42 protein-coding genes and 1 pseudogene (2 of these 43 cut by a window edge) are annotated in these 57671 nt (G+C 40.2%); 16 read left to right on the forward strand and 27 right to left on the reverse strand.

Annotated features, from left to right (window positions below):
- A protein-coding gene (gene sohB / locus WAX86_RS05755) for a protease SohB (RefSeq protein WP_068945903.1) crosses the window boundary here: on the forward strand, positions 1 to 153 show its 3' portion. The gene continues 909 nt to the left of window position 1, outside the view; only the last 153 of its 1062 coding nucleotides appear in the window; its start codon lies off the left edge, out of view; its stop codon occupies positions 151 to 153.
- Positions 154 to 234: 81 nt separating this feature from the next.
- On the opposite strand, the gene WAX86_RS05760 is transcribed toward sohB, so the two are convergent.
- A complete protein-coding gene (locus WAX86_RS05760) occupies positions 235 to 483 on the reverse strand; it encodes a YciN family protein (protein ID WP_036765086.1) in 249 nt (82 codons plus the stop codon).
- Positions 484 to 1066: 583 nt separating this feature from the next.
- Between WAX86_RS05760 and topA the strand changes: the two genes are divergently transcribed.
- Entirely contained in the window at positions 1067 to 3715 is a 2649-nt protein-coding gene (gene topA, locus WAX86_RS05765) for a type I DNA topoisomerase (protein ID WP_036764082.1), read from the forward strand.
- A 108-nt stretch (positions 3716 to 3823) separates the two neighbouring features.
- Here the strand turns inward: topA and miaE are convergent, their stop codons facing one another.
- Positions 3824 to 4609, reverse strand: a complete 786-nt coding sequence (gene miaE, locus WAX86_RS05770; protein ID WP_065170315.1) for a tRNA isopentenyl-2-thiomethyl-A-37 hydroxylase MiaE — start codon at positions 4607 to 4609, stop codon at positions 3824 to 3826.
- 75 nt (positions 4610 to 4684) lie between these two features.
- A complete protein-coding gene (locus WAX86_RS05775) occupies positions 4685 to 5446 on the reverse strand; it encodes a DNA repair protein (protein ID WP_068945901.1) in 762 nt (253 codons plus the stop codon).
- Between the two features lie 300 nt (positions 5447 to 5746).
- Between WAX86_RS05775 and cysB the strand changes: the two genes are divergently transcribed.
- A complete protein-coding gene (cysB, locus tag WAX86_RS05780) occupies positions 5747 to 6721 on the forward strand; it encodes an HTH-type transcriptional regulator CysB (RefSeq protein WP_005299992.1) in 975 nt (324 codons plus the stop codon).
- A gap of 177 nt (positions 6722 to 6898) precedes the next feature.
- Entirely contained in the window at positions 6899 to 8095 is a 1197-nt protein-coding gene (locus WAX86_RS05785; RefSeq protein ID WP_341489255.1) for a methyltransferase, read from the forward strand.
- 141 nt (positions 8096 to 8236) lie between these two features.
- Here WAX86_RS05785 and WAX86_RS05790 read toward each other — a convergent pair whose 3' ends face one another.
- Entirely contained in the window at positions 8237 to 10213 is a 1977-nt protein-coding gene (locus WAX86_RS05790; RefSeq protein WP_237029335.1) for a bifunctional diguanylate cyclase/phosphodiesterase, read from the reverse strand.
- Between the two features lie 236 nt (positions 10214 to 10449).
- A pseudogene (gene tyrP / locus WAX86_RS05795) lies at positions 10450 to 11673 on the reverse strand (tyrosine transporter TyrP); the annotation flags it as partial.
- A gap of 337 nt (positions 11674 to 12010) precedes the next feature.
- On the opposite strand from tyrP, the gene WAX86_RS05800 reads away from it, so the two are divergent.
- From WAX86_RS05800 to adiA, 4 genes are all read left to right on the forward strand, one after another.
- Positions 12011 to 13225 (forward strand): CinA family nicotinamide mononucleotide deamidase-related protein, encoded by a 1215-nt coding sequence (locus tag WAX86_RS05800; protein ID WP_341489256.1) that lies wholly within the window; start codon positions 12011 to 12013, stop codon positions 13223 to 13225.
- A 287-nt stretch (positions 13226 to 13512) separates the two neighbouring features.
- On the forward strand, positions 13513 to 14388 hold the full coding sequence (locus WAX86_RS05805; RefSeq protein ID WP_341489257.1) for an META domain-containing protein: 876 nt from the start codon (positions 13513 to 13515) through the stop codon (positions 14386 to 14388).
- Positions 14389 to 14684: 296 nt separating this feature from the next.
- Entirely contained in the window at positions 14685 to 16025 is a 1341-nt protein-coding gene (gene potE / locus WAX86_RS05810; RefSeq protein WP_068945897.1) for a putrescine-ornithine antiporter, read from the forward strand.
- A gap of 70 nt (positions 16026 to 16095) precedes the next feature.
- Positions 16096 to 18387 carry an arginine decarboxylase gene (adiA, locus tag WAX86_RS05815; protein ID WP_341489258.1) on the forward strand — a complete coding sequence of 764 codons (2292 nt, stop codon included), beginning with the start codon at positions 16096 to 16098 and terminating at the stop codon, positions 18385 to 18387.
- 47 nt (positions 18388 to 18434) lie between these two features.
- Here adiA and yfaE read toward each other — a convergent pair whose 3' ends face one another.
- The 4 genes from yfaE to ubiG all read right to left on the reverse strand — a co-directional run bounded on the left by yfaE (position 18435) and on the right by ubiG (position 23366).
- On the reverse strand, positions 18435 to 18725 hold the full coding sequence (yfaE, locus tag WAX86_RS05820; protein ID WP_036764080.1) for a class I ribonucleotide reductase maintenance protein YfaE: 291 nt from the start codon (positions 18723 to 18725) through the stop codon (positions 18435 to 18437).
- On the reverse strand, positions 18722 to 19855 hold the full coding sequence (gene nrdB / locus WAX86_RS05825; RefSeq protein WP_068968191.1) for a class Ia ribonucleoside-diphosphate reductase subunit beta: 1134 nt from the start codon (positions 19853 to 19855) through the stop codon (positions 18722 to 18724). Before nrdB ends, yfaE begins: the two co-directional genes overlap by 4 nt.
- A gap of 46 nt (positions 19856 to 19901) precedes the next feature.
- Positions 19902 to 22169 (reverse strand): class 1a ribonucleoside-diphosphate reductase subunit alpha, encoded by a 2268-nt coding sequence (gene nrdA, locus WAX86_RS05830; RefSeq protein ID WP_044175340.1) that lies wholly within the window; start codon positions 22167 to 22169, stop codon positions 19902 to 19904.
- Between the two features lie 486 nt (positions 22170 to 22655).
- Positions 22656 to 23366, reverse strand: coding sequence for a bifunctional 2-polyprenyl-6-hydroxyphenol methylase/3-demethylubiquinol 3-O-methyltransferase UbiG (gene ubiG / locus WAX86_RS05835; protein WP_068968026.1), 711 nt, complete (start codon positions 23364 to 23366; stop codon positions 22656 to 22658).
- A gap of 660 nt (positions 23367 to 24026) precedes the next feature.
- On the opposite strand from ubiG, the gene gyrA reads away from it, so the two are divergent.
- The 3 genes from gyrA to WAX86_RS05850 all read left to right on the forward strand — a co-directional run bounded on the left by gyrA (position 24027) and on the right by WAX86_RS05850 (position 29837).
- Positions 24027 to 26648, forward strand: a complete 2622-nt coding sequence (gene gyrA / locus WAX86_RS05840; RefSeq protein ID WP_068968027.1) for a DNA topoisomerase (ATP-hydrolyzing) subunit A — start codon at positions 24027 to 24029, stop codon at positions 26646 to 26648.
- 214 nt (positions 26649 to 26862) lie between these two features.
- Positions 26863 to 27945 carry a 3-phosphoserine/phosphohydroxythreonine transaminase gene (serC, locus tag WAX86_RS05845; RefSeq protein ID WP_341489259.1) on the forward strand — a complete coding sequence of 361 codons (1083 nt, stop codon included), beginning with the start codon at positions 26863 to 26865 and terminating at the stop codon, positions 27943 to 27945.
- Between the two features lie 143 nt (positions 27946 to 28088).
- On the forward strand, positions 28089 to 29837 hold the full coding sequence (locus WAX86_RS05850) for an ABC transporter ATP-binding protein/permease (protein ID WP_341489260.1): 1749 nt from the start codon (positions 28089 to 28091) through the stop codon (positions 29835 to 29837).
- Here the strand turns inward: WAX86_RS05850 and WAX86_RS05855 are convergent.
- Genes WAX86_RS05855 through WAX86_RS05865 form a run of 3 tightly spaced genes read right to left on the reverse strand, consistent with a single transcriptional unit; the run spans position 29834 to position 32330 of the window.
- The gene (locus WAX86_RS05855; protein WP_341489261.1) at positions 29834 to 30424 is read right to left on the reverse strand and encodes a lipocalin family protein; all 591 of its coding nucleotides are present in this window, start codon (positions 30422 to 30424) and stop codon (positions 29834 to 29836) included. The genes WAX86_RS05850 and WAX86_RS05855 overlap by 4 nt on opposite strands.
- An 18-nt stretch (positions 30425 to 30442) precedes the next feature.
- A complete protein-coding gene (locus WAX86_RS05860; RefSeq protein ID WP_341489262.1) occupies positions 30443 to 31690 on the reverse strand; it encodes a HAMP domain-containing sensor histidine kinase in 1248 nt (415 codons plus the stop codon).
- A complete protein-coding gene (locus WAX86_RS05865; protein WP_044175354.1) occupies positions 31662 to 32330 on the reverse strand; it encodes a response regulator transcription factor in 669 nt (222 codons plus the stop codon). Before WAX86_RS05865 ends, WAX86_RS05860 begins: the two co-directional genes overlap by 29 nt.
- Positions 32331 to 32423: 93 nt before the next feature.
- Between WAX86_RS05865 and WAX86_RS05870 the strand changes: the two genes are divergently transcribed.
- Positions 32424 to 33593: a DUF5666 domain-containing protein gene (locus WAX86_RS05870; RefSeq protein ID WP_341489263.1), complete on the forward strand. Its 1170-nt coding sequence runs from the start codon at positions 32424 to 32426 to the stop codon at positions 33591 to 33593.
- Between the two features lie 322 nt (positions 33594 to 33915).
- Here the strand turns inward: WAX86_RS05870 and torA are convergent, their stop codons facing one another.
- The 5 genes from torA to WAX86_RS05895 form a co-directional block, all read right to left on the reverse strand.
- Positions 33916 to 36378: a trimethylamine-N-oxide reductase TorA gene (gene torA, locus WAX86_RS05875; protein ID WP_341489264.1), complete on the reverse strand. Its 2463-nt coding sequence runs from the start codon at positions 36376 to 36378 to the stop codon at positions 33916 to 33918.
- Positions 36379 to 36398: 20 nt separating this feature from the next.
- Positions 36399 to 37577: a pentaheme c-type cytochrome TorC gene (gene torC, locus WAX86_RS05880; RefSeq protein ID WP_065172323.1), complete on the reverse strand. Its 1179-nt coding sequence runs from the start codon at positions 37575 to 37577 to the stop codon at positions 36399 to 36401.
- 37 nt (positions 37578 to 37614) lie between these two features.
- Positions 37615 to 37791, reverse strand: a complete 177-nt coding sequence (torE, locus tag WAX86_RS05885; RefSeq protein ID WP_036764069.1) for a trimethylamine N-oxide reductase system protein TorE — start codon at positions 37789 to 37791, stop codon at positions 37615 to 37617.
- A gap of 482 nt (positions 37792 to 38273) precedes the next feature.
- Positions 38274 to 39377 (reverse strand): phosphoribosylaminoimidazolesuccinocarboxamide synthase, encoded by a 1104-nt coding sequence (locus WAX86_RS05890; RefSeq protein WP_138240406.1) that lies wholly within the window; start codon positions 39375 to 39377, stop codon positions 38274 to 38276.
- A 208-nt stretch (positions 39378 to 39585) separates the two neighbouring features.
- Positions 39586 to 40353 carry a metal-dependent hydrolase gene (locus WAX86_RS05895; protein WP_065172325.1) on the reverse strand — a complete coding sequence of 256 codons (768 nt, stop codon included), beginning with the start codon at positions 40351 to 40353 and terminating at the stop codon, positions 39586 to 39588.
- 292 nt (positions 40354 to 40645) lie between these two features.
- Here WAX86_RS05895 and WAX86_RS05900 point away from each other — a divergent pair, with 292 nt between their 5' ends.
- The gene (locus WAX86_RS05900) at positions 40646 to 42970 is read left to right on the forward strand and encodes an ATP-dependent helicase (RefSeq protein ID WP_341489265.1); all 2325 of its coding nucleotides are present in this window, start codon (positions 40646 to 40648) and stop codon (positions 42968 to 42970) included.
- A gap of 101 nt (positions 42971 to 43071) precedes the next feature.
- Here WAX86_RS05900 and WAX86_RS05905 read toward each other — a convergent pair whose 3' ends face one another.
- The 4 genes from WAX86_RS05905 to WAX86_RS05920 form a co-directional block, all read right to left on the reverse strand.
- Positions 43072 to 44325, reverse strand: a complete 1254-nt coding sequence (locus WAX86_RS05905) for a dicarboxylate/amino acid:cation symporter (protein WP_065172327.1) — start codon at positions 44323 to 44325, stop codon at positions 43072 to 43074.
- A 521-nt stretch (positions 44326 to 44846) separates the two neighbouring features.
- Complete coding sequence (gene gfa / locus WAX86_RS05910) at positions 44847 to 45419, reverse strand: S-(hydroxymethyl)glutathione synthase (RefSeq protein ID WP_044177344.1); 573 nt, start codon at positions 45417 to 45419, stop codon at positions 44847 to 44849.
- Between the two features lie 142 nt (positions 45420 to 45561).
- On the reverse strand, positions 45562 to 46785 hold the full coding sequence (locus WAX86_RS05915; protein ID WP_065172328.1) for an NAD(P)/FAD-dependent oxidoreductase: 1224 nt from the start codon (positions 46783 to 46785) through the stop codon (positions 45562 to 45564).
- A 267-nt stretch (positions 46786 to 47052) separates the two neighbouring features.
- The gene (locus WAX86_RS05920) at positions 47053 to 48264 is read right to left on the reverse strand and encodes an NAD(P)/FAD-dependent oxidoreductase (RefSeq protein WP_005299942.1); all 1212 of its coding nucleotides are present in this window, start codon (positions 48262 to 48264) and stop codon (positions 47053 to 47055) included.
- 758 nt (positions 48265 to 49022) lie between these two features.
- Between WAX86_RS05920 and WAX86_RS05925 the strand changes: the two genes are divergently transcribed.
- Positions 49023 to 50780, forward strand: a complete 1758-nt coding sequence (locus tag WAX86_RS05925) for a SulP family inorganic anion transporter (RefSeq protein ID WP_376788110.1) — start codon at positions 49023 to 49025, stop codon at positions 50778 to 50780.
- A gap of 120 nt (positions 50781 to 50900) precedes the next feature.
- Here WAX86_RS05925 and WAX86_RS05930 read toward each other — a convergent pair whose 3' ends face one another.
- Positions 50901 to 52133 carry an NRAMP family divalent metal transporter gene (locus tag WAX86_RS05930; RefSeq protein ID WP_068969587.1) on the reverse strand — a complete coding sequence of 411 codons (1233 nt, stop codon included), beginning with the start codon at positions 52131 to 52133 and terminating at the stop codon, positions 50901 to 50903.
- A 298-nt stretch (positions 52134 to 52431) separates the two neighbouring features.
- Between WAX86_RS05930 and WAX86_RS05935 the strand changes: the two genes are divergently transcribed.
- A complete protein-coding gene (locus tag WAX86_RS05935; protein WP_341489266.1) occupies positions 52432 to 52905 on the forward strand; it encodes a RidA family protein in 474 nt (157 codons plus the stop codon).
- Positions 52906 to 52967: 62 nt separating this feature from the next.
- Here WAX86_RS05935 and WAX86_RS05940 read toward each other — a convergent pair whose 3' ends face one another.
- Positions 52968 to 54047: a permease gene (locus tag WAX86_RS05940; RefSeq protein WP_065172331.1), complete on the reverse strand. Its 1080-nt coding sequence runs from the start codon at positions 54045 to 54047 to the stop codon at positions 52968 to 52970.
- Between the two features lie 187 nt (positions 54048 to 54234).
- On the opposite strand from WAX86_RS05940, the gene WAX86_RS05945 reads away from it, so the two are divergent.
- Positions 54235 to 54528, forward strand: a complete 294-nt coding sequence (locus WAX86_RS05945; RefSeq protein ID WP_065172332.1) for a helix-turn-helix transcriptional regulator — start codon at positions 54235 to 54237, stop codon at positions 54526 to 54528.
- On the opposite strand, the gene WAX86_RS05950 is transcribed toward WAX86_RS05945, so the two are convergent.
- From WAX86_RS05950 to WAX86_RS05965, 4 genes are all read right to left on the reverse strand, one after another.
- Complete coding sequence (locus WAX86_RS05950) at positions 54485 to 54664, reverse strand: DUF2256 domain-containing protein (RefSeq protein WP_081283050.1); 180 nt, start codon at positions 54662 to 54664, stop codon at positions 54485 to 54487. The two genes, WAX86_RS05945 and WAX86_RS05950, sit on opposite strands and share 44 nt — an antisense overlap.
- A 33-nt stretch (positions 54665 to 54697) precedes the next feature.
- A complete protein-coding gene (locus WAX86_RS05955) occupies positions 54698 to 55408 on the reverse strand; it encodes a GGDEF domain-containing protein (protein WP_341489267.1) in 711 nt (236 codons plus the stop codon).
- Between the two features lie 140 nt (positions 55409 to 55548).
- The gene (locus WAX86_RS05960; RefSeq protein ID WP_341489268.1) at positions 55549 to 56208 is read right to left on the reverse strand and encodes a hypothetical protein; all 660 of its coding nucleotides are present in this window, start codon (positions 56206 to 56208) and stop codon (positions 55549 to 55551) included.
- A gap of 145 nt (positions 56209 to 56353) precedes the next feature.
- Positions 56354 to 57671, reverse strand: the final stretch of a protein-coding gene (locus WAX86_RS05965; RefSeq protein WP_341489269.1) for a glycosyl hydrolase family 18 protein. 2201 nt of this gene lie beyond the right edge of the window; only the last 1318 of its 3519 coding nucleotides appear in the window; its start codon lies beyond the right edge, outside the window; it ends in the stop codon at positions 56354 to 56356.

Here is a 57671-nt window from a genome sequence, read left to right on the forward strand (position 1 = left end):
TTTATTACTGCTGCTTGCAAAGAGCGCAAAGTGCTGGGTGTGAAATACGTACAACGTAAGAAGCTGGCAGAAAAACTTGCGGGTGCGACTGCTGAAGCGACAGACAGTTTATTATTAAAGTGGGTAGGACGAGGCCAGCGCCCATTTATGTAATAAGCAGCGAGTTGTTGCTTAAATAACAATGAGAAACCCGTGTTGATTATATCGCACGGGTTTTTTCTTATAAGACTAGAATTAATCAGCTAAAGTAAATTCTGGTGATAATTGATGTGCTAGAAACTTAAACATATTAAATACATGGGTCGTATTTTCTGTTGGTAGTCCTTCATCATCTAAAAAGTACTCCCCTTTAAATACGAGAACGCCCATTTTTTCTTCAACAGATGTTGCACGCATACCTGGGATATAATCATCATGATCTTGGATTAGCTGATTAGCAATCATTAATAAGTCACTGGTAGAGATACTTTTTTTATCGCTCATGGTTTTGCCTTTAGGGTATTTCTGAGAGGCTAAGTGTATTGCGAGTCGAAGAAGATGACAAATATTCTTTGAATCTTGTTTCTTGGTAAAACTGTTTAAACAAAAGGCAGTCATCTATTAATCAGTAAAAATATTGTGAACCAATACATAAAAATATGCGCTTTGATAGTCAAAACTAATATGAAGTGGTAAATGTGCTCTCAGTTCTTTTTACTGATAGTTACTGGCAAAAATTTTCTATATCTGGTTCATTTTTTAGCAAAAAAAACTGAAGTTACATGTTGTTAACAATTGTAGACTCGGCAACCAAACAGTCTTATTTTGTAAAAAAGCAGTTGACCTTCTGGATTTGTAGCCCAATATGTAAATAGGAATTTACGCTAGATAGTTTGAAAATTGCTGGAAAATTGACAACATTTAGGCACAATACACGCTTTTGTTGACCATCGTATTAAGCCACTGATCCTAAATTAAAGATGAGTGCCTTAATACGATTGAGAAGCGTGACGTGCTATTTGATTGCGCATGCAACTATCTAACCGATTTAAAAATTAAGCGAGCACGAGGACGTAATAGAGTCACTATGGGTAAATCTCTCGTTATTGTGGAGTCCCCGGCCAAGGCAAAAACAATTAATAAGTACTTGGGTAAGGATTTCATTGTAAAATCTAGTGTGGGTCACGTTCGTGATCTACCAACCGGTGCACGTGCTGCTACGGGTAAAAAAGCTCCGGCAACTTCAACGAAAGGGTTGAGTGCCGAAGAGAAAGCACGAGTTAAAAAAGAGAAAGATCGTAATTCTCTCATCAAGAAAATGGGTGTCGACCCGTATCATGATTGGGCGGCAAATTACGAAATCTTACCGGGCAAAGAAAAAGTTGTCAGTGAGCTACAGAAGCTGGCTGAAGAGGCAGAATATGTCTATCTCGCAACCGATCTAGACCGCGAGGGGGAAGCTATTGCGTGGCACCTTCGTGAGATCATCGGTGGTGATGATGCACGCTATAAGCGAGTAGTATTTAACGAAATTACGAAAAATGCTATCCAACAAGCTTTCGAGCAACCAGGCGAATTGAATATGGACGGCGTTAATGCTCAGCAAGCACGTCGTTTCCTTGATCGCGTGGTGGGCTTTATGGTTTCGCCTCTATTATGGAAGAAAATTGCTCGTGGTTTATCCGCTGGTCGTGTTCAGTCTGTTGCAGTAAAACTGATCGTTGAACGCGAACGTGAGATTAAAGCTTTTGTACCTGAAGAGTTTTGGGATATTCATGCCAATACGCTAACTGCAGGTAAAGATGAGCTACGTTTGTTGGTTGCACAGCAGGCTGGTAAAGCGTTCCGACCTGTTAATGAAACTGAAACCATGGCAGCGAAGGCTCTGCTAGATAAAGCCGCTTATGAGGTTATTGATCGCGAAGATCGACCAACAAGCAGCAAGCCTTCTGCACCTTTCATTACATCAACACTGCAACAAGCGGCAAGTACTCGTTTGGGTTACGGTGTTAAGCGTACGATGGGATTGGCTCAGCGTCTGTACGAAGCAGGTTATATTACCTATATGCGTACTGACTCGACAAACCTATCAAAAGAAGCGGTTGAAGCTGCTCGTGAGTTTATTTCTGGTGAGTATGGTGATGAATACTTACCGGGTAAGCCAAATGTTTACGGCAGTAAAGAAAATGCACAGGAAGCGCACGAAGCGATTCGTCCTTCAAGTGTTACCGTTCGAGCTGAAGACCTTGATGGTATGGAGCAAGATGCGGTTAAACTGTACGATCTTATCTGGCGCCAGTTTGTTGCGTGTCAGATGGTACCTGCTCAATATGACTCAAGCACAATCACAGTTCGTGCCGCTGACTTTACGCTAAAAGCAAAAGGTCGCACATTACGTTTTGCTGGTTGGACTAAAGTTCAGCGCCCATCTGGTAAAAATGAAGATATGACACTGCCTATGGTGAGTGTAGGCGATAAGTTAGAGCTTTCTGACGTTGAGCCTAAGCAACACTTCACTAAGCCACCAGCGCGCTTTACAGAAGCTGCATTGGTTAAAGAACTTGAAAAGCGTGGTATTGGTCGACCATCAACTTATGCATCGATCATCTCTACCATTCAAGATCGTGGTTATGTTCGAGTTGATCAACGCCGTTTCTATGCTGAAAAAATGGGTGAAATCGTATCTGACCGTCTGGATGATAGCTTCCCAGATCTTATGGATTTCGATTTTACTGCTCGTATGGAAGGCAATCTTGACCAGATCGCTGAAGGTGAGAAAAACTGGAAAGCGGTACTGGATAATTTCTTCAGTGATTTCACAACAGAGCTTGAAAAAGCCGAGTTGGATGAAACTGAAGGTGGCATGAAGCCAAACAATATTGTATTGACCGATATTGAGTGTCCAACATGTTCACGCCCTATGGGTATTCGTACCGCATCAACAGGTGTGTTCTTAGGTTGTTCTGGCTATGCATTGCCACCAAAAGAGCGTTGTAAAACAACCATCAACCTAGGCAGTGAAGATGGCATTGTTAACGTACTAGAAGAAGACGTTGAAACTGCAGCGTTACGTGCGAAGAAACGTTGTCCTAAGTGCGGTACAGCAATGGATGCGTATCTGATTGATCAGACTCGTAAACTGCATGTTTGTGGTAATAACCCAAGCTGTGATGGTTATATCGTAGAAAAAGGCGAATTTAAGCTAAAAGGCTACGATGGCCCTGTAATTGAATGCGACAAATGTGGTTCTGATATGGAACTGAAAAATGGTCGTTTCGGTAAGTACATGGGTTGTACCAACGAAAACTGTAAGAATACTCGTAAGATTCTAAAGAACGGTGAGATTGCACCACCAAAAGAAGAACCTGTACATCTACCTGAGCTACCTTGTACTCAAGATCCAGATGCTTACTTTGTACTTCGTGATGGTGCATCAGGTCTATTTATGGCGGCAAGTACCTTCCCTAAATCGCGTGAGACTCGTGCTCCGCTAGTGGAAGAGTTGGTTCGCTTTAAAGATCGTTTATCGCCTAAGTTCTTATACCTAACTGATGCTCCTGTTGCAGACCCAGACGGTTTGCCGACAGTGGTTCGTTTTGCTCGTAAGACTAAAGAGAACTATGTACGTTCAGAAATCGATGGTAAGCCATCAGGTTGGACGGCACTCTTTGTTGATGGCAAGTGGGTGATTACCGATAAGCGTAAAAAACCAAAGAAAGAAAAAGCTGAAAAGTAATTCTTAACTGAATAATAAAAACCGCCATGAGCTATGCTGATGGCGGTTTTTTTGTTCTCAACTTTTCTTAGTTAATAGATAAGTTGAAAAAACGAAATAGATAGCGTTTTAAATAGGAATGCCACTATGGAAACGGAATTCGTGGTCTGGACTCATGATCATTTCTGCTTCACGTGCACCGATAACTAAAATTCGATCGCTGATATCTTTACCTGCAATTTTCTCCGCTAAGGTTAGATAATCACGATAGTGACGAGCTTCTGAACGCAATAGCGAGATATAGAATTTCTTTAAATCTTCATCAAGATAAGGAGCTAGTTTGGCAAAGCGTTCACATGAGCGAGCTTCAATGTAGGCACCTATGATCAACTTATCAATCAAGGTTGCAGGCTCATAAGTACGAACTACTTTCATTAAACCTTTGGCATAACGTCCTGCGCCAATGTGGCAATAGGGGATATCACGTTTATGCATGATCTCTAGCACTTGCTCAAAGTGATGAAACTCTTCTTTGATTAAGCGAACCATTTTATCGATCAGCTCTTCACCAAATTCAAAATCAGCTCGTGGTGTCAGTTTGGTTGAAAGGGCATTTTTCTTACTATGGAAACCGGCGATATCATGATTTTGACTGTAGACAAAATTTTCATAGGGTTTTGCCCACTCTAACAGAGCAGTAGCACTTTGTTCATCAACAGCATATTTACGAGTCATGTAAATAGCGGTTTGGCTTGCTTTAAGTTCACAGTTACAGTGATCGACTAGGAGTGTGATCAAGTTCTCTGGTTTTAGCGCCTCGGCAATCCATTCATCTGGTGTTTCACACTGTAGAAACTGTTTAACCGGAGTAAGCAGTTCATCCATCATTGTTTGAGTTGCGGTATCAACGGTCATGGTGTTGAGTCTTATAATTGATTTTTAAATGAAAAAGGCCGCACAATGCGACCTCTTATTGGCTTTCGTTTTATTTTACCATTTGCGTTTAGGCTGGAATAGTACATCAAGCTCATCTTGCTCTTTTGCGATCATCTGTTGACGTTCATCGGCTTGATTTTTTGATTGGCTATTGCTGATATCACTTAGCATCGCTTGCAGTCTTTCTCGCGTTTGGTTGGAGTAATTATCATTTCGAGCATCCAATACATCGATGGCTTTTTTCAGTAGCTGTTGAGCGGTACCGAATTGTTGTTTAAGCCTAGCCTCATTAGCACGCTTAATGACGTTTTCCATATTAATACGCAGTTGCATTGCTTCTAATCGAGCATTTTCGGTTACAAACACTTGGGTTGCGATACGGCCTTTACTGTGTTCATTTTTCACAATCGTTTTTAAGCGCTTAACCAGTTGCAGCATACCAATTGCTTGGCGATCTGTTGTTGGCACTTTAAAAGGTGTGATTTCAGCATCAGAAAAATGATTTTGCAGCGATTCTATTTGTTGGCCAACATCTTCGATACGTTGAGCCAGTTTTTTATCGTTTGGATCAATATCAGCCATACTTTTCAGAGCGTTAAGAATTCGCTTATTTAGGCAAAGTAATAACTCCTTGCTGTATGGGATATGGTGAGCATGGCCGATAAGTTCTTCAGTTGCATCAATAATGGCAATATATTGACCTAGTTCTTGCTGTTTAGCGCTTTGAATACGCAGACGGTATTGAACCGTCACATTATAACCAATGATGAGAGCCAAAAGTAATGCAACTAAGCCTATAATTAGAGGTATGCTCATAGTAACTATCTGTATTTTATCCACTAAATGAGCATATAAGATACACCAACTTCCTTAATTCTGATAGCAATCATAATAAATTAGCGCTGTAATTTTAATAAAAAAATCCGTTCTAATAGAATTACCAGTAATCAGTCGTTCTGACCGTAGATTAGAAAGAAATACTATGAAAAACGAAAAATTCCAGATATAACAATAGAATTATGCGATTAAATATGATGCTATGTAATAGAAAGGGTATGGAAGCCCGTAAATTGCAGTAGATGGTAGTCAGATAACGGATTATAAGTAGGCAAATGCATGAAATTACAACAACTCAGATATATTGTTGAGGTGGTAAATCACAATCTCAATGTATCTTCTACCGCGGAAAGTTTGTATACCTCTCAACCTGGGATCAGTAAACAAGTCCGACTGTTAGAAGATGAACTAGGCATTCAAATTTTTGAACGTAGTGGTAAACATCTCACTAAAGTGACACCTGCAGGAGAGGAGATCGTTCGTATTGCACGTGATATTCTTTCTCGGGTTGAAAGCATTAAATCTGTTGCTGGTGAACATACCCATCCTGAAGTCGGTACATTAAACATTGCGACTACTCATACTCAAGCAAGGTATGCATTGCCTGATGTGATCCAAGGATTTACCGCTCGTTTCCCTAAAGTTTCGCTGCACATGCACCAAGGAACACCGTCACAGATTGCTGATGCGGTAGCGAAAGGGACGACAGATTTTGCGATTGCAACCGAAGCACTGCATCTTTATCAAGATATGATTATGTTGCCTTGTTATCACTGGAATCGCTCTATTGTGGTACGTTCAGATCACCCGCTGGCGAAAAAAGAGAAGATCAGCATTCATGATTTAGCTAATTATTCTCTTGTAACTTATGTCTTTGGTTTCACCGGACGTTCTGAACTAGACAGTGCTTTTAATCGAGCGGGACTCACCCCTAAAATTGTTTTCACAGCAACGGATGCTGATGTGATAAAAACCTATGTAAGATTGGGTATTGGGGTTGGAGTGATTGCAAGTATGGCAATGGATGATGAGCGAGATCAAGACTTAGTTGCGATTGATGCCAGCCATATTTTTGCTGCGAGCACCACGAAAATTGGGTTTAAAAAAGGCTCTTTCCTTCGTACTTATATGTATGATTTTATGGAAAGATTCGCGCCGCATTTAACTCGAAATGTGGTTGATCAAGCTATAGCCTTAAAATCAAATGCAGAAATTGAAGAAATGTTCTCGACCATGGAATTACCGGTTCGTTAACCAACGGCAGAGCGTTGTTAGTTAGGCCTTATCAAAAAGAATCGCCGCTATCTAAATTATTCTTGCTGAACCTCGCATCTTGAGGTTACTTGGATATACAGGTATCGGTGATTTTTATTTAATAGCATCTTGAAGTCAGTTAGGTATAGAATACGCACCTTATTTTTTGGGGGCAGTATGGCTAACTATTTTGATTCTTTTTCACATCTAGATGAACTATTAACCCAAAGCCGTTGTTTTTGGCAGTTTATGCCATTTTCTCAATTGGATTATCAGTGGCGAGAAACTTATCCAGAGTTGTGTGAATGGTTAGAAAATCTATCTGAAGCACAATTAGCTGAATATCAAAATAATGCTGAGTTATTAGCCCATACTCTTAAAAAATGGATCCCGCAAAGCGTTGAGCTATTTAATGCAACCTCATTAGCGTTTTTACCGCAAAAAGAAACCGATTTACCTCGCGGTAGTGATACGGGGATCCCTGGTCGTAAATGGCAGCAAATTACAGCGTTTACCAGTGCGCTACCTAAATTAGGCTTACCGTGGCTAGAGTGGTGTGCCGGTAAAGGTCATTTAGGTCGTGTACTTGCTCTTTCTCACCAGCAGCCAGTCGTCAGTCTTGAGTGGCAAGATCAGCTATGTATTGATGGCGAGGCAATGGCACAGCATTTAAATTTGCCGATAACTTTTGTCCAAGCTGATGCATTTGCTAAAGAGAGCCAACAGCATATTAAAACCGAACAACACGCCGTTGCGCTTCATGCATGTGGTGATTTACACACCTCACTATTGCAACATTGCGCCGCAAAACAAGCCACAGCCGTTTCAATTTCGCCATGTTGTTATCATCTAATTCGTAGTGATTTTTACCAAATGTTGTCTGAATATGGTAAGAAGACCCAACTTCAATTATCTAAGCACGATTTACGTCTGCCATTGCAAGAGACGGTTACTGCAGGCCAACGTGTTCAAGCTCTGCGTGAGACAGAAGTAAGTTTTCGATTAGGCTTTGATGCACTGCAGCGACATGTTCGAGATGTGGATGAATATTTATCGGTTCCCAATACCCAAAAGGCACTTTTTAATCAGGGGTTTTCTGCTTTCTGTCATTGGGCGGCGGAGAAAAAATCAATCAATTTAGCCGGACTTGATATTGATTATGATTATTGGCTGGCAGAAGGGAAGCGTCGTTTTCAGATTTCAGAGCGAATGGAGTTGGTTCGCCAACTGTTTCGTCGTCCACTTGAAATGTGGCTGGTGTTAGATCGTGCGTGTTTTATGGTAGAACAGGGTTATCAGGTTGAGATTGGGCTCTTTTGTGAAAAGCCAATGACGCCACGAAATATTTTGATTAATGCGTATATATCAAAATAATGTCAGTATCTGAACTATCCATATATAACACTGTAATTCTAAATGCTTAGCGACAAATTCGCAGTTATAAAGATTTGAGTTAGATTATGCGGGACAGAGCATCCCGCATCATGAAGCACGGTATATTTCGATAAGAAAAGTTTAATGAATGGTCGGGTTATTGATATCCAAATCGTGACATAGTGAAAATTGGCGATCTTCAATTGTCTGCGGTGGCATTGGATGACCCAGATAATAGCCCTGACAGTAGTCAAAGTTACATTGACGCAAATAATCCAATTGCTGCTCCGTTTCAACACCTTCTGCCACAACTTTTAAATCTAGCTTTTCACAGATTGCTTGAGTAGCTTCAATGATAGCTTGGCTTCCTTTGTGTTCGCCTTGTACAAAACTACGATCCAGTTTTACTGTGCTGATCGGAAGATCTTGCAGTTGCGATAATGATGAATACCCCGTACCAAAATCATCCAGATAAAGCTCAATACCTAATTCAGCCAATTCGGTTAAACATTGTTTCGCATCTGAATAATCTTGTAGCATGGTTGATTCTGTTAATTCTAAAGCCAGCTGTTTAGGGTCGATCTGGTAAGCGTCAAGGCAAGCTTTAACTGATTGCACTAAGCCAGTTTGAAGTTGAGCTCGCGACAGGTTAACACTCATAATAAACGAGTGATCGTATTTTTTCTTCCACTCAGCCAGCTGTCGACACGCTGTTTTTAATATCCATTGACCCAGGGGAACAATTTGTCCAGTCTCTTCTGCTAAAGGGATAAACTCAGCCGGGGATATCTGGCCTAAGTCATCGTCGTTCCAGCGAATTAATGCTTCAAAGCCCTTTAGTTTCGCTTTTTTAAGGTCAACAATTGGCTGGTAATAAAGCTCAAAGGCATTGGCATTTAAAGCCAGAGTTAGGTGGTGACGTAGGATCATTTTTCGATAAAGCGCATCTGCCATATCGGGCGAAAAATGGTGGCAGCAGTTACGGCCGCGTAATTTCGCTCGGTGCATTGCCATATCAGCTTGAGTAACAAGAGTATCGATATCTTGTGCATCTTCTGGATAATTAGTAGTGCCTACTGTGCAACCAATAGAGAGTTCGCCGACTTCTTTAAGATGAAAGGGTTTGTTGAGTGCTGTGATGACTTCTTTAGCAAATGCACAAGGGGTTGTAATGTTACGTCGTTCGACATGAATCAGAAACTCATCACCGCCAAATCGAGCCAGCAAACCGCGATGTTGAATAACTTGACGTAGGCGAATTGAAACCGCTCGAAGTAACCGGTCTCCTACCGCATGACCGTATGTATCATTAATCATTTTGAATCCATCAAGATCCAAAAATAATAGACTGTATGGTTGTTTTGTATGGTGGGAAATTTTTATGGCACTAGAGATCCCGCGTCGATTCATCAACCCAGTTAAAAAATCATGCTCTGAGTTATATTTAGCTTGGCGTAGCTTTTCCCGTTCAGGGCTGATATTGGTTAACTGTAATAGCAGCTGTTGTTGCTCTTCAAGCCATTTACCTTCGATATGAAACCAGAGGTGTCGTTGACCTGTCCAACACAGCAATTTTTGGTCTACGATTCTATTTTGCTGAGCGTTCTCAAGAAGTTGTCTAGCCTGTGTAATATCACCAATAAAAGAGGCTAAATCATTAACACATTCCCCAAATTGGTGACTGAAGGCGGCGTTGGTACTAACTAGTTGACCTGATTGATTAAACAGTAAGGCAAGATTTGAACATTCAGAAAAGGCGAGATCACGGCGAAGTGTCGTTTCGTTAGCTAGAACTTCAACTAACATGCCCATACGGCCATCTGAAAGGGGAATACCAGAAAAGATACAGAGATATTTTTTTAGGACTTCATGAGGGGTAAAACTCCACCATGTTTTGATGGTTTTACCTCGGGCAAAGGTGGCTTTATAATCGACTAAAGTTGCTTCAACGGCTGCTGACATGTCAAAACTTAGGTCGCGGTTTGTCAGTTCACTTAATGACTTGGCTTCCCACAGTGGTAATGATTTTTCATTGGCCCAAATAATCTTTTTATTATCAATATCAAAAATCCATACAGGACACTGAAGATTGTTAAAAAGTGTGTATGCTTGGTTCATTACCGAGATCTTGCTGTTTATATACGGTTTGCAGAGAGTAACGCAAAAAAAATGAGAGATATATCAAAAATTAAGAAAAGCGTGATATTAATTCCTTTTTTTGAAAAAGATAAATTAACATCTTTAATTAAGGCATAAATGGTGGAAAAGATTGAATGTTTTAAGCAATTACACTGTTTAAAATAGTGTAATTGCTTATTTTTGCATTTATTTGGAGGTTATTAGTACAGCGACACTTAACCTAATTTCGGAATTATGCCAATCATTTGAAGAAGTTGCGATAGGATTATTATTACACCAATTACAACAACAATGATTAATGAAAATTTGCCTCCCATTACTTGATAATCCGAAGTGTTTTCTTGAGTTGAGGTTGCTTTTTGTTTTCTTTGTTGCCATACCATTGCAGCAGGTAAAAATATCGCTAATATCACCAGAGCAATAGCAGCATAGCCTAGTGCCATAATAAAGCCTTGCGGGTAAAACAGAGCAAAAGCTAGCGGTGGAATAAAGGTAACGCAAGCTGTTTGGACTCGTCCTGCTAAGGTTGCTTTACGACGTAGAGTATCAGCTAAAAAGTCAAATAATCCTAAGCTAACACCTAAAAACGAAGTGGCTAAAGCAAGATCTGCAAATAGTGATACTGACTGACCAACAAGCGGATTATGTAGGCGTTGGCTTAGCGCATTAATAAATTGAGTAAGATCAGTATTCGCTAAAAGTTCGTTTTGGCTCAAGATACCTTGTGTCGCCAGTTGCCATAATAGGTAAACAATTAGAGGTAGGGCAGAGCCAAAAATCATCACTTTTTTTAAATTTGGGATATTTAAACCTAAGTAGCGAACAATGGAAGGAATGCTGCCATGGAAACCAAATGAAGTGAACACTACTGGCAGAGCAGAAATAATAAGTCCTTGTTGCATTGGCATCTCAAGTAAATTATGACTTTTAACTTGAGGGAGTAAAAGTGCAAGCATGACTGCCATCGCTATGATCTTTGCGGTAAACAGTACTCGGTTAACTATATCAACTGAATGTGTGCCAATTGCGACTACACTTGCGATCACAAAAGTAAAAATAACAGTAGCTATTTGTGGCGCAATATCAACATGCAAACTCTGTATTTTTTGATGCAGTTGTGCACCTCCGCCTGCAATGTATGCCGCACATAAAGCATAGAATAAAAACAGCATTGCACCACTGGCAATGACTTGACCTTTGCGACCTAATAATTTGTAAGCTAAAGTGTGTAAAGTCGCTGATTTATCGGCATATTGGTGAACTTCTAACATGAGAAGTGCGGTGTAGGACATTAATGCCCACATACCAATCATAATAAGTGTGGATGTAGTAAAACCTAAGCCTGCAGAGGCAAGAGGAAGAGCAAGCATACCTGCACCAATAGTTGTGCCGGCAATAATCAGCATGCTGCCAAATGTTTTATTAAAAGACATGAAAAATTTCTCCCAGAAAAATTGAGTTGTTCGGGAGGTGTGGTATCAATATATGCATATACACCTGTGGTCGCTCCCTATCGAATGAAAGTCTGGCCACAATGGCGTAATCGAGATGAGTGTTAAGAAATGTTTACACCTGATTAGCCATCGTGGCTATCGATAGTAGGTGTTAAAAATAGAAATGTTCACTGATGGTATTCTCATAGTTATGAATGATTTTTTATCGAAAAGGTCATTATTTCCGAATAAGAAACACATTAACGGTAGAATATTTTACTGTCAACCCGTGTTTTATTGATGTAAATAATTATTTACACGTAAGAATATAGAAGGATTTAAAATGACGAAGATTGCGATGATCAGCACTGGTGAAGAAGTGCTGTATGGGGATATTGTGGATACGAATGCCAGTTGGTTATCGCACCATTTATGTCAATTAGGCTTTACAATGACGTATCGGTCAACGGTTGGTGATAATCTTGAATCTATTTGCGAAGAAATTAAACGCATCAGTAAGCTTGTGGATGTTGTTATCGTTAATGGGGGGTTAGGGCCAACAACGGATGATTTAAGTGCTCAAGCGGCAGCTAAAGCTTTGGGAGTACAGTTAGAGTTAAATGAAGCTTGGGTAGAGCAGATGCATCTTAAATTCCAACAGATGCAGCGTGACATGCCAAAGAGTAACTTAAAGCAAGCCATGCTACCTTTAGGGGCCGAGCTGATTGATAATCCAGTAGGTACGGCTTGTGGTTTTTGTATAGAGTTAAATCATGCTCGTGTGTACTTTACTCCCGGAGTGCCCCGTGAGTTTAAGCATATGGTTGAAACTCAAATTGTTCCTAAGTTGCAACGTCTTTATTCCTTGGCAGAAGTTAAACAAGTCGAGCGTATTTATACTTTTGGCTTAACAGAATCTGGTATCAGTGATGTTCTAGATCATTGGAATTTGCCGGAAGGGTGTGAGCTTGGATATCGTTCAGCCTTACCTTTTATTGAAATTAAGTTATTCCATCGCAATAACAAAACAGAACAAATCACAGCTTTTAAAGATGCCATTATTGATAAATTTCAAGCCAATGTTGTCTCTGTTGACCAATCTCTGCTGGATGCCTTATCTGAGCAATTAACTAAGAAAAAACAGACGCTGAATGTGTCAGAAGTTGGCATAATGGGGACATTGGCATATCAATTCTCTCAACACGAAGGCATTGCAAATCTTCTGATAAATAGCTGTTGTTCATACCACTTAGTGGTACCAGTAGAGCTCTCTGTATTAGCGCAACAGTTACAAAAAGAGGTATCAGGGCAATTAGAAGATATAGGTCTTTATATTTATGCAAATAATGATAAATCTTATACTTTGGCTCTTATTACACATCAATATCAGAAATTAATTAGGGTAAAACCTTATCGTCAATACAATATAAAGAACCAATCAATATTAATAGCCACATTAGTACAAATTATGTTGCTGAATTATTTATTAGGGTGCGGTAATTCTGGTGAATATTTAAATTTCGAATATTTAGATTTTTTTGAGACTGAAATAGATTAAAAAGACCATTTTGGTATTGTTGATGCCTTTGAGGTATTTCATAACACTATGATTTATAAAGTGGTTATTGGTTTTTTATCTTTGTATTGTCAGGGTGGTGTTAAATTAAATATTTTTTCATTCCAAGCTTGAAAACAGTGTTCGAATGCTGGAAAGTATATAGCAAATGCACTTCGTATTCGTATTTATATGATATGGTACAAAGAATAACACACAGGTTTAGCCATCATGGTCTAGCTAGTTGATAATAGAAGTGCAGAACTAATTTATCCGTAAAGGGAAATGCTATGACATTTAAAATGAAAAAAATTGCACTAGCTTCTTCAGTTGCTCTATCCTCTCTATTTCTACAAGCATGTAACGATGCAAAAGCTCCTGAGCAACCAACATCGGTAGAACAACCAGCTGCAGTTTCTCAAGCTGTAGACACAACAGCTAAGGCGCAAGCAATGAAAACTCTAGATGTGAATGTAATTTACTTAGATCGTCGTATGCTACCACCAGGTGCGGAACTGACAGTTGTGCTTGAAGACGTATCAAAAGCTGATGCGCCTGCTGAAGTGATTGCTACCGAGTCAATGGAGCCTGCTGGTGCACCTCCGTACGCTGTAGCACTAAAATATGATGCTAATAAGCTTGCAGAAAAGCACCGTTATAATGTGCGTGCAACAATTAAGATGAAAGATCAGTTAATCATGACTTCAACTGAAGCTCTAGATCCATTTGCTGCTGATGTTAAACAACCAGTTGAAGTGAAATTAACTCGTGTAACGCCAGCTCATAACTCAGCAGAGAAAGCTGCAGAGCAAAAGGCAAATGCATCATTCACTAATACTTATTGGAAACTGATGACGCTCGATGGTAAAGAAGCCCAGCTTGGTGCTGGTGACAAAGAGCTGTTTGTTCAATTTAATGATGATGGCCTAAAAGGTTTCTCTGGCTGTAATAGCTTTATGGGTACATACCAAGCTAAAGAAGGCAAGTTAACTCTAGGTCCTGTTGCTGCTACACAAAAAATGTGTGTGAAGGGTATGGAGCAAGAAGGTACATATCTAAAAGCAATCAACGAGATGGCTAGTTACTCTGTGACTGGTGAAACACTGACTGTTAAAAATAATAAAGGTCAAGTTGTTGCAACATTTGAATCTCGCTATATGAATTAATAGATTCATTTAATTCTTATTAAAAAAGGGTCAGTCTTTACTGACCCTTTTTTTATTTAAACCTTACTAATAATGTGTGTATTAAATTTAATACATTTAAGTTATTAAGATATTTGCGCAATATAAAACCGCCATCTAAGCTTTAAATCAATCTTAAAAATTTAACATATATGAAACATGTTTTTAGCATTAATTTGTTTTGATTGTTTAAATTTTAAGGGATTTAATTATCGATTTGTTCATGAGTCAGTTCTGTAAAAATCTTTCTTTTGACAAACATTATTTGGTAGGTATTTATGAGTTCACAAGGTAACAAAATGGGCCTAATAGGGCTTACTACTATTGTGACCGTTAATATGATGGGATCTGGTATAATATTACTGCCATCAAGCTTAGCGGAAACGGGTGGTATTGCATTATTAGCCTGGGGTGTCACTGCTATTGGTGCATTATGTATTGCGTATGCATTTGCAAAATGTGGAATGTATTGTACCGAAGATGGCGGTATGTCTGCTTATTCACAACGAGCACATGGTAAATCCAGTTTTTTTATTGCCTCTTATACTTATTATGTGTGTCTTGTTATTAGTGCTGTTGCAATTGCAGTCTCTACTGTTGGGTATTTAGAAACTTTTATTCCATGGTTAAAAGAAACGCCAATACATACTTTTGTCGGTGTCGTGGTGGTGCTTGTTGTGACTATGCTCGCTAATGTGCGTGGTGCAAAAATAACAGGCAGTATTTCATCGGTTACGGTGTGGGGGATTATTATCCCAGTGCTTGGACTTTCTGTGATTGGTTGGTTTTGGTTCGATCCTAAGCTATTTGCAGAGGCTTGGAATCCACATGATGTCACGACCATGACAGCAATAGAATCTGGCATCTCATTGACTTTGTGGGCATTTCTTGGGATTGAATCGGCAGGGGCTAACTCAGGTACAGTTGAAAATCCTAAGCGAAATGTTCCCCTTGCTTGTATGCTTGCAACACTCTTTTCTGCCATTACCTATATTGCTTCAACAACGGTGATACAAGGTATTGTTCCTAATGCTGAACTTGCAAAATCTGATGCACCATTTGGTTTGGTATTTGCCATGATGTTTGATTCAACAGTGGGCAATATTATTACGTTAATGGCCATTATTGCTTGTGCAGGTTCATTATTGGGCTGGCAATTTACTAATGCTCAGGTATCTAAAGCCGCAGCAGATATGCGTTTATTCCCTAAAGTATTTGGTGAGGTTAATAAACATGACGCGCCAATTAAAGGCATGATGATTATGCTGGTTTTGGAACTAGCATTAGCCGTTATGACTATTTCTCCAACGTTGCTAAAACAATTTAACGTGCTGGTCGACTTAGCTGTATTTATTAATATGGTTCCATACATTCTATCGTTAACTGCTCTTGGTATTATTTTGCGTCAGGCAAATGTTGGGGCGAAAGAATATAGTACAAGTATGATATTTGGCTTCGTTGCGGTGGTTTACAGTATATATGGTGCGTACGGAACAGGTAAAGAAGCCGTATTTTATGGAACCATCATTACTTTATTTGGTTATCTATTCTATGGCTTTATTGCTAGCCGAGATGAATATGAAAAACATCAACATCAGGCAACTCAGTCTAATAATTAAGTAACTGTCTAGTTTTCTATTACTTAATTTAATTGTGGTTTTAATTCAAGGTAAGAATTAGGAATCGATTATGGGAAATTATGGTAAACAAAAACACGTACTTATATTTAACGATAATCTTAAAGCTGGTGTAATTGAAAATGCATTACATCGATTATTAGATGAGTTTGCTACGGAAGGGGTGAAAGTTTCTGTAGCTACCTCTTTTGATGATTGTTACTCAATGCTTAATGCCAATATTGCCATTGATTGTTTTATGTTGACTTCGCAAATGACTGGGCAGCAAGCAGAAGAGAATGAAAAGTTCTTCCAGTTAATTGATAAACTCAATCGTCGTCAACAAGGTGTTCCTGTATTTCTTTTAGCGGAAAGGAAAAAAATCACCTTGTCAGTCAGTCGTGAGTTGATGTCTCGGGTTGATGAGTTTGCGTGGATTTTAGAAGATACCGCTGATTTTATTGTAGGTCGTGCTGTTGCTGCTATGGAGCGTTATCGCGATCAATTGTTACCTCCGTTAATGGCGGCGATGATGAAGTACGATGATGTTCATGAATATTCATGGGCAGCTCCTGGGCATCAAGGCGGTGTTGGTTTTACTAAAACACCAGCAGGCCAACGTTTTTACAGCTATTACGGTGAAGGTATTTTTCGTACCGATATGGGGATAGAGCGAGGCTCGTTAGGTTCTTTACTTGATCATACGGGGTATTTTGGTGACAGTGAAGCCTACGCTGCTGAGGTATTTGGTGCTCATCGCTCGTACTCTTTAGTAACGGGTACATCTGGTGCTAACCGAACAATCATGCAGATCTGTATGAAAGAGAACAGCCTCGCCATTTGTGACCGTAACTGTCATAAATCGATTGAGCAGGGATTGATGCTATCGGGAGCATTGCCAGTCTATATGGTTCCTACTCGAAATCGTTATGGCATTATTGGTCCCATTTACCCTGAACAAATGACAAAAGCTGCGATACAGAAAACAGCAAAAGAGAGTCAACTTACCAAAGATCATGCTGATCAAGCGGCAACATATGCGGTCATTACTAACTGTACCTATGATGGCTTGTGTTATAACGCAAAGCGAGCGCAAGATATTTTAGGTGAGAGTAGTAATCGCCTCCACTTTGATGAAGCATGGTACGGCTACGCACGATTTAATCCTATTTATGAAAATCATTTTGCGATGCGTGGCGATCCTGTTGAATCAGACAATGAACCTACCGTCTTTGCCACACACTCAACTCATAAGTTGTTAAATGCATTGTCACAAGCGTCATGGCTTCATGTTAGACATGGTAAAGACAGTATTGATTTCCAGCGCTTTAACCAAGCCTATATGATGCATGCGACAACATCACCCCTCTATGCGATTAGTGCTTCAAACGATATTGCTGTATCACAGATGGCAGGAAATCGAGGCTATTCTCTAACTCAAGAAGTTATTCGTGAAGCTGTTGACTATCGCCAGGCAATGGGACGTTTATATCGAGAGTTTGAAGCCGATGGTGATTGGTTCTTTAAACCTTGGAATGCTGAAACCGTCACTGACCCTGAAACGGGCAAGACGATTGCTTTTGAAGACGCCGATCCAAATCTGCTCGCTGAGTCTCAAGATTTCTGGGTAATGAAGCCTGGAGATAATTGGCATGGTTTTGAGGATATGCCTGCTGATTGGTGCATGCTAGATCCTATTAAGGTCAGTATTCTAGCCCCTGGGATGGGAGATGATGGTAAGTTACTTGATACAGGCGTACCTGCGGCATTAGTTACGCAATACCTTACACGTTTTGGCATAGTTCCTACGCGTACTACCGATTTTCAGGTGATGTTCTTATTCTCGATGGGGATCACCAAAGGTAAGTGGGCAACACTGGTGAATACGTTATTAAGCTTTAAAAAGCACTATGACAATAACACACCCCTTAAATCGGTTTTACCTCAATTAGCCAATGATCATCCTGAAGTTTATGGGCATATGGGCCTTAAAGATTTGGGAGATAAGATGTTCAAATATCTTAAAGATCATGTGCCATCAGAAAAACTCAATGCTGCTTATTCAACCTTACCTGAGGCGGTCGTGACTCCTCGCGCTGCATTTGCTGAAATCATTGATAATAATGTTGAAATGGTTCCATCTCATGACTTAGCTGGCCGTGTTGCTGCTAATGCTGTGATTCCATATCCACCGGGTATTCCGATGTTGATGTCAGGAGAGAGTTTTGGTGATGCAAGCAGCCCGCAAATCGGTTATCTGCGCAGTCTTGAAGTGTGGGATAAAGAGTTTCCAGGTTTTGAGCATGAAACAGAAGGAACTGAAGTAGAAGACGGTGTCTATCATGTGATGTGTATTAAGAAGTAAGAGCTTAGCTTAATCGTTAGCTTGTGCTTCAACATAAAAAAGACCGCTTATTCTGCGGTCTTTTTGATTTCGGTAAAAGTGAGCTGATAGTCAAATTCAATCTCAATATGGCTTTTGGGTTTTGAACAACAAGATAAAATCTCATTAGGTCCAATAAATGCCATGCTGTCTTGTTGATCTACTGCTCCAGATTTGAGTTTGCAACGGCAAGCGCCACACATTCCATTTCGGCATTGGTATTCTGGTTGTAGCCCGGCTTGTTCTAGTTGCACGAGCAAAGGTTCACGACTGTTGCCGTGAACCTCAATACCATTAACCTTAATGGTCAGTGAACTCATAGTTCAAAGTCACCCAGATCGTCAGCACTTACATCATTATCGATCTGACCAACAAGATAAGAACTGATTTCTGCTTCTTGTGGCGCAACTTGGACATTATCTGATGATAACCAAGAGTTGATCCATGGGATTGGGTTTTGAGTTGCGCCAGTGTATGCGTGCTCAAGGCCAACTGCGTTCATACGTAAGTTAGTAATATATTCTACGTATTGGCAAAGAATATCTTTATTAAGACCGATCATTGAACCGTCTTTAAATAGGTATTCTGCCCATTCTTTTTCTTGTTCTGCTGCGCGCTTAAAGATATCAAAGCATTCTGCTTCGCACTCTTTGGCAATTTCAGCCATTTCTGGGTCATCATGACCATTACGTAGCAGGTTAAGAATATGCTGAGTACCTGTTAGGTGAAGTGCTTCATCACGAGCAATAAGCTTAATGATTTTCGCATTACCTTCCATTAACTCGCGTTCTGCAAAGGCAAAAGAACAAGCAAAACTCACATAGAAACGAATAGCTTCTAGTGCGTTAACGGACATGATGCATAGATACAGCTTTTTCTTTAGATCGCGTAGATTGATGGTGATTGCTTTACCATCAACAGTATGCGTACCTTCACCTAAGCGGTGGTAGTCGTTTGTTGCGCTGATCAATTCATCATAATATCTTGAAATATCACCAGCACGTTTGATGATGTATTCGTTAGATACAATATCATCAAATACAATCGCAGGATCATTAACGATATTACGAATAATATGCGTGTAAGAGCGAGAGTGGATAGTTTCTGAAAATGACCAAGTTTCAATCCAAGTTTCCAGCTCTGGCAGAGAAACAATAGGAAGCAGAGCCACGTTTGGACTGCGACCTTGAATTGAATCAAGTAGCGTTTGATATTTTAGGTTACTGATGAAAATGTGTTTTTCGTGATCGGGCAGATTGTTGTAATCGATGCGGTCACCCGATACATCCACTTCTTCTGGACGCCAAAAGAAGGAAAGCTGTTTTTCAATTAATTTTTCGAAAATCTCAAACTTTTGCTGATCGTAGCGAGCAACGTTTACTGGCTGACCAAAGAACATTGGCTCTTTTAGCTGATCATTATGAGTTTGACAAAAAGTGCTGTATGCCATCATTTCCTCGGAAATCAAAGGGGAGCTGAACGCTCCCTCTTAATAATTAGATTTTACAACTAGTGCAATCGTCTGCACCCATGTCGCCTTGGCTATCTGATGCACCATCACGAGTGTTATGGTAGTACAGAGTCTTAACACCGAGTTTATACGCTGTTAATAGGTCTTTTAGCAAGAGTTTCATTGGAACTTTACCACCAGGCTGACGAGATGGGTCATAGTTGGTGTTGGCTGAAATAGCCTGATCAATGAACTTTTGCATAATACCGACTAGTTGTAAGTAGCCGTCATTGCCGCCGATGTTCCAAAGAAGTTCATAGTTGTCTTTGTACTTAGTGTACTCAGGAACCACTTGCTTCAAGATACCGTCTTTCGATGCTTTTACTGAAACGTAGCCTCGTGGTGGTTCAATACCATTGGTTGCGTTCGAGATCTGAGAGGATGTCTCAGAAGGCATTAAAGCTGACAATGTTGAGTTACGTAGACCGTGAGTTTTGATTTCTTCACGTAGGGTTTCCCAGTCGTAACGTAATTCTGCACTGCAGATCTTATCGATATCTTTCTTATAAGTATCAATTGGAAGAATGCCTTGCGCGTATGTTGTTTCATTAAACGCAGGACAAGCACCTTGTTCTTTTGCTAGACCAAGAGAAGCTTTTAGCAAGTAGTATTGAATTGCTTCAAATGCTTCATGAGTCAGGTTGTTCGCACTGCCATCAGAATAACGAACACCATTCTTCGCTAAGTAATAAGCAAAGTTAATAACACCAACACCAAGTGTACGACGATTCATGGTTGAACGACGAGCTGCTGGTAGCGGGTAGTCTTGGTAATCTAATAGAGCATCAAGGGCACGAACGGTCAGTTCAGCGAGCTCTTCCAGATCGTCTAGTGAATCAATTGCACCTAGGTTAAATGCCGATAGCGTACATAGTGCAATTTCACCATTTTCATCTTCAACATTGTTTAGTGGTTTTGTTGGTAGTGCAATTTCAAGACACAGATTAGATTGGCGAATCGGTGCTACTGATGGATCAAACGGACTGTGTGTATTACAGTGGTCAACGTTTTGCACGTAAATACGGCCAGTTGAAGCTCGCTCTTGCATCAATAGAGAGAATAGATCAATCGCTTTAACAGATTGCTTCTTAATACTCTCATCTTGTTCATATTGGGTATATAGACGCTCAAACTCAGCTTGATCAGCAAAGAATGCATCGTATAGTCCTGGAACATCAGATGGTGAGAATAGCGAGATGTTTTCGCCTTTAATTAGACGGGTATACATTAGCTTGTTGATCTGAACACCATAGTCCATATGACGAACACGGTTTTCTTCAACACCACGGTTATTTTTTAGTACCAGTAATGATTCAACTTCACGGTGCCACAAAGGATAGAACAGTGTTGCAGCACCACCACGTACGCCGCCTTGAGAACAGCATTTAACCGCAGTTTGGAAATATTTGTAAAATGGAATACAACCAGTGTGGAATGCTTCACCACCGCGGATTTCAGAACCCAATGCGCGAATACGACCAGCATTAATACCAATACCTGCGCGCTGAGAGACGTAACGAACGATCGAACTTGCCGTTGCGTTAATTGAGTCTAGGCTATCGTCACATTCAATCAATACACATGAACTGAATTGACGGGTAGGGGTACGTACACCAGACATAATTGGTGTAGGCAGTGAAATCTTAAATGTTGATGCCGCATCATAGAAACGTTTAATGTAGTCAAGACGAGTCTCTTTTGGATATTTTGCAAAGAGACACGCAGCGATCAATACATATAGGAACTGTGCGCTTTCAAAGATTTCGCCAGATACGCGGTTTTGAACTAGGTATTTACCTTCTAGCTGTTTAACGGCAGCATAAGAAAAGTTCATATCACGCCAGTGATCAATAAAAGTATCAATCACCGCAAATTCTTCTTCGGTATAGTCTTCAAGCAGATGTTTATCGTACTTGCCTTGCTCTACAAGGTGAGATACGTGCTTATAAAGTGTTGGTGGCTCGAATTGACCATACGCTTTTTTACGTAGGTGGAAAATGGCAAGACGTGCTGCCATGTATTGGTAGTCAGGGGTTTCTTCAGAGATGAGATCAGCCGCTGCTTTAATGATGGTTTCATGAATATCTTCAGTACGCATGCCATCATAAAACTGAATGTGAGATTTCAGTTCAACCTGTGATACAGAGACATTTTCAAGTCCTTCTGCTGCCCAATCTAGAACTCGGTGAATTTTGTCTAGATCAAGTGTTTCTGTTCGTCCATCACGCTTAGTAACAGTTAGCTGTTGAGTCATTTTTAGTCTTATTCCCAGAAAATCCCATATACCGGTATATTTTGCAAAAATGCGATAAAAGTTAGTGAAAGATGTGATCTTTGTTACAAAAGCACACTTTTACAAAAACACTATATATAGGGGGGTTGAGCTTGTTTGATTACAAGATAGTGTTGAAAATGGGTTTTGGCAAGATGGTATTTTTTGACCGCTTGTGGATAAGTTGGGGATTGGGACAAAATAGTTAGTACCTACTGACTGATGTCCTTAGAGCTGTCAGTAACATAGAAAAATGCAACCACTAATTCAGCATCTTAGAGAGAAAAAAATTTTTTTTATATTGATTTTTCTGTTCTTTGTATTACTAGCCTAATTGCTTAATTATTGACTTTGTAAGGGGATTAACCAGTAACAACATGAATCATAAGAATCTGTATTTTTTTAACCTAGGGCTTCGCCAATATTTGAAGCCCTATGATTACTGCATACCAGTCAGTTTAGTTCATTTTAAACTTGCTTAATCGTATGGACAATGTAGTTTACATCAACGTTAGTACCCAAACGATAGGTATTAGTTAAAGGGTTATAATGCAAGCCTGTGATGTGCTTATCTTGTAGCTCTGTTCGATCTATCATTGCCATCATTTCTGAAGGACGAATAAATTTTTCGTGATGGTGAGTGCCTTTAGGAACAATTTTTAGCAGATGTTCTGCGCCAACAATCGCAAAAAGATAGGATTTGATATTACGATTTAGGGTTGAGAAGAAGACATGACCTCCAGGTTTAACCATTTTTGCACATGCAGCAATAACCGAAGCTGGATCAGGAACATGCTCTAACATTTCCATACAGGTGACAACATCATAGGCTTGTGGGTTTTCTTCGGCGTGTTCTTCTGCTGTTGCTTGGACGTACTCAAGTTTTACACCAGCCTCAAGAGCATGTAAACGTGCGACAGTGAGCGGCTCTTTACCCATATCTAGACCGGTAACATCTGCGCCTTCTACCGCCATACTTTCTGCGAGAATACCACCACCACAGCCGACATCGAGAACCTTTTTGCCAAATAAACCATCGGCTTTGTCGATAACAAAATTAAGACGAAGAGGGTTGATTTGATGAAGAGGCTTAAATTCGCCTTCAGGATCCCACCAGCGTGATGCCATATCTTCAAATTTACTGATCTCAGCGGGATCGACATTTAACTGCTTGGTCATGTTTATGCGCCATTTTTCCTTAAATAATGGCGCATTATGCGAAAATTAAACGCTGTTGCAAAGTAGATTGCACTTAGTTGTTCTCAGCCAGTTGTAATACTGCGATCTCAGGACTAAAAGAACCGGAGAAGACGGTTAACGCTGTAAGAATGAGTATAAGGATATATTTGCCGCCAAGTATGCATAAACCTAGGGTATTAATGATTGTGCTAAACATAATAACCTCACCAAATTAAGACAGTAAAAGGAGGGGTGAAAGTTAGTTCAACCGCTAAATGAAGTAACCAGACTCAGTATAGGGTTTTTACCTAAAATAAGAGTGATGAAGCTCGTATTCGTATGAAATGCAAACATATTGATGCTTTATCATTAAGAACTTGAGTTACAATCGCATTTTTACAAATGGTTATAACTTTTGTACAGTGTTGTGACAAAGTGAGTAATTAGCTGTAATAAAATGGCTTTTGGATGTTTTTTGAACAAGCTATGTCAAAGTTTTCACAGAAGTGTCCTCAATTACTTGGGTTTTTTTAGATTTTCGCTAAATTACTCACAACATAAATCGTGAAAGGTGTGCCTATTGAGGCCGAAATATGCTATATTTTCGAACCTTAAACGTATCAAAAATACGATAGAAATTACCTGAGGGATATTGGCTCCATGAGCGATCTTGCAAAAGAGATCACGCCCGTAAACATTGAAGAGGAGCTGAAAGGCTCATACCTCGACTATGCGATGTCAGTTATCGTTGGTCGTGCTCTTCCTGATGTGCGTGATGGCCTAAAGCCAGTACACCGCCGCGTTTTATTCGCGATGAATGTACTGGGCAATGACTGGAATAAAGCTTACAAAAAATCTGCCCGTGTGGTTGGTGACGTAATCGGTAAATATCACCCTCATGGTGATAGCGCTGTTTATGACACTATCGTACGTATGGCTCAACCGTTCTCACTTCGTTATATGCTGGTGGATGGTCAGGGTAACTTCGGTTCTATCGATGGTGACTCGGCTGCGGCAATGCGTTATACCGAAGTTCGTATGGCGAAAATTGCTCACGAGCTACTTGCTGATCTTGAAAAAGACACGGTTGATTATGTACCTAACTATGACGGTACCGAGCATATTCCAGCAGTACTACCAACGAAAATTCCAAACCTGCTGGTAAATGGTTCATCCGGTATCGCCGTTGGTATGGCAACTAACATTCCGCCACATAACCTAGGTGAAGTCATCGATGGTTGTTTGGCTTACATCGATAATGAAGAAATCACTATCGATCAGTTAATGGAATACATTCCTGGTCCTGACTTCCCAACTGCGGCAATGATCAGTGGTCGTAAAGGTATCATTGATGCCTATAAGACTGGTCGCGGTAAGATCTACATGCGTTCAAAAGCAGAGATCGAAGTAGACAAGAATGGTAAAGAAACCATTATCGTTACAGAAATCCCATATCAGGTGAACAAAGCTCGCTTGATTGAAAAGATTGCTGAACTGGTTAAAGAAAAGAAAGTTGAAGGCATCAGTGCACTACGTGATGAGTCAGATAAAGACGGTATGCGTATTGTTATTGAATGTAAGCGTGATGCTGTGGGTGAAGTGGTTCTAAACAACCTTTACGCACAAACTCAGCTACAAACAACTTTCGGCATCAACATGGTTGCACTGGACAATGGCCAGCCTAAACTGTTCAACCTAAAAGAGATGCTGAAGTGCTTCGTTAACCACCGTCGTGAAGTGGTGACTCGTCGTACTATTTTCGAACTTCGTAAAGCTCGTGACCGTGCTCATATCTTAGAAGGTTTGGCTCTTGCTCTGGCAAATATCGATGAAATCATCGAGCTTATTCGCCGTGCGCCAACACCAGCTGAAGCTAAAGCAGGCCTTGTTGCTCGTGGTTGGGAGCTAGGTAACGTTGCTGCAATGCTTGAACGTGCCGGAACTGATGCCGCTCGTCCTGATTGGCTTGCTGAAGAGTTTGGTATTCGTGACAATCTGTATTATTTAACAGAGCAACAAGCACAAGCGATTCTTGATCTTCGTTTGCACAAGCTAACCGGTCTTGAGCACGAAAAGATTCTTGATGAATACAAGACTTTATTAGAAGAAATCGCTGAATTACTGCATATCCTGTCAAGTGCTGAGCGCTTAATGGAAGTAATTCGTGAAGAATTAGAGCTAGTTAAAGAGCAGTTTAATGATGCTCGCCGTACTGAGATCACAGCGGCAACTCACGATATTGATTTGGAAGATTTGATCAACCAAGAAGATGTTGTAGTGACTTTATCTCATGAAGGCTATGTTAAGTACCAAGTACTAACCGATTACGAAGCTCAACGTCGTGGTGGTAAAGGTAAAGCAGCAACTCGAATGAAGGATGAAGACTTTATTGAGCGTCTGCTGGTTGCCAATACTCACGATACTATCTTGTGCTTCTCGACTCGCGGCCGTATGTACTGGCTGAAAGTGTACCAGTTACCATTAGCAAGTCGTACTGCGCGTGGTAAGCCGATTGTTAATATTCTTCCTCTTGAAGAGAATGAGCGTATTACCGCAATTCTTCCGGTTAAAGAATACGAAGCGGATAAGTTTGTCTTTATGGCAACGGCTGACGGTACAGTTAAGAAGACTCCTCTAACTGACTTTAGCCGTCCTCGTAGTGCTGGTATTATCGCGGTTAACCTTCGTGATGAAGATACACTGATTGGTGTTGATATCACAGATGGTAACAATGACATTATGCTGTTCTCTAAAGCAGGTAAAGTTGTTCGATTCAACGAAGGCCAAGTACGTGCTATGGGCCGTACAGCTGCGGGTGTTCGCGGTATCAAGCTGGCAGAGAGCGACAATGTAGTATCTCTGATTGTTCCTCACAATGATGGTGATGTATTAACTGTGACTGAAAATGGTTACGGTAAGCGTACAGAGCTTGAGGAATACCCAGCGAAGAGCCGTGCAACTCAAGGTGTTGTATCCATCAAAGTTTCTGAGCGTAATGGTTCAGTTGTTGGTGCGGTACAGGTACTTGAGGGTGACGAATTTATGATGATCACCAACGGTGGTACTCTGGTTCGTACTCGCGTAGCCGAAGTAAGCCGTGTGGGTCGTAATACTCAAGGTGTCACTCTGATCCGTACTACAGAAGATGAAAAAGTAGTTGGTCTACAACGAATTGATGAGCCAGATGAAGATGATATCATCGAAGACGCAGAAATCACCGAAGTAGAAAATACAGAAACACCAGCTGCAGATTCTGAGCAGGGCGATTCATCTGAAGAATAACGACTAACTTAGTATTATTCTCTAAATTAAACGCAGTCTTTGGGCTGCGTTTTTTTATATCTCTACTTTTAGCCTAGACCGCATAAAGAAAAACCTTTTCAGATCAAGTTGAAAGGTGTAAAAAGTGATAAAGAAGATCACAGTCACAGTTTATTTCTACTTCTGTGCTAGTGCAGTTTTATGTTTATTTTGATAGCAGGAGCATATCTACATCATGGATAAGGTTTATAACTTTAGTGCTGGCCCTGCAATGATGCCAGCAGACGTTATTAAAAAAGCCCAAGCAGAATTGGTTGATTGGAATGGCTTGGGTACTTCTGTGATGGAAGTGAGTCACCGTGGCAAACCATTTTTAGAAATCGCCGCTCAATCAGAAAAAGATCTGCGTGATTTACTGTCTATTCCTGATAATTATCACGTACTGTTTATGCATGGTGGCGCTCGAGGCCAATTTGCGGCGGTTCCACTTAACTTGCTAGGTGATGCAACAACTGCTGATTATATGGATGGTGGTTTTTGGGCTCACAGTGCGGTCGAAGAAGCGAGTAAGTACTGTCAGCCTAATGCGGTTGATATTACCTGTGAACGCGACGGTAAGCGCGCTATTTTACCTGCAAACCAATGGCCTTTATCAGATGATGCTGCCTTTGTGCATTTTTGTCCGAATGAAACTATCGATGGTATTGAGATCCGCGATTTACCGGTGACGGATAAACCGATTATTGCAGATATGTCGTCAGTGATTTTATCTCGCCAAATTGATGTTTCAAAATACGGGGTTATTTACGCAGGCGCTCAGAAAAATATTGGCCCAGCGGGTTTGACTATCGTGATCATTCGTGATGATTTATTGGGCCAAGCAAAACAGATCTTACCAAGTATTCTTGATTACACAGTAGCTGTTGATAAAGAGTCAATGTTTAATACGCCACCGACTTTTGCGTGGTATTTAGCTGGTGAAGTTTTCAAGTGGCTGAAGAGTATCGGCGGTGTAGCTGAGATTCAAAAGCGCAATGAAGTAAAAGCTAAGTTGCTTTATGATGCTATTGATCATTCAGATTTCTATAAAAATAATGTTCATCCTGATAACCGTTCTGCGATGAATGTGCCATTTCAATTAAAAAATCCAGAATTAGACGAACTATTCTTAAAAGAAGCAGATGAAGCTGGCTTGCGAGCACTGAAAGGTCATCGTGCTGTAGGTGGTATGCGCGCGTCTATTTATAATGCGATGCCTTATGAAGGCGTTGAAGCTCTTGTTCGTTTTATGGCAGAGTTTGAGAAAAAACACGCCTAGAATTGCGAATATATACGCACAAAACCGCTTGATTCATTGGATTAAGCGGTTTTTTTATGTCTCAAGCGTATTAATGCGAACTTTGTTTTGTGCCGCTGCTCTAACTTCTCAGTCTTTGAGAGTAGTTAGGGTAGAGGAGTATCATGAAATTGACTGATTCAGTCCAACTGAGTTCCCGTCACTTTTTAGGTAAAGTGTGGCAGTTAGCAAAACCGTATTGGCAATCTGAAGAAAAATGGATTGCTCGCGGTTTATTATTTGCCATTGTCATTCTCAATTTAGGTATGGTCTATATGTCTGTCATCCTAAATAAATGGAATGCAGATTTTTATAATGCCCTTCAGCAGATAGATAAAGCGGCTTTTACCCACCTATTAATTAAATTTTCATTGATAGCGGCAGGTTTTATCATTATTGCTATCTATCGAATTTACCTCAATATGATGCTTCAGCTTCGTTGGCGTCGTTGGTTAACACAAGTGTATTTTTCAGATTGGTTATCTCATCGTGTTTATTATCAATTAGAGTTGGAACACGGCAAAACAGATAACCCGGATCAACGTATTTCAGAAGACATCAATCAATTTACCAGTGACACATTAGGATTAGCTCTAGGGCTGTTGAATTCCGTTGTAACACTAGCTTCGTTCATTACCATTTTATGGGGTCTATCAGGCAGTATGAGTGTTGACTTGCTCGGCCATCATATTGAAATCCCTGGGGCGATGGTATGGGCTGCTTTATTGTATGCTGGCATTGGTAGTTGGATTATGCATAAAATAGGTAAGCCATTAATTGGTTTGAATTTTATGCAGCAAAAGTTTGAAGCTGATCTTCGTTTTTCTATGATCCGTTTGCGCGAAAACGCAGAAGGGGTGGCGCTTTATCAAGGTGAGAAAACTGAACAACAAGAACTTGAATTAAAGTTTGATTCAGTCTGGAAAAACACTTGGAAAATTATGCGAAAGCAAAAGCAGATGGTTGGCTTTAATAGTGGCTATTCGCAAATTGCATCTATTTTTCCTCTGGTTATCACCGCTCCCCGTTTTTTCTCTGGTGCGATCAAACTGGGTGGGATGATGCAGATCGTGAATGCTTTTGGTCAAGTTATGGATGCTATGAGCTGGTTTGTTAACTCTTATGCTTCTATCGCAAGCTGGAAAGCCAGTGTCGATCGCTTAACAACTTATCATGAGCATATGATTGAAGCGAGAGAGCAAACAATCAAGAGCCAATTACATATCCAACTTTCAAATCAAGACCACTTAACGCTTAACCAGTGTTCTGTTGGGTTACCTAATAAAGAAATTTTATTTACTCTGGGTAACTTATCTATTGCCGCAGGCGAGCACACATTAATTGCTGGCCCTTCTGGTTTAGGTAAGAGCAGTTTAATGAAAACCATCGCAGGTATTTGGCCATTTTCACAAGGTGAAGTAGAGCGTAATAACGATGCACTATTTTTACCTCAGAGGCCTTATCTACCTATTGCAACATTAAGAGATGTTTTACTCTATCCTCAAAAAGATACTCTGATCTCTGATGCTACTCTAGTGGAATGGATGCACAAATGTTCGTTAAGCCGTTTTGTTGACGTTCTTTCTGAGCGACATAATTGGGCTCATGTGATGTCTCCAGGTGAGCAGCAACGAGTCGCTTTATTGCGTGCTTTTATCCAACAACCTAAATGGTTATTTTTGGATGAAGCTACAGCCTCTCTCGATGAAGAGACTGAGGCGCGTATGTATCAGTTACTGCTTGATGAGTTACCCCAGACTACATTAATCAGTATTGCTCATCGTTCTGTCGTGGCTAAATACCATAAACAAGTGCTAAGAGGGCAGCGAACTGACGATCATCAAGTACGCTGGGATAAAGGTGCGATTGCTTAACGTGTACTGTAAAGGTGGGCCATTTGGTTCACCTTTTTTCTATTTTGAATTTGTGATGGATAAATGAGTTGGTCGGTCGCAAAGCCATGTTGTTTTGCTAACTGTAAATAGTGGTTAATCTTCTCTTTAGGTAGGCTTGGTGTGCGCGATAAAATCCAAAAATAGTCGTTACTATAACCACTAACGAGCGCGGCACTATAGTCAGGCTCTAAGTGGAAGACAACATAACTACTATAGAATGGGCCAAAGAATGAGACTTTAAAGTGCCCTGTATGAATATCTTTGACCATTTTGGCATTACCTATGGCTTCACTCCATTCTTTATCTTCGATATCAAAACCTCGATTAATGACTTCGACGCTGCCATCGCGTTTTAGATGATAAGTGGCTGAGATATTAGAAAGCCCACGTTCAAAACTGTGGTCAAGGCGGGCTATCTCATACCAAGTGCCCATATAGCGATTGAGTTCAAAAGCAGTAACAGGAGAAACTTGTTGTGGAACAGAGGTACATCCGGTAAGCCAAAGAACCAAAAGAGGAATAAAAATAGTACTGTTGCGGCTTGGCAAAAAATGACAGATCTTCATATTTATTCCTCCAGTTTTTTAACTTCTATTGTGGAATTGAATCTCTGTTGCAAATTGGGTGCCAGTATCAGTCGCTGAAAATTGCCAACCCATCCGTTCACAAATACGCTCAACAATAACCAGCCCGCAGCCATAACCTGCATTATAGGTCTCATGTCCATCATGGCGATTCGTGATCGTTAATGTTTCGGCATCCAGTGAAATATGAATATCACCGATACTGTAGCTAAATGCATTCTTGATCAGATTGTTTATAACAATAGTAATAAAACTTTCTGGTGCATAGGCTGTGATAGGATTTTTTATCTCTAACTGATAGCCAGAATCTTGCTTAGCAAATAGGGGCTCTAGAAGCTCAAGTTGTTGATATAAAGCACTATCTAGACTGAATTCACCATAATAATGGTTATCAATATGCTCTTTACCAAGTAGGAGAAAAGTCTCAGTTAAGATACGCATTTCATCACTAGCTTGTTGCATCCGATCGATAGCCTTGAGCGCAACTCGTGGCTGATTGGGGACTTTTTTGAGTAAATCGGCAGATCCTTTAATCACCATAATAGGCGTACGCAGTTCGTGAGAAGCAAAACGGCTAAACTCTTTCTCTCGTTGAAAAAATCCAGCAATATTATTTTTGCTATCAAGAAGTGCTTGCTCTATGTGGCGGGTTTCACTGTATTGACTATCGACAGAAAAGGCTGGTTGGTCAGGTTGCATTTGACTGATTTTTTCTTCGATAGTTGCAAAAGGTTTTGAGAGGGTACGTACAAAATATACCCCATATAACGCCATGGCTAAAGTGATAAGCCCACCAAAGAAGAAGGTAAAATAGTGCAAGTTATCTTCATAGCTATCAAGGTAGTCATCGGCATCGTCTTGGAATACTAAATAGAGTAAACCATTACCTGATGGGTGTTTTAATACAATAAAATGCTTATCCTCATCCCCTAACAGATGTTCATAAAAACCTGGTTTATTATAACCATCCAACCATTTTGGCATGGGTTGCTCACTCCAATAAGTTGAAAATTCAGACTTATTAGGAAGGGCTGCTTGCTCTTGGTCTGTTTGATAATCCATTACATACCGGGTCGCTTCGGTATCGAGCCAGTGGTGGAGACTGATCACCTCTAACTGGTTTTCTGCGATATAAATCACGCCCCAATACAGAGCAAACATCACAAATGTCATTGCACCAAAACTCCAGCGAACTTTGCGGTAGAGACTTGGATATTGTCTAATCTTTGATGCGGTAGCCTTGACCATGGATTGTTTCTAACCTTGATGTTTCAAACCCCTTATCTAGGGCATTACGAAGACCATATATATGACTGCGAAGAGCATCACTGGACGGAGTTTCATCACCCCAAATCGATTCGATTACCTCTTGGCGTGATACTATGCTAGGAGCTTGTCGCATAAGTAATTTGAGAATTTTAAGTTGAATTCGACTGAGTTTGATCTCAGTTTCGGCGCGTTTAACTTCATCAGTGCGTGTATTAATGGTGATGTCGGCAAACTTGAGTTCTCCAATATCCTGTCGAGGACCGCGGTTACTTAATGCATAAAGGCGTAAGCAGAGCTCTTCCATTGCAAAAGGCTTGAGTAGATAGTCATCGCCACCGGCTTTAAATGCCGCAATTTTATCTTCTAACTGATCCTTGGCGGTTAAAAAGAGAATGGGGGTGTTGCAAAACTGTTCTTCCCGTAATTTCTTTACTGCATTAATGCCATCTAATTTAGGCATCATAATGTCCATAATAATCACATCATAGTGATTTTCTTTAACCAAATTTAGCGCAGCTTCACCATGATAAGCACAGTCAATCGTCATACCTTCAAGTTCAAGATAGTCAGCAATGGTCTCGGCAATATTATGGTTGTCATCAACAATTAGTACTTTCATAAAAATATTTCACGTTTCTTCACGATCACTTCACGAATGCCCGCTTAATATACCTGCGATAACAATATTATTCTTTAAATAAAAAGGTTTAGCATGAAAAAGTTAGCACTAGTTACGATTATTGGCCTTATTCTTTCTGGATGTGGTGGCGGTGGAAGTAGTGATAGTGGCTCAACCCCAAAACCTGATATTAAACCAGAGACAAAGCCAGCATTAGTAGAAGGTACAATTGATAAAGTAAATGGCAGTAATATCATTGTTAATGGTCGTTCTTACCAAGTAGCTAGTGTGAATTATGCAAATACTCCTTTGGCTGACGGCGTTTCTGTATTAAAACCACAAATGATGGTGCAGGTTTCTGACGTGGCAAGGGCTGGCGCTACCGTTTTTCTAGATCCAACATTATTAGGTAAAGTGACAGCAGTTAATCATACAACCAACACTTTTACCGTTAATGGGGTGGAGTTGTCTTTTGCTCAATTAAATAAAGAAATAGAAATTAATGATTGGGTGATGGTTTCTGCACTACCGATGGCGACCGAAACTGGAGTGGGTTATAAAGTTTTATCGGTGATTGAAGTTGAGAATACTGACCTTGCTGGTAAGTATGAGTTAGAGGGTACTTTATCTCAGTTAGATTCTGCGGCATCTACATTTAAGCTGGGTCAGGTCGTCGTAGATTATGCAAATATTCAGTTAGAACCAACGATTGGTAATGGTGATTGGGTTGAAGTAACGGGGGAGATGATAGATGGTGCTTTCGTTGCTACAGAAGTTGAAGTTGATAACTATGACGATAATGAAGACTTTGATGATGCAGAAATTGAGGGTGTAGTAACCTGGATTAACAACGAAAAGACGTTATTTACCCTAAATGCTCGTGGTCAATTTGTTATCGACAACTCAACTCGTTTTGAAGATGGATCGCGAAACAACTTAAAAACGGGGGAGTTGGTTGAAGTCACGGCACTTAATGGTGTGGCAAAAGAGATTGAATTTGACCGTGATCACGATGGTGACCATGAGCAAGGCACTTGGCATGAGTTTGATGCTGAAGGAATCGTTTCTAATGTGATGAATTCTACAATCACACTTGATACCTTTAATGGCGCTTCACAAACCATTTATGTAGATAACATGACTCGTTATGAAGATCGTTTAACACTAGCAACACTAACAGGTAAACGAGTTGAGATTGAAGGTATTGTTCGCAATGGTCAAAAGATCGCTCGTGAAATTGAGTTAGAAGAGTTAGATGATTAATTAGAAAATACCATTTCCTGTTTTGACATTTCTTTTTTGCGCCCTAAGTTAAATAGGGCGCTTTTTTTTATTACCATATTTTTGCTTTGCGAGATTATGAGGCTCAACAAGCCGCTGGGGTGACGGACTTTACCTTCAACCCAATTAAGCTACGGATTAAAAATGCTACCTATTGGGAAAAGCGTTATGCCGCAGTTCAAAAATCATCAATAACAGGGCGATATCCAGACCAAGAGGGTGATCCTGTTACATCTAGCTGATACAAAAAGGCCCGAGTTCATATAAAACTCGGGCCTTTTTAGCGCTTAATCAGATTGACTGACTAGCTAACTTCAATTGGACCGCCAAATGAGGTTACAGGTGGTAGTTTACCTTGGAACTTCTCGAAATCAACCAGACAGGTTTGTGCACTAGTTGCTTGAGCAAGCTCGGAACTTGGGATATCCATTGTTAAAGTATTTGGATCGCCATAGGTATCAATGGCACCGATTTTCTCATTAAGAGGACCGTACCAAGCGCCTTCTTCGATTCGCACCACACCTTCGGCATAGCTATCTGATAATACCGCACCCGCTAATAGTTGACCGCGATCGTTAAACACTCGCACTACATCGCCTGCTTTGATGCCTTTTTTCGCGGCATCTTTCGGGTTCATGTAAATAGGTTCACGATCTTGTACTGTGTACGTAGCACGGAACTCATCAGATTCACACATCTGTGAGTGCAGACGCTTATCTGGGTGGCAAGATTGTAACCAGAATGGGTGTTTATCTGAGCCAGGGCCGCCATGAGAACGTTCTGTTTTCTCAAACCACATTGGATGATTTTGACAGTGCTCATAGTTATAACGACCAATCTTACGGCTAGAAATTTCAATAAAGCCAGATGGTGTACCTAGGGCATTAATCTCTGGGTCTTTACGGAAATCTGCATGACGAACCCAAGGTTGACCCGTACCAAAGTCTAGGAAACCTTGCTGCCAGAACACATCAAACTCAGGCATATCAAACTTACCTTTGTTCGCTGCTCGACAGTCGTTATACAACATGCTTACCCATTCCATTTCATCCATACCACGAGTGTACTCTTTATGACGACCAAAACGGCGAGTCAACTCAGTAAAGATCTCGAAATCGGTTTTAGATTGATAGAGTGGGTCAACCAGTTTGTGCATCGCAAGTAGACCACGACCACTGTAAGAACCCATAACATCAATATCGTTACGTTCAAACTGCGTACAGGCTGGCAGTACGATATCGGAAAAACGACACGTTGCAGTCCAAGCATAATCAATAGTCACAACGGTTTGCAACTTCTGGAATGCTTGCTTCATGCGGTTACGATCTTGATGGTGGTGCCATGGGTTGTTACCGCTGATCACCATCATTTTGTAACCAGGAAGAATTACTTTAGAGCCGTTGTATTGGATCTCTTTCCCCGGCTCTAAAATACAGTCAACAAAACGAGCAACTGGAATGGTACGGCTGTAACCATTAAAGTCATTGTTATCCCACTTTGGTTTATGGCCTTCATCCACGTTACGAGGGAAGCCACCAGGAGCGGCAAATCCTGTTGATGGGACACCGATACCTGAGTAGTGATGGCCATAAGAGATACCGCCACCTGGTAAACCAATTTGACCAACCATTGCCGCAACCACTGCTCCCATCCAATAAGGCTGTTCACCGTGTTCTTGACGCTGGATACACCAACCAAACATGATCTGAGTGCGATCTTTTACCAATAGACGAGCAAATTCACGGATTTGGTCCGCTGGAACACCACAGATAGCCGAAGCCCATTCTGGTGTTTTTTCTACTTTATCTTTGGTCTCACCTTTAACGTAACCAATAAACTCATCAAAGCCTAAGCAATACATTTTGATAAAGTCTTTATCGTATAGGTTTTCGTTATATAGGGTATGAGCCACACCTAACATAAACGCCACATCGGTCTGCGGGTTAATGTAAAGATGCTCATTATCAAGATAACGTTGGGTTTTGTTTTTAACTGGATCTACCGAGATCACTTTGATCTCACCTTTAGCTACTTTTTCTTTTAGCTGAGCAAGGTAAGGGTAGGATTCATGGGTTTCACAGTTCCAACCAACTTGTAGGTTTTTCACTGGATCGTTTGCCCACAAGATTAATGTCTTGGTGTTATCTAAAATTTCAGACCAAGAAGTACCTTGGGCGTAAACTTCCGTTGAACCCAACACATATGGCATGATGGTTTGGCCGGCACCAGTTGAGTAGTCACCCACTTTAGTGATGTAGTTACCGTGCATACCTACTGCGCGCTGCATGTGGCTAGTACAACTGTGGAATTGACCTGTTTGACGCCAACCTGTTTGACCGGCGTGAATTGCCCAAGGACCGTAGTCTTTTTGCATACGCTCTAATTCTTGGTAGAACAGATCCAGAGCTTCATCCCAAGTCACACGTACAAAACGGTTATTACCACGTGTTTCGCCGCTATACTTGTTTTTCTTCAACCAATCGAGACGTACCATTGGGTAGCGAACACGTGAAGGGTTGTAGATAACGCCCTTAATGCCTTTTAACATTTCGGTCGGGTTTTTATCTATTTCGATCGCTTCAATCTCTTGAACTCGGCCACCATAGATATGAGCGCGGAATGCACCCCAGTGAGAACCTGAATACTTCCAGGTTCCTGTAGTTTCAACAGCAAAGGCTTTAGATGAAGCCAGTAGGCTAGGACCAATCACGCCAGCTGCACTGGTCATGGTTAGGCCTTTAAGAAAACTTCTTCTTGATACAGACATGGTTATTTACTCCATCAACCTTAGTGCTTCTCATCAGAAAAATCTGAAGAATGCTTTTGAAGATACTTACGAACTAGGGCTTCACTATCGCGATCGAAGTTAACGAACGCTAGCATGCCATCGAACATTCCTGGCCATGTATTGGCATCGAAATGGTTTTCCGCAGGTTGGGTGTGACATACTGAACAGTTAGTGGTGTAAGCCGATTTTGCCTTTTCCCATACTGGAGTAATGTCGTTAACAAGAGAATCTTTAGGCATCCAAACTTTAGCCGTTACGCGCTGCCATGGAAGACCTGTTAAGTCGTCAACTTTCTCTTCGTATTTATCAACCACTTGATCGTTTTGTGCTGATTCTTTAACCAGAGAGGCAACCGGGATATTCATACCAAAATCTTCCTGAATAACTCGACCATAGCCTTTATCTTTACGCCAACCAGCAATTTCAACTTCAACAGCCTTGTCGGTTTGCGCGATAACTTTTACGCCTGATGCTGGGTTAAGAAGACCGGCTTCAACCTTTAGATCTTTATCTTCATACACAGGTAGGTAACGCACGCTGTATACGGTTTCGCCATCAGCATATTTAGTGTTGTGTGATAGGTTTACTAGCTCTGAAATTAAGCCACCGCTGCTGTCCATATTCTTTGGAAGGTGGTGAGCAATACCTTTATGACAGTCAACACAGCTTTGATCTCGTTCTGCCGCATTCTTCATTTGGACACGAGCTGTTGGCGACATCTTACTAAAGTCCATGCCGTCATAGTCGTGACAGTTACGACACTCAAGAGAGCCGTTAGCACTAAAACGTTCCCACTCATGTTGCGCGAGAACTAAGCGGCGATCTTCAAATTTCTCTGGTGTATCAATAAATCCAGCAAAGTGAGCAAAAACTTCTTTGCTTGCTTGAATCTTACGGGAAATTTTTGCTGTCCATTCGTGTGGAACATGACAATCAGGACAGGTTGCACGAACACCTGAGCGGTTTTTGTCATGAATGGTGTTGGCAAATTCTGGTGCAACGTTTTCTGCGTGACAACCCACACAGAACTCTTCGGTATTGGTCTTTTCAAGTGCTGTATTAAAACCACCCCAGAAAATAACACCGGCAATAAAACCACCTAGGGTTAATACACCTAAGCTGATATGAACACTTGGACGAGAGAATGTCTGCCAAGCTTTGCGAAGAAAGTTTTTCATTATGTGCCTCTCTAATGATTTCTAATGCGTACTTGACTTACATGCCATGGCCTGGAGGGCCAAACACAAACAGTTGTAGCATCCACACAATGAATCCGTAACCACCTACTACCATCACACTTAAAATGGGAAATAAAAAGACTGTGATGAAGAGGAAAGCCTTCCATTCGCGGCCGCGCGTCGATTGGTCTTTTTGATCAGTAACACTGCTCATAAAGAAACTCCTGCTAATAAGGGAAAATGAATACGTAGACATATTTTTTATAAATCTATTTATTTTGCGATCATAAAGTATTCGTTTATTCAGATTCAATTAATACTTATGGGGTAATTGCAATATTTGTAAGGTTTTTTGATGTAAAACGATGATGTGATTTATTGTTAAATTGTTATGAAAAATTATGACAAAATAATAATAAATAAGTCAGTTGTGTTAGTGATGTATGCTGCGTTTTTAAACTATGTATCGTATGTTTTTTAGACCTAATTGTTACGATATTAACGTGTTGAAGAGGCATGGTGTAAAGATGCTCTCCATTATGAATAAGTCATGTATGGCAAAGTGATATATGAATAGAAATGAATTATTATGTAACAGGTTTTATAGTTTGAGCTCTGTCTTGGATATAGTGAAGAGAGTAAGAGAGTAAGAGAGTAAGAGAGGGAAAGATATCCCTCTTATTAAAATAAAAAATATTAATCAATCAGTCCGTACTGATCATTTAAGATCTTGATGATCTCTTGTTTTGGGTTCTGACTGAGTATGATTTTCTGTCCAGTGATTTTTTCAGCAATTCCAATATAGATACGCGAGATATCCATTAAAGTCTCTTGAGGTAAAGCATTATCCCGTGCTAATGCAAAACGCTCATCCATGCGATCTTTATTTAGCAGAATATCAGGGTCATCAAAATAGTTTAATAATACTTGGCGAAAGTCTTCTTTGGAGTTTTCAACAATTTTGCCATTACGGTAAGCAGTACCATCCCAAATGCGAGAAGAGTCAGGTGTACCAACTTCGTCCATATAAATTAATTTTTCGTTTCCATTAGCATCTGTGACGTAGCCAAACTCGAACTTAGTATCAACAAAGATTTGATCTAATTGCTTGAGCTCATCGCTTATCACCGTAAATCCGGCTTTTAGCATATGTTCATAAGTTGCTATATCGGCTTTATCTTGGAAATTAAATGCGGCTAAATTATTTTCAAGATCTTGGCGGGTGACGTTAACATCATCGACTTCAGGCACACCAGGAATACCAGTTAAAATCCCTTTGGTTGATGGGGTAATAAGTAACTCAGGCAGTTTTTGATCTTTTTCTAATCGCTCTGGTAATTCAATGCCACAAAAATTACGTTCACCTTTTTCATAAGCTCGCCACATGGAGCCTGTAATATATTGACGACAGATAGCTTCTACTTTGACTGGCTTAGCTTTTTGTACAATCCAAACAAAAGGGTGAGGAATATCAAGAATATGGCTATCAGCAAGATTGTGTTGTTTAAAGAGGCTAAACCAGTGATTTGAAATTGCGTTTAATGCCGCTCCTTTTCCCGGTACACCATTGAGTCCTCCTTCGGCATGCCAGATACAATCGAATGCTGATATACGATCGCTAATCACCATAATAGCCAATTCGGCATCGGGTTGAACGTTATAATTTTTCTCTTGGATTAAGCGACGACTATCTTCTGGTGTTAACCAATAGACAGAACGAACTTTACCGCTATGGACTGGTTGATTAGTACGAATGGGTAGGTCATCGTTGACAGCAAGAACTTGATCAGCAAGGCTCATGGTGAAATCCCTATATCAAAGCATGAAACATAAATTTCAACGGTTAACCTCTAAGGTTGTGGAGATTAACCTTGGTTATGGCCTGCATCATACTCGCTTTGTTAAAAATAGCAAACGTTTGCGCGGTGGTGTGTTGTAAAGAAAAAGCCATTATTCAGGTTATGAACAATGGCTCCAGTATATAAAATCTATCTTGATGATTTATGTGCTAAATCGATGGAATATGAACAGTTTTGATTTTATCTGCTGTGGAATTTAGTACATCCTTAAGCCAGTATTGAGCTTGGTCAATATTTAGCCATGATGGACTGAAATGAAAATGCTGCCAATGGCTGAGCAAGCGTATGGTTGAATGGGCTGGTGGTGCTGAATACAGTAACAGCACAATTGCCGTCACTTGCGCCAAGCTAATAAATGGATTGCTCAAAGAAAAAGGCTTAAGGGCACTACCAAATGATGACTTAATGCGCTTGTTTGCCAAATCTACGCTGTAAATCTCATCTAAAATTAAGTGGACTAAACCCCCTAATAAAACAAAGCCTCCAGATAGCCAACTAAAGGTATTTTTGTAACCGAGTAAGCTTGCTAAATGTGTAACACATAGCGCCAATAAGGTAACAAAGGCGATAGAATGGCAGCAACCTCTATGTATAGTGATTCTCTGTACCCAAGCTTTGATAATAACTTGAACAATGATGAATAGCCCTACGATATAAAATAAAAGCTCTAACATAGTGACGTGTGAGTAGATATGACAGAGCAAGATAAAACAGCTAAAACTAGCCAGCAGTGTAAATAACCATTTCATCGATGTGGAATGATCTGAATCGATATCGGGCAATAAGCCGCCCATGGTACCAAGAAATGCTAACCAGATGGCCGTTACTGGCATTACATGTTCGGCGGAGAGTAACGCTGCTGCTGCCACACCACTAACCACGGCCGCTACGGTGAAATGGGTTGTAAAATTTGCCACAAATAAAAATACTCTTAAACAACTGTGGTTTTATACAGTGTAATTAGCGTAAAATATTTCGTTTCGCAATCTATTTAGCTTCATTCGACAATTAAAGTGTAACGAACGATTAATGTTTCATCAAAATGAGTATTTGGTCACATTTATTTGCGGGGTTATGAAGCGGGGATTGCTTCTTGTTGGTTGATGATGAGATATACCCAGTTACATGAATGTAAAAGCGAGCATTGTGATGGTCTTGGCTGTGGTATGATGCTGCATCAAAAAATGTTTAATTTAGAGCTTTATTATTATGAGTTGTTTTACCCCTGAACAAATTGCTTTTATTCACCATGAGCAAGGTAATGCTCTATGTGTAGCAGGTGCTGGTACAGGTAAAACAACCACCTTAGTTGGACTTATTCAGCATAAATTGGCACAAATTCCAGCGAATAATATGCTGGTGTTGATGTTTAACCGTGATATCCGCAATGACTTTAAACAAAAGCTTCAAGGTATCGGTATTGAGCAGCAGGTGCCTGTTCATACTTTTCACAGTTTTTGTTATCAGCTCTTGCGTCACACGGGTTATTTACGTGAAACGGGTTACCAAGTCGATTTCCAGCAAGGTGAAAGTGATAAGACGCTTGCTAAACAAGTTTTGCGTCAGATGGGAGCTCAAGAAAAGTCTTATCAAAAGCAGCAGACCTATAAAGATCCGAAGACAATTGAACTGCTAATGAATTTCATTGGATTGGTTAAAGCTTATATGCTGCCACCAAAAGAGGTATTTGACCTTTCTGATATTAGTAGTGAGTATCAATTTATTATTGAAGCATTTCGTAATTTTGAAACGTTACGTCAAGAGCGGAAATTACTTTTCTTTGATGATTGGTTGGTTGAAACCGTTAAGTTACTTCAAAATAATGAAGCGATAAGACAATACTATCATCAACAGTGTCGCTTTATTGTTGTCGATGAATTTCAAGATATTAATACGGCTCAATATCAATTACTAAAGCAATTACTTGGTCCTCAGTCTCAGTTAGTTGCTGTTGGTGATGTCGATCAGTGTATCTATAAATGGCGAGGCAGTGCCCCTCAGTTTATGCTCAATTTTGAACGAGACTTTGCGCCTGCAAAAACCTATAGCTTATCGAGAACATTCCGTTTTGGACACAGTTTAGCGCTTGCCGCTAGCCACTTGATATCGAATAACCGAAATCGCTTTCATGACTTTCAAACGGTATCTCATGAGTCAGTTTCTGATACCCAAATTGAAGTGGTTGGTTCTGAGCGCCAAGTTGGTGAAATTGCGCAGTCTATTCAGCAGTTTTTAGAACAAGGTGGCCAAGCTAAAGATGTGGCAATCTTGGTTCGTCGTTGGTCGCAAACACTGTTATTTGAATTGGCATTTTTGACCAAAAAGATCCCTTATCAAATGCCAGTGCCTTCGGTATTGGGTCATAGTCGGGAAGTCCGGTTGCTGATGGATATTTTAGGTTTTGCTATCGGGCGTTTTGAGCAACAGTCACCGCAGCAGCGCTCTAGTTTTCTCTTTAATATCATGGCATTTCCACACTGTTATGTTCCCAATAAAGATCTTAAGCCTCTGTGTGATGAATTAGCGAATCGACCAATAGAGCAGTGGCGAGCTTATGTAACAAAAGCAGAGAAAATTTATTCAGCGTTGAATTTAGATTCGTTTATTGATCGAGTCGAGTTACTGATTACTTTGCGTCGTAAAGGGCAATTTAAAGCGCTTGATGTGTATCGTCAGTACCGTAAAGAGAGCCAGTTAGATAATTGGATTTGGAAAACGGAGGCTACGGCATCTGAAATTGAAGAAGCGGTTGAACGATTAGACAGTGTAGAAACAGTGCTTGAGTCTATGGATCAACATTGTGAGAAAGCGCTTCAATATTTTGAATATTATACACAGCAATCGACTCATCATGATCAACATCAAGCCCAGCAGCCAAATATCAATGGGGTACAGGTCACCACAATTTTTCGCGCTAAAGGGTGTGAGTTTAGCCAAGTTTATCTGCCATATTGGGATAAAGATGCCTTTCCGTATATGAATCGCTCTAGTGCTGGATTAGCCGCTGATACGGAAGAAGAGCGCCGCTTAGCCTATGTTGCCATGACACGAGCGAAAGATGTTGCTCGCGTCTACTATACGGTTGAGCCAAAGAAAAAAGAGAGTTACGTTCGCGCCAACAAAAACGCCAGTCAATTTGTTTTAGAGTCAAAAGTGGATGTTGCCCAAACGGTTGGAGAGAAACTGTATCAAGAGGGTGAATTACCTCATCATAAATCGCCTATTGTGTATGGTTATTACCAGCGTTTAGGACGATTAGACAATATGGCTCAACCGCCAAAAGAACGAGAAATAGAGTTACCATCTAGCGACGGTGCGTATCAGCAATATAGCTATGAGTGGGCGTTAAATCAGCCATTGCCAGAGAATGCAGATAAGCTTATACGGACGCTCATGCGCACCAAAAAACAGAAATATTTTGAGACAGAACTGGCTCGATTATTAAGGGAAATTCAAACTGTTGGTAGCACAAAACAAAAAGTGCTTGCGAACCGTTTAATTGTGATTGCGAAAGCTCGTTCTAGAATGCTTTAAATCGTCGATATTCTTGATTTGATAAAACAGAGCCACTCAATATAAAGGTATTGAGTGGCTCTGTTTTTTTATGAATAGCTCACCAATTTTTAATTAATCGATTAAGCGGAAGTTTTATTTTGCCATTTATCAACCACAAGTGCGGCAATTAAATCACCTTCAACATTCACCGCAGTACGGAAGGTATCAAGAGGGCGTTCAATCAGTAATAAAATTGCAATAGCTTCTAGTGGAATACCAGCTGCAAGCATAACCAATTGCATTCCAGACATGGATCCTGATGGCATTCCTGGTGCTCCAATAGAAGAGACCATCGCCATAATAAAGATCATAATCAGGCCAGTTGTTCCCAGATCGATACCGTATAGCTGAGCAAGAAAAATAGCGGCAACCCCTTCAAAGAGAGCGGTTCCATCCATATTCATAATTGAGCCTAATGGCAACACCATACTGCTGGTGGACTGTGAGATATCTAATTCATTCTCAGCTGTTTGCATTGAAAGAGGTAGTGTGGCTGAGCTAGATGACGTTGCAAATGCCATGGCCATTGGAGCAGATAAAGCTCTGAACAACTTTTTAAATGAGATCCCAGTTGCTAATTTAGCAATGCTCGGTAAGACAATCACGCCATGAATGAGTGTTAAGGTAAAGACTAAAAGAGCAAAACGAGCTAATTCGCCAAATAATGCGTTGCCACTTTTTAAGGTAAATTCAAAAACGATGGCAAATACAGCTAAAGGCGCTAGCTTAATAATGGCAGAAACCAGTCGATTTAAGCTGTGATTAAGCCCGTTGATAACCTCAAATACTGGGTGTTTCTCCGGTAAAGTGGCAAGTAGTGCAATACCAAATAGAAGGGCAAAGACCACAATACCCAGTAAGTTGGTTGTTGCTAAGGCTTGAAATGGATTTACCAAGGCCATTTTAAAGAGCTTTTCAACAATGGCTCCACCTGATGATGAACTACTATCAATTAGAGTGACATTGCTACCAAGCGCAACGGTATTTGGATCAATCAATTGAGGCCATGGCGGCAGGGACAAGGATACTCCTAAGCCCAGCGAGATGGCTAAAATAGAAGTTAATGAATAAAAAGCAATGGTTTTAGCACCGAGAGATTTTAATTTAACGGTTGAACCAATACTGGTTATCCCTTGTAAAAGAGACAGTAATACGACAGCGCCCACCACCATTTTTAACAAGCCAATGTAGGTTGTCTTGAACATCATAATTAACTGAAACCAGCTAGACTGAACAAACTCAGAGCTGATAGGTAAAATTTGTACTACGCCCCATGCAACAACGGCTGCAATCAGTAATTGGAACGGTAAGGACTTAAAAATGGTGCGTTTCATTAATATTCTCTAGTTGTTATTGTTGTTTTTCTACCTTGTCGAATGACGTAAATAGATAAAGCTGACTTATGCTTACATGTTATAGTTTACCATTTTTGTATGGTTTGTTTATTGTTTTTGTGAAGGTGGATATTCTTAATTTGCATAATTCATGCATTTTTGAGTATAGCTAATTGGGTCATCATTGCTGGCAAATAAAAAAACGCTCTGAGTGTTATCCCAGAGCGTGGCAAGTGCCATCCTCAATACAAGAAGGTTCGTGCCTAAGCACAGATAAGAGAATTAATGGCGTGAAAACCATTAGCAATGAACAAGAAAACGTTTTATTTCGAGTAAAGCCTTTTCTTGTTCAGCCTTGGCTATATATCCAATTGGTCTTAAGAAATTGGATTCAGAGTATCGTCACTGATATAAGTTCAATACAAACAACGTGAGATAATCGCTAGCTCTTTGACGTTAGGTATCAACCAAGGCTGAAGCAAAGGAGATAGAAATTCTTATCCCCTTAGACGATAACCAAATTACTTATGGTTTTGGTTATACACATGGGTTGCAATTGCATCCATTAGTGCAGGAGATAAGCAGTCATAAGTTGGTAGACCAATTTCTGCAAACTGACTGCGAATAGCATCCATATCTTTTGGATCTGTGCCAGCTTCGATGATAGAAGAAACGAAAGCGGCAAAAGATGGAGCAGTCCAGCCATTTTGCTCAGACAGTTCAGTATGAACGAAGTCTAAGCCATAAAATGGGTGATTAGAGTCTTCGATACGACCAAACATATGAACACCACATTCTTTACATGCGTGGCGCTTAATCACGGCTGCAGTGTCTACAACTTGAAGTTTGTTAGCATTAGCAATAACGGTGAGTTTGTCGCTCGGTACTACTGCGATTTGAGAAAATAAAGCGCCCTCTGGTTTCCAGCATTTTGAACAACCACAAGCATGGTTATGTGCCGTTTGTGCTGTTAGTTTTACCGTAACTTGATGAGTTTTACATTTGCAGCTTAATAGGCCTCCAGTAAAGTTAGCTTGTGTAGCCGCAAATCCTTGGTTTAGAGCTGGGTGCAGATTAAATTTTGATGTAGTCATATTAATAGCTTTCGATGTTGAAAATAGTTTAGATAAAAAGTTCTTCATTTATTGTTTCTATTATTAATTAATGGCGAGAGTAAGCAGATACTGACTCTCTTTGTGCCTGTTGTTATTGGTTTGATTGAAAAGTGACACTCTGTTACTTAGGCATAAATACACATTTCAAACGCTTGGTAATCATTAAGCGAGAAACAGTAAACATACCGGTGACAGTTCGTTGATGAAGGCGAAAAATCGTATCGTATAAACGACGGATTAAGCGTCCTTGCAAAACTAATTTACCTTCCAGTTTTGAACCTGGGGCAAAAGAGCCGACAGCAAAGTGATGGCCTACAGCGACAACCATTCCACTATCTTTAAATTCAAAATCAGTCGGTGGGTAACCGCGTTTTAACATGTCACCGAGACTTTTTGCTAAATGTACCGCTGCGCGATTAGCCGCTTGTGCTTTTGGTGGTACAAATGAACCATCAGCTTGCGGAATCGATGCACAATCACCTAAGGCAAATACATTTGGGTCTTCGGTGGTTGTTAAGTTTGCTCGTACTTTTATTTGATTTAATGGGTTATATTGCAATCCACCCATTCCGTTAAGCCAGTCTGGGGCTTTTACCCCTGCGGCCCAAAATTGAACATCTGCATGTAAGAATTGCTCATCAGAGGTTCTCATTCCCATATCAGTAACTTCTGCAATCCGAGTATTTAGAAGAACATTGACGTTATTACGCTGTAGTTCTTTGAGTACTTTGCTGGACATCGCGATTGGGCTATTCGGTAACACACGGTCAGCGGCTTCAATTAAATTGATATGTAATTTAGCGGCGTTATAACGCTGTAGTTTTTGGCTTACACGAGCTAATTCGGCCGCGAGTTCAACCCCTGTTGCACCTGCGCCAACAATATTAATCGCGTGTTCATCGCCAGATCGAAGTAACTGGCTCACTTGGTTCCACGCTTGACGAGCTTGGCTTGCTGAATCTAAGAACAAACAATGATCTTGTGCGCCTGTTGTTCTAAAGTCATTGCTAACAGCACCAATGGCAATAACCAGATAATCATAATTTATCCCTGATTCAGTACCATCTGGGCGTTGAACCGTAATTGTTTTATTGACTCGGTCTATATCTTTCATTGCACCTTGATAGTGCTGATAGCCGTGTTTAGCACCATGAGTGAAGTAACACACAGTATCTAATTCACTGTCGAAAGTACCAGCCGCAATTTCATGCAAACGAGGTTTCCAATAGTGATGAGTTTCTGGTTCAACTAAAACGATTTCATCTTCTTTACGAACCGATTTAGTTAATAGAGTCGAAAGTTCAAGTCCAGCGGCTCCGCCACCGACAACGACAATTCGTGACATAATGTTGTTACCTTATTGATATGCTCGGAGTCGATCTGAGCTTGAAAATGATTATGTTGATGGGGTATTAACTATGCCCATTAACCATTCAAATTAACTAAGTGCGGCTAGTATAGTTATTTCTTATTTTTTGATAATACGGTATTTTTGAAATTGATTATTACTGGTGATCAACAATCAAGGCATGAAGAAGGCGGGGATGAATTTGGATACAAAAAAGGCGCTAAATCCTAAGATATAGCGCCTTTTTTCTACAATTGTAATGAATTACATACTAGCGGGTTTGAACACGGATTTAAGTCGTTTTGTGATCATTAAGCGAGATACGTTAAAGACACCAGAAACCGTACGTTGATGTAATCGGAAAATAGTATCGTATAAACGGCGGATCAAACGGCCTTTAAGTACCAGTTTGCCATCCATTAAAGCACCAACAGCAAAGTGGTGACCCACTGCAACAATCATACCGCTATCTTCAAATACAAAATCGGTTAGTGCTTTACCACGAAGCATACCACTTAAACTTTTCGCTAAGTGTACTGCTGCTCGGTTAGCGGCTTGAGCCTTAGGTGGAACAAACGAACCGTCTGGCTGTGGAATTGCGGCACAATCGCCAAGTGCGAAAATATGATCATCAACCGTTGTAGTTAAATTCATATTAACTTCAATTTGGTTCATTCGGTTGTATGTAAAGTCACCTAAACCGCGAAGCCAATCTGGCGCCTTAACACCAGCAGCCCAAAATTGAACGTCAGCATTTAGTGTTTGACCATCACATGTTGTCATACCCTCAGCAGTAACTTCACTAATACGAGTATCAACAAGTACGTTAATATTATTGCGATTTAGCTCTTTAAGTGCTTTATCCGACATCTTTTCAGGGCAGTTTGGTAATACGCGAGGTGCTGCTTCAATTAAATTGATATGCAGTTTTGCGGCCTTATAACGTTGAAGTTTCTGGCTAACGCGAGCCAGCTCAGCCGCAAGCTCAACACCTGTTGCACCTGCACCAACGATATTAATTGCGTGATCGTGACCTGAGCGTAGCAGGTGGCTGATTTGGTGCCACGCTTTACGAGCTTGAACTGCAGAATCTAAGAATAAACAGTGGTCGCGAGCGCCAGTAGTGTTGAAATCATTACTTACCGCACCAACTGCAATAACAAGATAGTCGTAATCTACTAAGCTTTCTGCACCATCTGGTTGACGTACAATAACTTGTTTGTTGTTACGATCAATATTGGTCATAGCCCCTTGATAATGCTGATATCCATGTTTAGCACCATGAGTAAAGTAACAAACAGTATCTAAATCACTATCAAAAGTACCTGCTGCGATTTCGTGTAAACGAGGTTTCCAGTAATGATGAGTTTCTGGTTCAATTAAGATCACTTCATCTTCTTTACGAACTGCGCGACCTAATAGGGTTGAAAGCTCGATACCTGCAGCACCACCGCCAACAATTACGATTCGTGACATGACGAATTCCTCACATAAGCACTGAGTTCAGTGCCGGCTAACGCCTAAATCAAAAAAGAGTTAAATTCGGTTACCAATAACAAGCTCTTACGGTAAATTTTTGGCTCGTTATCAAGTGTTGAGATCTTCAGTAAGAAAACTCAACGGTGTATCACTAAACCTCGGCGGTAGGGCTGACTTTATTTTCTCTATAGCCATTTTTAATTTATTTGGTTGGCTTATAGGGGCTGAGCGATACGTTGTAATCTGGTTAGATAAAGCTGTTCTATTGATGCGGATTATATGTATTTCACGCTCTGTGATAACCATCACATTTGGTAAATAAAATTGCTAATTTAGTGCTTTGTAGGTAAATAGAATAGTTTTGCATTGACTTAAATCAAAGAAATGAATCTAAAATAACATTTATTGATCTAAATCAAAAATGTAACCAATTGAAAAAGAACAACTAAAGCTTATCTAAATGAGAGGGGATTTAAGAAAATAACTTAGCATCATAATGTTAGTAAACTGAATGCTTTTAAAAGGCTGTATTTTATATCCACAAAAAAAGAAATTCTTTTGTTTGATAATTCACCCAAGATTAGGCTGTTTTATATACAATTTGCTTGCTCTATTCATCACTAGGGATAAGAATACGTAATAATTTGCTGTAAATGTCATATACCCACTTCTTTTAATTCTATTTCCAATTAGAATTATTCTCATTAAACCTAGTACTTTAACGATATAACTAATCGGTTTTAAAAGGACGATAAGTGAGTCACTCTTTTTCTCTCAAAATACACGATTTGATTCCAGGTCTGAAATCTTTGCAAAAGTACGATAGAAGTTGGTTCCCTGATGACTTAAGGGCTGCGCTGTCTGTAGTTGCGGTTGCACTGCCTGTTGCGATTGCTTACGCCCAACTTGCTGGTGTAAATGCAATTGCGGGTCTGTATGCGTGTGTATTACCAATGATTGCCTACGCATTTTTTGGAACATCACGTCAACTTATCGTTGGGCCTGATGCTGCAACGTGTGCTGTTATTGCTGCGGTTGTAACGCCCCTTGCGGCAGGAGACAGTGTTAAGCATCTTCAATTGGTTGTCACCATGACGATTATGACGGGGCTGTGGTGTCTTATTGCTAGTCGGTTTAAATTAGGGGTTTTGGCCGATTTTCTTTCTCGTCCGATTTTAATGGGATTATTAAATGGTGTTGCGATAACAATTATTGTGGGGCAGTTTGCCAAAATTACGGGAGTGAAGTTTGAAGAGAAGCACTTGCTTGAAAGAATCTATGCTGTACCCGATTATCTTGCTTCTATCCATTGGCCTACCGTTGGAATCGCAGCATTTACCCTATTAGTTTACTTACTATTTAAACGATTTAAACCAACTTGGCCTGCTGCGATGTTAGCGATTGCCATTGCGGCTTTTGCTGTCTTCATTTTGCATCTTGATCAGTATGGCATCGCAATTTTAGGTGATGTTAAGGGAGGATTGCCAACATTTTCATTGCCAGTATTTGATTTAGGTTTAACTCGTGAATTAGTGATGCCAGCGTTAAACCTTGCTATGGTCAGTTTTGTGAGCATGATGCTAACAGCACGAAGCTTTGCTGCACGTAATGGTTATGAAATTGATGCAGATAAAGAGTTTCGAGCATTAGGTATTGCAAACTTGGCTTCTGCTCTTTCACAAGGCTTTGCAATTAGTGGTGCAGACTCTCGGACAGCCGTAAACGATGCTAGTGGTGGCAAATCACAGCTAGTATCTATTATTGCAGCAATTGTTATAGGTGTTATTGCTCTATTTGTTTATGAGCCATTACGCTATATCCCTCATGCAGCATTAGGGGTGATTTTGGTGATATCTTCTATCTCATTACTCGATTTTATTGGTATGTGGGCACTTAAAACCCGTGATAGAGATGCATTTTTATTAGCAACTATTACCTTTATTGCGGTATTGATTATCGGGGTAATTCCAGGGATTACTCTTGCGGTATTATTGGGGCTGTTTCAGTTTATTCGAGTTGTGATGCGTCCAAGCGATCAAACCATGGGTCTGGATGATAAAGGGGTTCTGCGGAGCTTAGATGATAGCGATAAAGCGGCAGCCATTCCTGGGGTGTTTATTTACCGTTTTAACTCGCCATTGACCTATTTTAATGCTGCGTATTTTAAACGACGATTATTGCAGCAGATAAGCCAACAAGAAACACCGCCAACCTGTGTCATTATTGATGCTGTAGCAAGTTTTACCCATATGGATGTGAGTGTTATGGCTGTTTTGGACGATATCCATGGCATCTTAAAACGAAAAGGAATGCGCTTAATTCTTGCAGGTCGTAAGCGGCAGTTACAAAAGTGGTGTGAATTAGCCGGTATGAGTATGGGCGATGGTGGTATCACAATTCGTTCTGATATGTACTTAGCGATTAAGATGAGTGGATGTTATCGCCAAGCTTATGCCGAAGGTTTGGTGGCTGAAGTGAAAAAAGATGAAGTAACAGCACCAATTGCTTCTTAATCTAGTTATCTGTGTCCCTTAGTTAGCACAATTCATGAGCCATTTAATAAACTATGCCCGATCTTTTTAGGTCGGGCATAGTTATACTTTACGAGTTTATTAAAAACGTAAGCTTCAATTTTACCCTAAGAATTTAGTCATAAAGTTTAAGATATTGGTGTAGCTTGCAAAGGCCATCACAACCACTATCAGAGCACCTATCGCGGTGAGTAGGATAGGGTGCTTATAATCCCCAACAATATCTTTTCGGCGGGTTGCCGCTAACACTGAGCCTAATACGATTGGCAAAATGATACTATTTACCAAGCCTGCTAACATCAGTAGTAGAATTGGCATATTCATCATAACAGTGCCTAAACTGGTGATAATAATAAAGCCAACACACCAAAGTTTTTCATTACGAGCAACAACTGGGAATAGCGTTTTGATTAGTGAAATTGCCATGTATGAGTTGCCCACAACCGAAGTAATCGAGGCAACAAATAAAACTAAGCCAAAAATGAAGTAACCGACATCACCCGCACCGTGGCGAAATGCATCCGCTGCTGGGTTAGCCTTATCTAATACTGCACCAGTTGCAATCACCCCAAAGATTGCGAGGAAAAGTAAAACACGAATGACAACGGCAATCGAGATACCTGCCCAAGCGGCTTTTTTAATGTTATCTACATTATTTTGACCCTGTAAGCCAATATCAACCAGACGTTGAGCGCCAGTATAGTAACCGCCTACTGCACCACCTACAATCGTTAAGGTTGGCAATAATAAATTGCTCATATCTGAAGGTGCAACGGCTGCAATAAGGGTTTGTCCCATTGGTGGTAAACTGGTCATAGCAACATAGGCAATTAGGATAATCATAAATAAGCCTAGGTAGCGAGCCATCTGATCCATGCGTTTAGATGCGTTGTGCAAAACAAACAATAAACAGCCTAGACCACCTGTAAATAGTGCACCCCATGTTGTATCGACACCGGTTAATACATTTATACCTAATGCGGATCCACTCACGTTGCCAAAGTTAAACGCAACAGCACCCAAGGCTAATAAAATGCCCACCACATAGCCTAATCCGGGTGCGACCTTGTTAGCGATATCTTGGATACGTAAACCTGATACACCGACAATACGCCATATATTCATGACGATACCAAAAGTAATAAATGCTGAGATCAGGACTGGAAAGGCCATATCGATTTTGTACAGATTGGTAAATACGGCTGTTTGGGTTAGAAAGCCTGGGCCGACAGAGGTGGTTGCCATCAAAAAAGCAACACTCATGATCGCTTTTGATTGCCATGAGGCCGTTTGTGATTCAGATGAAGGAATGGCAGTTGTTGTGCTGGTGGTCATAGTTATTATCTCAGTTTTTTTGTCTCTCTATTTATAGAAAAAAAGAAAGACAACTGACCGAGATCAGCTGACCTGCAGCTAAGATATCGATAAGGTAACAAATTGAATATTAACTAATAAAAATAGCGGATTCAAAATGCAATCGTTTGCTGCTGGGCGCGAATAATAGTGACTTAGATCTCTTCTGTCAACTCTGGTTTTGGATCTATTTAAGAAAAGTGATTAAAACTAAAGAGGATAAATAATTTAGGGTATTAGAGCGAATATAAATCACTATTTGGCATAAAAGGAGAGACTAATGCGCATTGGAGAGCGGTTAAAAGAACTGGGATTAGAGTTGCCTGAAGTGTCATTGCCCCAAGGTAACTACACAAATTGCGTTCGCTCCGGAAATTTATTGTTCGTATCAGGTAAAGGTCCTACCGGTTATTCGGCATTTGCCCGTGAAGGAATGAGCCCTCAAGGAAAAATTGGTGCAGATTACTCAACTGAGCAAGGTTATCAATTTGCTAAAGAGACAGGTTTGGAAATTCTTGCTGCGGTTAAAGCGGAGCTTGGTACGTTAGGTCGGGTACGTCGTGTAGTGAAGTTACAAGGATTTATTAATGCTACGCCTGAGTTTTCTCAGCATCCTCAAGTGATGGATGGATGCTCTGATTTAATGGTTGCAGTATTTGATGATATGGGAATACATGCTCGTTCTGTATTTGGAGCGGTGTCGGTTCGAGATAACCTGCCACTTGTTATTGATTCTATTTTTGAAGTGGAATAATCCGAAAAGGGCAGAAGTTATATTCTGCCCATAATACGATTTGTTTTGCTTGCTTGCTTGTATTAGCCAAAAATGAAGGTATATAAGAATCCTGCACTGATAGCCATCGTTAAGATTACACTAACAAAAGCGATGATCATTGGGGTTTTAAAGATAGATTTTAACAAGATCACTTCAGTTAAACTTGCACCAGCACTACCTATAATCAACGCCATAACCGAACCAAGAGCCATCCCTTTTTTCACTAATGCAGCACTTAAAGGAATAACCGCTTCTGCACGGATGTAGAGTGGAATACCAATAACGGCCGCAACAGGAATCGCATACCATTTACCTGCACCTGCATACTTAGCAATAAGATCGGTTGGAATAAAGCCATAGATAAAGGAACCAATTGCAATACCAAGTAATAAATAAGGCAGTACTTGTTTAAAATCTTTCCATGTTGAATGCCAAATGCGAACCCAGCGGCTTTGTGGTTTTTGTAGAGTCTTTTCCACTGGTTGAGTAGAACAGCATGATGTTTCGTTCTCTTTTTTCTGCGTATTGGTTGCAGGCTTTGTAGAACAACATGATGATGTAGGCTTAGGCTCTACATGTTTAGATGCTGTATTTTCGGTACAACAACTTGTTTGAGAGGGTTTTGTTTCACCACATCCGGTGCTACAAGAGCTCGCAGAACTGTCTTGATAAGCTTCAGGTTTTACATAACGCTCAAAACCTAACTTTTCTAATAGATATCCTGCAACAACCGACACAATAAGGGCTATAGCAAAATAAAACACCGCGACTTTCCAGCCAAAAGTGACAACAAAGAGACCTATGATGACAGGATTAAGTAGTGGGCTTGAAAACAAAAAAACCATCATTGGACCAAATCCGGCTCTTGCACGAAGCAATCCTTTCAAAAATGGGATGGTTGAGCATGAACAAAATGGAGTAATAGCACCAAGTAACGCTGCAACGAAATAGCCTTTTCCTTTACGTGAGCTTAAGATGGATTGAATTTTTTCAGGTGTTAAAAACTCTTGCAGTACACCAACTAAGTAGCTGATTGCTATAAATAGAATGGTCAATTCTGCCGCTAAAAAAACAAACATATCTGCGGCTTCTTTTGCCATTGATACTAATTCGGTATTCATGATTGGTTGTCCAGTTAATTATTTCTATGTTTCGAAATATATGGAAATATTAAGCATGGATCAAGTTTATATTTCGATAAAATTAGAAATATTTTTCTGATTCTTTATAAATCAACGTGTTAGTGATAATTGCCTTTTCTTTTTATTTCCATTAATATCGAATTATCTTGATCAGAGGATAAATTTGATGGAACTTGATGTTGTAGCAAAAGCACTTAAAGAGTTAGGTCATCCAACACGACTTGCCATTTACAAAGCGGTTGTTAAAGCGGGTTATCAAGGAATTGCTGTCGGGGGATTACAAGAACGATTAGAGATCCCTGGTTCGACTCTGTCACACCATATTTCTAGTTTGGCATCTGCTGGATTAATTTCGCAGCGACGAGAGGGAAGAACTCTTTACTGTGTTGCTGAATATCAGTGCTTGGAAGGAGTCATCAGCTTTCTTCAGGATGAATGTTGTTCTGACGAACAGTGTTAAGGCTGTATTTCTTTTGTCGACAGCGTTGGGAGCAGTAAATGACTTGCTCCCAACAGGTTTGCCATTTTTTACGCCAGCGGAAAGGTCGAAGACAAACAGGGCATATTTTAGTCGGTAAATTGGCTTTCTTGTGCATCTATTAAGTATAGAGAATGATAGTAAGATTGCCTTAACATACTAGGATGTCTGGATCTTGGTAAAACCGATAACATGCTTTACCTTCTCGTTTGCTTTGGTAAACGGCTTTATCTGCATGATTAATCATCGTTATTATGGTTTCATTTGCTTTAGTATTTAATGCAATACCAATAGATGTTGAGAAATCGATTTTATGCTGACCATTTGATATTGAACCGCTAACTTGGTTGATAAGTTGGGATACTTTATCAGTAAGTTGAGCGGTAGTTTTGAAATTACTTGTTAGGACAATAAATTCATCTCCACCATAACGACCAATTAAATCATCTGTGTGATCAAACGTAGTACGTATTTGATGAGCAAAGCATGAGATAACATCATCGCCATATTTATGACCTAAATTATCATTAATCTGTTTTAAGTTATCTAAATCAATAAAAAGAAGGGCATATCGTGTTTTATGTTCTTGCATTAAGAAATTGCCATGTAATAAAAAGTATTTTCTATTTAAGACATGAGTTCGAGAACAATACATACCATCACGGCTAATATTCATTATGTCATTTAGGTGATTTATTAAATTATCATCGGAAGATTGTGGTAGAAATAAACGACTATCTTCAATAAAGTTATCAACAGGTTTCGTTATTGAGAATATATTTGTTCTTAATTTATAAGCAAAAATCCCACTCACAAACAGTCCAATAAATAAGCTAATAAAAAATACAGCCGCTTCATCCATAAGGTATTTATTATAGTTTATTTTTGAAACTAATACCCATGGTGTATTTTTTAAGGGCGTATAAAGAGAGTAGGTCAAAGCACTATTTTCATCGATAGAATAACTACCAACTCGTTGGCCTAATGCTATCTTTCTTGTATCTATTTGATCAAAGGTAAAAGAATTTTTTTGAAAATATTTAAATGAACTTTATTTTGGTCATAGGCGTGACTGATGATATCACCATCATAGTTGATCAAAACATTATAAATACTATCATCTAACATAGTATTTAAAATGGTAGAAACTTCATCGAGAGAAATCGACGAAATGATCATACCTATATTACTTTTGAGTGGTTTACATAAAATGTACACATGGGATTTAGATACATTTGAGTATAATAGCTCACTCATTGTTAATTGATTGGTTTTAAGGGCTTGTTGGAAGTAATCACGATGATAAATATTTCTATTTTGTCCCTCTGTTTTTGAATAAATATTACCTTTGCAATCAGTAATAGCGAGAACTTCTAAATCAAAGCTATTCTGGTAGGGGATTAATAAACCCTCTTTATAATTAAAAGGGATGTTTTTATTGATTAGAATTGGATCTGAAGCCAGAGCATCTAGAAGATCTGTTTGTTCTGTAACAAGAGATGAAATGTGATTGTACGCGGTTGTTAGATTACCATGGACTAACTCTTTGCCATTGATAATTACTTTATACATCCAAATGCTAAATAGTGGTGTTAAAATTGTAAAAAAAGCAAGGAATATATGCCTAGTAATAGACAGCTGAATTTTTTGTGCAAGGGTCATTGGGTAAATCTAAATATTTTTTTATATTCTATGTTATTTATTGTATCTATTTCTAATAGAATATTTTTATAACACTATAAAAATTTCTGTAAAAAATGCCGAATAATTGACGTAACTATTCGGCATTATTTTTTATACAAATAACTTATAGCTTACAGATCATTTTCCATGCACTATCTGAGGCTGCTGGTGCTGTATTGATCCACCAGTCAGCTTGCCACAAGGCACCGTTATGGATTAATTGATCGCCACCTGCAGCATGATCGCCTTTTGGAAATTCTGGATAGGTAACAACGCCGCTTGTATCCACTTCAGCTTCTGCACAGGTTTTACCCGTAGCTGGAGGTGTGGTGCCTCCATTGCCGTTATCAATACTGCCTTCAAACTCAGGAAGCGATGGGAAGTCTTTTTTCAGACCAATCACTTCGTCACCGACAATAAAGCGAACACCATTTGCAACACCAGATACAGGAGTGTAGTACACAAGAGATACAACATACTCGCCGCCTGCTGGAATACTTTCAGATGCTCGTAGAGTCAGTGCCAGTTTATGGAACATTTTCTTCTCACCATCGACAGAGAAGTTATGTCCAGTATGGCCGCTTTCTACGACCTTGATATTAGCACCAGACCAGTCTTTTACGATATCGCCTGTTGCGGTAGCCATTAAGAATTCAATGGTTGTCCCTCCTGGGATGGCAATATCTGAGTTATTTTTAAAGACCAATTTTGGGTTAATAGGGTAGTTACTGTCACCTGCTGGCCATTCAGTGGTGCTGACTGTGACATCAATTACCGAATTCGGTGCTGGTAGATCGTTATGCTTAATCTCCATTGGTGGTGCTTGAGTAAAGACATCGTGAGCATAATCGGTCATATCTGTACCCATTACGTACTCATTTTTCTCGTTATCAAAACGGTAGTCACCAGCCATTTCCCAAACCATCATACCGCCAAGACCGTTATCGACGATGTAATCCAGTTTTGGTTTTAACGACTCTTTATCTTCAATACTTAAAAAGACTTTCTTCAAATCGTTCCATAGCCAAGCGGTTTGCAGTTCGTGATTCCAAACGCGCTCGTAAGTACCTTCAACGTTGTCTTTGGTGTTATTTGGGTCAAGACCCCATGCAGGACCATAGCTTGGCATTGAGCCTTGCATACCCAGTTTATCGGCATGCATCAGGTTCATCGCGTGCCACATAGGAACCACACCCGCTTTGATTTCATTGCCTTGTTTATCGCTATCGTGCCAGATGTTATCAATACCTTCAGCACCCCAACCACATACGGTTGTTCCTTCTGGACAGGTTGATTGATTTGGTTCTACCGCTTTACCCCACAATCCTTTTTCTGTACCACCAGTTACACCTTGCCAGCCACGAGTATAGTAAGGAATACCCATGTTAATTTGACTTGGTTTGAAGGCGCCACGGAAATAGTGGTGTGCCCATGCTTGGTTT

Origin of the sequence: Photobacterium damselae subsp. damselae, assembly GCF_038086725.1 — a bacterium.
GTDB lineage: Bacteria > Pseudomonadota > Gammaproteobacteria > Enterobacterales > Vibrionaceae > Photobacterium > Photobacterium damselae.

Excerpts from the sequence above, each read along its gene's own strand:
- WAX86_RS05850 (WP_341489260.1), top strand. The coding sequence starts at position 28,089 with ATGAAATTGACTGATTCAGTCCAACTGAGTTCCCGTCACTTTTTAGGT.
- WAX86_RS05855 (WP_341489261.1), bottom strand. The coding sequence starts at position 30,424 with ATGAAGATCTGTCATTTTTTGCCAAGCCGCAACAGTACTATTTTTATT.
- torE (WP_036764069.1), bottom strand. The coding sequence starts at position 37,791 with ATGAGCAGTGTTACTGATCAAAAAGACCAATCGACGCGCGGCCGCGAA.
- potE (WP_068945897.1), top strand. The coding sequence starts at position 14,685 with ATGAGTTCACAAGGTAACAAAATGGGCCTAATAGGGCTTACTACTATT.
- nrdA (WP_044175340.1), bottom strand. The coding sequence starts at position 22,169 with ATGACTCAACAGCTAACTGTTACTAAGCGTGATGGACGAACAGAAACA.
- WAX86_RS05860 (WP_341489262.1), bottom strand. The coding sequence starts at position 31,690 with ATGGTCAAGGCTACCGCATCAAAGATTAGACAATATCCAAGTCTCTAC.
- adiA (WP_341489258.1), top strand. The coding sequence starts at position 16,096 with ATGGGAAATTATGGTAAACAAAAACACGTACTTATATTTAACGATAAT.
- nrdB (WP_068968191.1), bottom strand. The coding sequence starts at position 19,855 with ATGGCATACAGCACTTTTTGTCAAACTCATAATGATCAGCTAAAAGAG.
- WAX86_RS05870 (WP_341489263.1), top strand. The coding sequence starts at position 32,424 with ATGAAAAAGTTAGCACTAGTTACGATTATTGGCCTTATTCTTTCTGGA.
- yfaE (WP_036764080.1), bottom strand. The coding sequence starts at position 18,725 with ATGAGTTCACTGACCATTAAGGTTAATGGTATTGAGGTTCACGGCAAC.
- topA (WP_036764082.1), top strand. The coding sequence starts at position 1,067 with ATGGGTAAATCTCTCGTTATTGTGGAGTCCCCGGCCAAGGCAAAAACA.
- WAX86_RS05960 (WP_341489268.1), bottom strand. The coding sequence starts at position 56,208 with ATGACCCTTGCACAAAAAATTCAGCTGTCTATTACTAGGCATATATTC.
- WAX86_RS05900 (WP_341489265.1), top strand. The coding sequence starts at position 40,646 with ATGAGTTGTTTTACCCCTGAACAAATTGCTTTTATTCACCATGAGCAA.
- ubiG (WP_068968026.1), bottom strand. The coding sequence starts at position 23,366 with ATGACCAAGCAGTTAAATGTCGATCCCGCTGAGATCAGTAAATTTGAA.
- WAX86_RS05945 (WP_065172332.1), top strand. The coding sequence starts at position 54,235 with ATGGAACTTGATGTTGTAGCAAAAGCACTTAAAGAGTTAGGTCATCCA.
- WAX86_RS05890 (WP_138240406.1), bottom strand. The coding sequence starts at position 39,377 with ATGAGCCTTGCTGATCAAGTTCTTGCTGTCAACGATGACCTACCCATT.
- WAX86_RS05800 (WP_341489256.1), top strand. The coding sequence starts at position 12,011 with ATGACGAAGATTGCGATGATCAGCACTGGTGAAGAAGTGCTGTATGGG.
- torC (WP_065172323.1), bottom strand. The coding sequence starts at position 37,577 with ATGAAAAACTTTCTTCGCAAAGCTTGGCAGACATTCTCTCGTCCAAGT.
- cysB (WP_005299992.1), top strand. The coding sequence starts at position 5,747 with ATGAAATTACAACAACTCAGATATATTGTTGAGGTGGTAAATCACAAT.
- WAX86_RS05915 (WP_065172328.1), bottom strand. The coding sequence starts at position 46,785 with ATGTCACGAATTGTCGTTGTCGGTGGCGGAGCCGCTGGACTTGAACTT.
- WAX86_RS05865 (WP_044175354.1), bottom strand. The coding sequence starts at position 32,330 with ATGAAAGTACTAATTGTTGATGACAACCATAATATTGCCGAGACCATT.
- serC (WP_341489259.1), top strand. The coding sequence starts at position 26,863 with ATGGATAAGGTTTATAACTTTAGTGCTGGCCCTGCAATGATGCCAGCA.
- WAX86_RS05805 (WP_341489257.1), top strand. The coding sequence starts at position 13,513 with ATGACATTTAAAATGAAAAAAATTGCACTAGCTTCTTCAGTTGCTCTA.
- torA (WP_341489264.1), bottom strand. The coding sequence starts at position 36,378 with ATGTCTGTATCAAGAAGAAGTTTTCTTAAAGGCCTAACCATGACCAGT.
- WAX86_RS05905 (WP_065172327.1), bottom strand. The coding sequence starts at position 44,325 with ATGAAACGCACCATTTTTAAGTCCTTACCGTTCCAATTACTGATTGCA.
- WAX86_RS05930 (WP_068969587.1), bottom strand. The coding sequence starts at position 52,133 with ATGACCACCAGCACAACAACTGCCATTCCTTCATCTGAATCACAAACG.
- gfa (WP_044177344.1), bottom strand. The coding sequence starts at position 45,419 with ATGACTACATCAAAATTTAATCTGCACCCAGCTCTAAACCAAGGATTT.
- miaE (WP_065170315.1), bottom strand. The coding sequence starts at position 4,609 with ATGACCGTTGATACCGCAACTCAAACAATGATGGATGAACTGCTTACT.
- WAX86_RS05950 (WP_081283050.1), bottom strand. The coding sequence starts at position 54,664 with ATGCACAAGAAAGCCAATTTACCGACTAAAATATGCCCTGTTTGTCTT.
- WAX86_RS05790 (WP_237029335.1), bottom strand. The coding sequence starts at position 10,213 with ATGAACCAAGCATACACACTTTTTAACAATCTTCAGTGTCCTGTATGG.
- WAX86_RS05920 (WP_005299942.1), bottom strand. The coding sequence starts at position 48,264 with ATGTCACGAATCGTAATTGTTGGCGGTGGTGCTGCAGGTATCGAGCTT.
- gyrA (WP_068968027.1), top strand. The coding sequence starts at position 24,027 with ATGAGCGATCTTGCAAAAGAGATCACGCCCGTAAACATTGAAGAGGAG.
- WAX86_RS05935 (WP_341489266.1), top strand. The coding sequence starts at position 52,432 with ATGCGCATTGGAGAGCGGTTAAAAGAACTGGGATTAGAGTTGCCTGAA.
- WAX86_RS05785 (WP_341489255.1), top strand. The coding sequence starts at position 6,899 with ATGGCTAACTATTTTGATTCTTTTTCACATCTAGATGAACTATTAACC.
- WAX86_RS05940 (WP_065172331.1), bottom strand. The coding sequence starts at position 54,047 with ATGAATACCGAATTAGTATCAATGGCAAAAGAAGCCGCAGATATGTTT.
- WAX86_RS05760 (WP_036765086.1), bottom strand. The coding sequence starts at position 483 with ATGAGCGATAAAAAAAGTATCTCTACCAGTGACTTATTAATGATTGCT.
- WAX86_RS05775 (WP_068945901.1), bottom strand. The coding sequence starts at position 5,446 with ATGAGCATACCTCTAATTATAGGCTTAGTTGCATTACTTTTGGCTCTC.
- WAX86_RS05955 (WP_341489267.1), bottom strand. The coding sequence starts at position 55,408 with ATGGATGAAGCGGCTGTATTTTTTATTAGCTTATTTATTGGACTGTTT.